Here is a 57,671-nt window from a genome sequence, read left to right as displayed (position 1 = left end):
ATCAACATAGCAGGAAGTTCTGAGATGTTGATAAAGGTAATCCCCAATGCCACTAAGACATAACCAATACCCATAAAAGGCACAACAAATTCAGCAAATCTAGCAATGCCCCGTAAGCCACCTATTACGATTAAAGAGGATAGAGCAATAATCGCTATGCCCGTGTATTCGCTGGGGAATTGATACGCGTTGTTTAACGCATCAGTGATGGTGTTTGCTTGCACCGCACTAAAGACAAAGCCGTAACCGAAGAAAAGACATAAAGAAAAGGCTACCGCTAACCAGGTTTTATTCAAACCTTGTTTAATGTAATACGCAGGGCCGCCACGAAACTCACCGTTTTCATCACGTACTTTATACAATTGCCCTAAAACGCTCTCAGCGAAGCCTGTGGCCATGCCTAGTATGGCAATCATCCACATCCAAAAGATAGCACCAGAGCCTCCAAGCGAGATGGCTACCGCTACCCCTGCTAGATTACCGGTACCTACTCGGGCAGATAAACTAGTACACAATGCCTGAAATGAGCTAATGCCGTCTTTGGTCGATTTATTGCTTCCTTTTAACAAGGTAAACATGTGACCAAAGTGACGTAATTGAACACCACCTAATTTAACAGTAAACCAAATACCACATACTAATAGCATTATGATTAATACTTGGCCGTTACCCCATAAAACGTTATTTACCGCCGAGACAAAGTTTTCTATCACGCGTTTTCCTTTGCTTTTGTTGTTGTGAGACCCGTAGAAAACCTCAAGAGGCTGTTTATTGCTTAAAAGGCCATTATCTAAAATTGATGAACCTTAAAAGAGCGTACTTAAAAAGAGTACCTAGTTGGAGAGCTCAAAAGACACAGTAAGCAAATATAGTAGCATGTGGAAAAAAAGAGTGAAGAGGGAATAAGTAGTTAGATTACAACTTTATGTATGCCAGAAAACAAAAAACCGGTCGAAGGACCGGTTTCTTATGTATGGCTGGGGTAGCAGGACTCGAACCTACGAATGGCGGGATCAAAACCCGCTGCCTTACCAACTTGGCTATACCCCAAGTGATAACCACGCAGCAAAAGCGCAATTACTAGGAAAAAATGGCTGGGGTAGCAGGACTCGAACCTACGAATGGCGGGATCAAAACCCGCTGCCTTACCAACTTGGCTATACCCCAACTGTGGTGCGGAAGGAGAGACTTGAACTCTCACGCCGTGAAGCACTGGAACCTAAATCCAGCGTGTCTACCAATTCCACCACTCCCGCACAGTCAGAACCTCAAGAGAAGTTAGATAAAAAGAAAAATTGGTGGCTATGGCGAGATTCGAACTTGCGACCCCATCATTATGAGTGATGTGCTCTAACCAACTGAGCTACATAGCCTCCGGCTTTTTCTTTTCCCTCTCAGGAAGTGGCGCGTATTATGCGGATATGACTGGCGACCGTCAACCCCTTTTTTACTAACTTTTTCTAAGTGGCTAATATCTGTGCATTCAGGTTTAAAATCTAGTCAAAGTGCAGTGAATTTAATCAAATATCGCCAATAAACCCAAACTTAATTCCATGGCGTTGATGAAGTTTTAGTCTGGTAATAGCAAACATCTATAGGTCTAGGACTATAAATTTTGTCGTGAAAGAAAGAATTATCGAGTATTTGCCCGGTTTTCATACGTTTTTGGTATTCGGGATGCGAAGGAAGCTGAATATAATACTGTTTACCCGACGTATCTTTGTTACCTGCGTAACTATTTTTAATTTGGCTCTTATCCGAAGGTATTTCAATAACGCCACTATTTTCTATTGGGCCCCTTGGTAACTGCTGTATCACGTCCATTCCTTCGAGTACTCGGCCAATAACTGACATATTTCTATCTAAATGCCGCGGCGCTTGTCCAATCACAATATAAAACTCGGTGCTGGCAGTGTCCTTTTCACTATTACGGGCAAAAGCGACCGTGCCAGGGCAGTGAAGTGCCCACATTTCATTTCTAGCGCTATCTATTCCTACAGGAAACCCATTTAGGAAGCCTGTAGCTGGGGCAAACATGTCGTTTTCTTCTATAACAATCGCAGAAGATGAGAGGGGGGTAACAAACTCAGCCTTCAAATTACCGGTTTCTGGCGAAGGCTCATGACTTTCGTTACTGCCACCTTGTGCTACAAAACCATCTACCACGCGGTAGAAATACTGCTGCTGATAAAAATCAGTTTTTATTAGCTTACGAAAGCGTTTTACATGACGAGGCGCTAAAACGGGGTTCAACGCTATGACCACATCACCATAGTGTGTTTCAAAAGTAACGATATGTTTATTAGGCACCTTGTACCATTTGTTGGCTATGTCGGTATCAAGCAAGAGCTTTTCTTTTATTTGAGTGTCCTCAGGGCTTTTTTCATGACTCTTTGCGTGCGCGGTAGACAAAACGCTGCTTACACCCAAAAAGGTCACACAGAGCGATACTGCCAGAACTGATATCTGTGGACGTGCTAATATCTGAGGAAGTGCTGTTATATGAGAAAGCGCAGAAAGTGAATGAACGAGTCTTTTAATCATTTTATTGTAAGCCCTGATGTAAATCTTATTATTAACACTGGTATAAGTGTCTCTTTATGTACTTAAAGTACCGAGTCATTGCCTGTTAAATCAACAACTAATTCTACAGGCAATAAAAAACCACCCCTAAGGGTGGTTTTTGTAACGTTAATAGAGGCGCTAGCCTAGGCTACATTTCTTACTACACGTTAAATCTAAAGTGAATCACATCGCCATCTTTAACAATGTACTCTTTACCTTCTAAGCGCCACTTACCGGCGTCTTTTGCGCCTTGTTCACCGTTGAATTCAACAAAGTGATCGTAGCTGACGATTTCGGCACGAATAAAGCCTTTCTCGAAGTCGGTGTGAATCTTACCAGCTGCTTGTGGTGCAGTTGAACCTTCAGGGAAGGTCCAAGCACGCACTTCTTTTACCCCAGCCGTGAAATAGGTTTGAAGGGTAAGCAAGTTATAGCCTGCACGGATAACACGGTTAAGACCTGGCTCTTCAAGCCCCATGTCTTGCATGAATTCTTCACGCTCGTCGTCTTCAAGTTCAGCAATGTCAGACTCGATAGCCGCACATACTGCCACTACCACTGCGTTCTCGCTTTCAGCGATAGCGCGTACTTTGTCTAAGTATGGGTTATTTTCGAAACCATCTTCGTCAACGTTAGCAATATACATGGTTGGCTTAAGGGTAAGCATGTTCATGTAGCTAATTGCTGCATGTTCTTCTTTAGTTAGTTCTAAAGAACGAAGTAATAAACCTTCATCTAAATGAGGCTTAATTTTTTCCAATACTTTAAGTTCATACTTAGCATCAGAATCGCCACCTTTAGCGCGTTTAGCAACACGGTGTAGGGCTTTCTCTGTGGTTTCTAAGTCTGAAAGTGCAAGCTCGGTATTGATGATATCAATATCGTCTTGTGGGTTAACTTTACCCGCAACGTGAACAATGTTTTCGTCGTCGAAACAACGAACCACATGGCCAATCGCGTCGGTTTCGCGGATGTTAGCTAGGAATTTATTTCCTAAACCTTCACCTTTTGAAGCGCCTTCAACCAAACCTGCAATATCAACGAATTCCATTGTGGTTGGAATAACACGCTGAGGGTTTACAATTTCAGCCAGTTTGTCCAAGCGAAGATCCGGTACAGGTACAACACCTGTGTTGGGCTCTATGGTACAAAAAGGGAAGTTTGCCGCTTCAATACCTGCTTTTGTCAGTGCATTAAAGAGTGTTGATTTACCTACGTTTGGTAGTCCAACAATACCGCATTTAAAACCCATGGTAGGGATCCTTGTCTGGAATTAGTACTAGCTCAGGCTCACGCCTTAAAGGAGTGTAGCCGATTTTGCGCTTGCTTTAGGTCGTTTTTAAGGAGTATTTCAGTACAGCGCACAGCTTCGTCAATGACACTTTCTATGGCCATTTTTTCTTCAGCGGGGGGCTTACCTAATACATGTCCGGTAACACGGCTTTTGTGACCCGGATGTCCAATACCAATACGCAAGCGTAAGAAGTCTTTATTGTTACCCAATTTTGCCACAATGTCTCTAACACCATTTTGACTAGAGCTACCGCCGATTTTGTATTTTGCTACACCGGGAGGTAAGTCGAGTTCATCAAAGGCCACTAAAATTTGTTCGGGTTCAATACGGTAGAAATTGGCTAATGCCGCTACAGCCTGACCACTCTTATTCATAAAAGTTGTAGGGTAGAGTAAGCGCACATCTTGCCCAGCAATAGTCACGCGGGCGGTTTTACCGAAAAATTTGGATTCTGGTTTTAGCGGGGTATTGAAGGTGTCGGCAAGTTGGTTGAGAAACCATTCACCGGCATTGTGTCGGGTATTATCATATTCGGGGCCTGGATTTCCCAGGCCCACGATAAGTCGGATATCAGCCAAGCTGATTATTCCTCAGAAGCTGCTTCTTCGTCGCCTTCTTCTGCATCAGCTGCTTTAGGAGCAGGCTTAACAGTGACTACTGCAAGGTCGTGAGTCTCGTCGTCTTTTCCAAGCTCAACAGAGGTGATACCAGCAGGTAGTGTAAGGTCAGACAAGTGAAGAGTAGAGTCCATTTCAACGTTAGCAATATCTACTTCGATGAATTCTGGAAGATCTTTAGGCAGACACGTAATTTCGATTTCGTTTACGTGGTGCTCAGCGATACCGCCAGCTTTGATAGCTGCAGACTTGTCTTCGTTGATGAAGTGAAGAGGTACGTTAGTGTGTAACTCTTGACCTGCGATTACGCGCTGGAAGTCAACGTGAAGAATACGAGGCTTAAAAGCGTGACGTTGCATGTCTTTAACGAGTACTTCAACAGCTTTTCCGTCTACGTTCAAAGTAAGAACGTGAGAGTAGAACGCTTCAAAATCAGCAGCGTTGTTTACTTTGTTGTGATCAAGAGTGATCGACACTGGCGCTTCTTCACCACCGTAGATGATACCAGGAAGCTTGTCTTCACGACGTAGGCGGCGGCTCGCACCTTTCCCTAGGTCTGTACGTACAGTAGCGTCCAGAGTAAAAATTGCTTTAGACATTATATGTCTCCAATAAAAAATTAAGAATGTAAGTTCTTGCGACCAGAACCTACTGTTATAGGGCGTTGTAGCTACAAATTGTATACAACAATCGCCGCCTCAAATTTTGAGGGCGGCGAATTCTAACACCGAGGCCTATAACATACAAATTTTACTTGGCGGGTGTGCTTATGTTAGCGAGGCTTCATAATATTAGAAGCCTTACTAACCACTAACCTAAAGCTTATTTAGTTAACACTACGCGATAGTGGGCTTTACCATCTCGAAGTCGTTGTACTGCTTCATTAACGTCATCGAACTTGAAGGTTTCGGTTACTGGCGCAATATCATGCAGCGCAGCAAAATCCAGCATGGTTTTGATAGTAGCCGGGCTACCTACTGGCGAACCTGATACTGAACGTTGACCTCCAATAAGATTAAACGCCCCTATATCTAAAGGCTCTAACGTTGCACCAACAAAGTGTAAACGGCCTTTAGGCGCTAGAGTCGATAAGTACAAGTTCCAATCAAGCTTCACATTCACCGTAGAAATGATAAGGTCGAACTTGCCCGCGGCGGCTTTAAGTTCATCTTTATCGCGGCTATTTAAGGTTTCATGAGCACCAAGTTCTAACGCTTCTTGTTTCTTCGATTCACTTGAAGTGAAAGCAACAACCTTACATCCCCATGCATTTAAGAACTGCAATGCTAAGTGACCTAGGCCGCCAATACCTACCACGCCAACTACTGAGGTGGGTTTAATATCAAATTGTACTAGTGGGTTAAATACCGTAATACCGCCGCAAAATAGTGGCCCAGCACTTTGTGGGTCTACACCATCAGGAATAGGTACAACGGCCGTAGCTTGAGCTCGAACTTTATCGGCAAATCCACCGTGGCGACCGCCAATCGTCATCGTGGCATTAGAGCATAAGTTTTGATCGCCAGACTCACAGGTGCCACAGCTATTACAGTAGCCGGCGTGCCAGCCCAAGCCTACCCGCTGACCTACTTTCAATGACGTAACGTGTTCGCCTACCGCACTTATTTTTCCCACCACTTCATGTCCTGGTACGAATGGGTATTCACTTATACCCCATTCATTATCCAACATGCTTAAATCACTATGACAAATGCCGCAACTCTCCACGTCTATCTCAACATCGTGAGAGGCTAATTCGCCAGGGTCATATTCAAACTTTTCCAGCTTTCCACCTGGCTCTTGTGCTGCGTATGCATTAATCATTTATTACTCCTACTATTAACAGTGACGTTTGTACGGCGTAGATAGCCGTAATCGATCACCGGTTCCTTTTTCTTACCAAGCAATACGTAGTCGAGGCATGCTTAGTGAGAAGATGCGTTTCCTATCACTCTGCTAGCGTCGAGTATTTCTACACTATCGACTTTTAACACGGTGCCGTATTGGGTGATAGTCATAAGGTCTGGCATAGGCATACCCGTAACCTTGACGATTAAGCCATTTCTATGAAATTTCTTATCCAGTTTTTGAAGCGTGTAGCGGTCCCCATTTTCAGCAATAAAGGCGTAAAAACCGCCTTCCATTTCTTTGTACACAATAGTGCCTGTTAGGGTGACTTCACTGGCTTCACCAGAAGCGCTAAGACGTTTTTGTTCGGCAGTTTTAGGGACAAAGGCTTGCTGAGGCTTTTCATCTGCTTTTTCAGTCATAAGGGGCTCTTCTTTAACATCAACTGTGGTGTCGTCTTCATTAGAGCAGCCAGCAAGGACAAATAATAATGTGACGGCTGACAGCGTAGATAATGTACGAGTGAATTTCATAAATGCCTCTTTTATAGTTTTTTATTAGATACCAACCGTAAACCGAAAGTGGCCACATGGCTATAAAGAAAGACTACTTTAAAGCAGATTTAGTTCTCTTTATTTTGAATATCAGGCCATTGGCTGATGAAATTTTCAGCGTGTTCGGCGGTCATCGGGCGACCATAAAAAAAGCCCTGTGCATTAGTAAAACCTAGCTTTTGTAGCAAACTGGAAACGTCTTGTGTCTCTACACCTTCGGCAGTGGTTTGCAAGTGTAATGCATTAGCCAATTGTAGTATTGCTGACAAGATAGATTCCGCATTTGCACTGTTTACGTTTTGAGCGTGTTCTGACGCGGCAATAACGAAACTTCGGTCTACCTTTAGCTTGTCAAAAGGGAAACGTTGAAGGTAAGACAGTGAAGAGTACCCTGTACCGAAATCGTCCAATGCGATCCGAACGCCTTGCTCTCTTAAGCTATTCAAAAGCACAATCGTGCTGTCGCCATCACACATTAATGATGATTCAGTTAACTCAAGTTCTAATCGAGAGGCTGGTAAACCTGTTGCTTTAAGCGCCTTCATTACGGTAGTGAGTAAATTGGTTCGCTCAATTTGAACGGGAGAAACATTCACAGCAACTTGAAGCGGTGCAGGCCAGTTCATGGCATCACTACAGGCCTGTCTTAATACCCATTCCCCTAACTGAACTATCATGCCATTTTCTTCAATCAGGTGAATAAAGTCGGTAGGCGATACGACGCCTCGCTCGGGGTGGTGCCAACGAACCAATGCTTCAAAACCGATTAGCGTATTATCGCTAAACCGAATTTGAGGCTGGTAGAGCACAACAAAGTCGTGGTCTGCAAAGCTTTGACGAAAATCACTTAACAGCGCTAATCTCAACATGGCATACTCATCGAGTTTAGGATCGTAGAAGCAAAGTTTGTTTTTACCGCTCGTCTTGGCTGCATATAGCGCCATGTCGCTGGCACGTTGAAGAGACACTGGGGACACACCATCCATTGGCGCGTTTGCTACCCCAATGCTGGCGCCTAAATCAAACGAGTGCTCTTGATGTAGCCATGGTTCAGCCAATAAGTCGTGGATTTTCTGCCCGAAACGTGTCGCTTCTAGCGGCGTAAGGCTATTTTTAAAAACCCAAGCAAATTCATCGCCACCCAGTCTTGAAAGTAAAACACCCTTTGGCGTGATTTCTTGAAAACGACATGAAATTTCTTTTAATAACGCATCACCAGCTAAGTGGCCTAACGTATCGTTAATCACTTTAAAATTATCAAGGTCTAATGTAATTAAGGTTATATCCTTAATTATTTCAGGGGCCTTCGCTTCATCTTCATCGATAAAGCACTGTTGTAATGTTTTGGCGAATAAATGGCGGTTAGCCAACCCAGTTAAAGAGTCGACATTAGCTAAAAATGTCATCTCTTTTTCGCGAAGTAGTGCATCTGTCACATCAGTGCTGACACCGCGCCAGCCTGATAAGTTACCTGTACTATTTATAAGAGGTTGGGCTGTCAGCGACCACCATTTAGTATCGCCATTGACTTCAATAGGAATGTTATCTTGCGTGAAGGGCTCATTCTGCTGAAAGTTAGTTGCTAATTCCCTCAACACGTTCTGGTTCGCCGTAGATGTGCTGTCTGAAAGTAAGTTTACAAAATGGCTGCCAGAGAGTTGTTGTATAGGTTTCCCTAAAACATGTTGCATACGCAACGAGACATGCATCAAACATCCGTGACTATCAATTTCCCATAGCCAATCACTGGCGTTTTCTTCAAAATCTTTTAATAGCAAGCCTACAACCTGACGTTGATGTTCAATGGCGGTTTCAGCCATTAATCCGCGAACAAAACGTTTCGATGTAACCAGCACCACACAGCTTAGATATATCCAATAGATCAATAGCAATGCAGATATAAATAAATACTCGCCAAAGTAACTTATGTGGATACCTACTGATACCCCCAAGGTTAAGAACAAAACCCAAAATAACGCGGCTGCGGGTAAGGCCGCAAACTGCCAAGCGCCAGTTGCAATAAATGCTGCAATAATAGCAACTAAGATAATCTTACCTTGGGTATCCAATACTCCAAGTAATACGGTCGTCATTTGCGCATATAAAACAGCCGCCAATCCCAACATGAGTGCCAAGATAAATTGCACCCGCTTAGAGCCGGTATTCTCAATTTTTCGTTTAACCAATAAGTACCAAGCAATAACATCACCGGCTGCGATAATAAGTAATGACAACGACCATGCAATCATGAAATCACTATTAATAAGGTCATTAGCAAAAACGGAACACAAAATAACGATGAGAACAGTTGCACTGCTGGCAAGGGGAAGTTGTCGAGATAGAGAGTCAATTTGCCTGGCACGATAGTAGTTAGCCAACTCAGGCTTAGCATCGGGATCGGTCCAAAATCGACTTAACCAATACCAAAATGCCGTTAACGAGCGAGTTTTTCTTACATTCACTAACCGCTCCTTTTTTATTCTTTGTATATTGATAACGCTGATAAGAAAGTTTACGCGCAATAAATCGCATTAACCCGTTAAATCGTGGTTCGGTTATCGACCGATAGTTTAAGAGCTTTAAGGATAGTAAAAGCGTGGCTACTTTTTGAAAATTTTTAAACGTTTTGGATGTTGGAAGTAAAGAGTAAACATGCGGGTAATAAAAAAGGGCCTGTAGGCCCTTTTTCGAGAAGTGAAGTTCGAATGGTAATCGCTTTATATGCTCGCAGCGACTATTCGAGTTGAGTACTCACGTCTAGTGCTAGAAACTAGTACTCAAACATCGCTGAAATAGACTCTTCATTGCTGATACGACGAATCGTTTCGGCAAGCATTTCAGATAATGTTAGTTGTTTCACTTTTCCAATCTTCTGCATATCTGCACTAAGCGGAATAGAATCGGTAATGATAATTTCATCGATGACAGATTCTTTTAGGTTCTGTGCTGCGTTACCAGAGAAAATCGCATGGGTGGCGTAAGCATAAACATTACGTGCACCATGGCTTTTCAATGCTTCAGCCGCTTTAGCCAACGTACCACCAGTATCAATCATGTCATCCACAATAATACAGTCACGGTCATTAACGTCACCAATGATGTTCATTACCTGAGCAACGTTCGCCTTAGGACGGCGTTTGTCGATAATAGCAAGATCAGCATCGTTAAGTAGCTTAGCGGTAGCACGTGCTCGAACAACACCGCCAATATCTGGCGATACTACAACCGGATCGGCGAAATCACGTTGAACCATGTCGGCCAACAGAATAGGCGTTCCGAATGCATTATCTACAGGTACATCGAAGAAACCTTGAATCTGCTCGGCGTGCAAGTCGATAGTAAGTACTCTATCTACACCAACGTTAGAAAGAAAGTCTGCGACAACCTTTGCAGTAATTGGCACCCGGGCTGAACGAACGCGACGGTCTTGACGCGCATAACCAAAGTATGGAATTACCGCAGTAATACGACCTGCTGATGCGCGGCGCAAAGCGTCGATCATCACGATCAATTCCATTAGGTTGTCATTTGTGGGTGCACAGGTTGATTGGATAATAAAAACGTCCGAACCACGGACGTTTTCATGAATTTCTACGCTAATTTCACCATCACTGAAACGGCCTACTTTGGCGTTTCCGAGTTTGGTATAAAGGCGATCGGCGACTTTCTGGGCAAGTTCTGGTACGGCATTACCTGCAAAGAGCTTCATATCTGGCACAAGTGGGTTCCTCAGTGCGTTGATAAAAGAGGTTTGGCTGGGGTAGCAGGACTCGAACCTACGAATGGCGGGATCAAAACCCGCTGCCTTACCAACTTGGCTATACCCCAATTTTTTATTTCTTGTCCGATGTGGCGTACACGTGCTCTGATTTTTTTAATTTTTGTAATAGCGGTGAGCGATTCACACCTTTTGCAACAAAACTTTGCCAAGCAGCAGGCAATTTAGCCTGAACTTGTTTGGCGGAAACCTCGTCAGAAAAGGTGGCAAATACGCAGGCACCTGTGCCCGTCATTCGCGACGGTGCGTAGTGTACCAACCACTGTAATAAATTTGCAACTTCGGGATAGCGATTAACGACTAATTGCTGACAATCATTGCGAGTTTTTTCAAATTGGTAGTCTTCCCACTGCATAATTGGTGTATTTCTGGTCAATTGTTCAGCTGTAAATACCTCGGCAGTACTAATATGCACATTGGGGTTCGCCACCAAATACCATTTTTCTTCTTGCGGGGCAGGGGTGATTTCTTCACCTACCCCTGATGCGAAAGCGGTAAGTCCGCGTACAAAAATGGGTACATCTGCACCTAATTTAAGCCCAAGCTCAGCAAGTTCATCTTCTGATAGTTTAATATCCCATAACTGATTTAGTGCGACTAGGGTGGTGGCTGCATTTGATGAACCGCCGCCAATACCGCCGCCCATGGGCAAGCATTTTTCTAAACTGATGCTTACACCTTTATTAATGTGAGCATGTTCAGCTAACAGTTTGGCGGCACGAACAATAAGGTTATCTTCATCTTTTACCCCTTTTAGCGGGGTCGCCATAGAAATAACACCCGAATCATTAATATCAAAAGCAAGCTTGTCGCCGTAATCAAGCATTTGAAATAAGCTTTGCAATTGGTGATAGCCATTTGGGTATCGACCATTAATATGTAGAAAAAGATTAAGTTTGGCAGGAGAAGGCCACCAATCTAGGCTTATCTCTTGTGAATTCGTTACTTCTGAAGTTGTCATTAAAGCAGCGTCCATTCATATATTTTTATTTTTAATTGGGTTGATGGCGGGTTGGGTTGAACCAAATTAATAGCGTGGGGCAGCCACACATTATTGCCTTCGGGGGTAGTCACATTGCCATAGTTAGCATAACTGACTTGCCACCCCTTACATGCACTACAGTTGCTTTCAAGAGTATTGAGTAGTCCCTTGTCGGTAAGGGTAAACGTGTCATCAGCAAGAGGAAGCCCTTTAATCCACGAAAGCAAGGGTTCGACGGGGATATCCATGCCCGTAGTATGATAAATTAACGGTTCGGGATCGGCGTCTTCATATACCTCGTTACCCGCTTCTAAAATGGCTTTATCGCCGTTCACGTTCAAATCAACCATGGTTACACCAAGTAAATTGGTTAATCGGAAATGAAAATCGGCATCATCGGTTTTCCACAAAAGGTTAGCGCTAGCCCCTTCTTTTTCTTGTCTAAAGGCTATTTTTCCGCGCAATTGCCAAGCATCTACTTGTGCCACCTTTTTAAGCTGGGTGCTAAGGTTTACGGCGTCTTCAGGACCATCAGGTAGTGTGGTACAGGCGCTGATAAATAGGGTAACCAGTACAAGTATAAAAATGAAGCGAATCATTGGGTGTCGTCTTAGGTAAAGTGCATACTTTATGTGAACACAGTTCTACCAACACTTTCAATCATTTTGGGTTTTTCGTACAATGCGCGTCCGACGTTGCCAGCACAGATTTGAATGACTCTACTCGCCCTTGGTATTAATCACAAAACCGCCCCTGTCGCATTGCGTGAAAAAGTGGCTTTTACACCAGATTCTCTGGTGGAAGCACTTGCGTCATTAAGAAAGGTGGATGGCGTAGATGAGTCGGTGATTGTATCAACGTGCAATCGCACAGAGCTTTACGTGAACACCCAGCATGAAAGTGCTACTGCATTATTAGCGTGGTTATCAAACTTCCACCATGTTGAAGTTGATGAAATTGCCAACAACAGTTATGTGCTTGCCGCAGATGATGCGGTTAAACATATTATGCGAGTGGCAAGTGGATTAGATTCGCTCATTCTTGGTGAACCGCAGATATTAGGGCAGGTAAAGCAAGCCTTTGGCGATGCCAAACACTCAGGTATGATTAATACCGAGTTTGATAAACTATTTCAGCATACCTTTTCTGTGGCTAAGCGGGTACGCAGCGAAACTGAAATTGGCGCAAATGCCGTCAGCGTAGCTTATGCTGCAGTGCAATTAGCGAAGCATATATTTGCTGAGCTACCCAAGCGCTCGGTGCTACTGGTGGGTGCGGGTGAAACCATTGAGTTAGTGGCACAGCACTTAAAAGAGCAAGGTGTTACCTGCTTAGCTGTTGCCAACCGAACTATTTCTCGTGCAGAAGCCTTGGCTGAAACATTGGATGCCAGTGTGTATACCCTTTCACAGGTACCGGAACATCTAAAAGATTTCGATATAGTGATCAGCTCTACCGCCAGTCAGCTACCTTTAATAGGCAAGGGCATGGTAGAAAAGGCGTTGAAACAACGTAGAAATATGCCCATGTTTTTAGTGGATTTAGCGGTACCTCGTGACATTGAAGCTCAAGTGAACGAATTGGGTGATGCTTATTTATACACCGTAGATGATTTGCAGCACATCGTTCAAAAGAATTTACAAAATCGTGAGCAAGCAGCACTTGAAGCTGAAAAGCTAATTGAAAAGCAAGCTGGCGATTACATGAGCTGGAAGCAGTCTCAACAATCTATCGATTTAGTTAGGCAGTATCGTCAAAAGGGCATGGAACAGCGCGACGACGTGGTAGAAAAAGCATTGGCGCAGTTAACCGAAGGCAAAGACGCCGAAACGGTACTTAGTGAAATGGCCTACAAGCTAACCAATACATTGCTGCACCCCACAACCCTGGCACTTAGAGAAGCTGCCATGCATGATGACCCGGCGTTGAGTCGGTGGTTGGGGCAAGCATTATCGTTATCCGACACTACGTCAGATATCAAAAAATAAGGTAAACATAAAAATATGAAAGACTCGGTTGTCAGAAAACTCGAAAACTTGGTGGAACGCTTTGAAGAAGTGCAGGCTTTATTAGGCGATCCGCAAGTAATCGGCAATCAAGATAAGTTTCGTAATTTGTCAAAAGAGTTTAGCCAGCTAGAAAGCGTAGTTGGGGGCTTTAATGCTTATCAACAAGCGCAAGAAAATCTTGATTCAGCGAATGAGATGTTGAAAGAAGATGACGCAGAAATGCGTGAAATGGCGCAAGAAGAATTAAAAATTGCGAAAGCCGATATTGAACGCCTAGAAACTGAGCTTCAGGTTTTATTGTTACCTAAAGATCCTAACGATGACAGCAACTGCTTCTTAGAAGTACGTGCTGGTGCTGGTGGTGACGAAGCCGCAATATTTGCAGGCGATTTATTCCGTATGTACAGCCGTTATGCTGAAACCAAAGGTTGGCGCGTAGAATTAATTAACGCCAATGAGGGTGAGCATGGCGGTTATAAAGAAGTAGTCGCGAATATTAGTGGTGACGGCGTTTACGGTATTTTGAAATTCGAATCTGGCGGTCACCGTGTGCAGCGTGTACCCGATACAGAATCACAAGGTCGTATTCATACGTCTGCCTGTACCGTGGCTGTATTACCTGAAATTCCAGAATCAGAAGCTATTGATATTAACCCAGCGGATCTTCGCATCGATACTTTTAGAGCATCGGGTGCAGGTGGTCAGCACGTTAACAAAACCGACTCTGCTATTCGGATTACTCACTTGCCGTCAGGGTTAGTGGTTGAGTGTCAGGACGAGCGTTCGCAACATAAAAACCGTGCGAAAGCCATGTCGGTTTTGCAAGCGCGTTTGAATAACATTGAAGAAGAAAAGCGTGCGGCAGAAGAAGCCTCTACGCGTAAGAGTCTAGTCGGAAGTGGTGATCGTTCAGAGCGCATCCGTACCTATAACTTCCCGCAAGGCCGCGTAACTGATCACCGCATCAACTTAACGATATACCGTTTAGATGAAGTAATAGAAGGTGACTTGAAGCAGCTTCTCGACCCTATTATGCAAGAACATCAAGCTGACCTGTTAGCCTCGTTGTCAGACGACTAATACCATGCGTATAGACGCCGCATTAGCGTGGGCGGTAGCCGAGTTACATGAAGGCGAATCGCCAGCTGTTGATGCAAAAGTATTGTTAAGCCATGTATTAGATAAACCTCAGGTTTATCTTTTTACATGGCCAGACAAAACCTTAAGCGTCGACGCTATTTCTCAATACAAAACTCTGGTGGCCAAACGCGCCCAAGGTATTCCTGTGGCGTACCTAACGGGTAGCCGTGACTTTTGGACCTTACGTTTAGCAACCTCGCCCCATACCCTTATTCCTCGCCCCGATACCGAAGTATTAGTAGAGCAAACTCTTTCTTGTATAGCGTCAGCAGAATTTGCCCTTGAGGTAGAAGATAATAAGCTAGCCATTTGTGATTTAGGTACAGGTACAGGGGCAATTGCCCTCGCGCTGGCCTCTGAATTGCCCACTGCCATTGTCACAGGTATAGATTTACTACATGAGGCTGTTCAACTCGCCACTAGCAATGCGGCGCTTAATAGCATTACTAATGCGCAATTTAAGCAAAGTAGTTGGTTTGACAATTTAGCGAATGAAAAATTTCACGTTATCGTTTCCAACCCGCCCTATATAGAAATATCCAGCCCTTTTCTTCAGCAAGGTGATGTGCGCTTTGAGCCTGCATCAGCGCTTACATCAGGCGCCGATGGGCTTGATGATATAAAACACATTATCGCACTTGCACCCGCCCATTTATTAGAAGGTGGCTTACTGGCTTTTGAGCATGGTTTTGACCAAGCAAAAGCGGTTGGCGACCTGTTACACGCCCAAGGCTTTGTGAACGTGAGCACCGCACAAGACTATGGTGGGAATGACCGAGTCACTTACGGTTACCTATCTACAACACGTTAAGAATTTGTCACGTCTATTTGTTACTTCTATATGGGACTTGCTAAAAATACGTATTGCATTAGTATTTTAAAAGCATTTGAGGAACAGGAAGTTATAGATGAGTGACGATTTACTTTTCATCGAAGACGATGAAGATGATGTAGTAGAAGAGTTAGGTACGTGGAAAATTCTCATTGTTGATGATGAGCCAGAAGTTCATGCCATCACAAAATTGGCACTCAACGACTTTTTCTTAAATGGTAAAACCCTAGAATTTATCAGTGCTTACAGCGGCGATGAAGCAAAACGTTGTTTCAGAGAGCATGATGACATTGCAGTGGTACTACTTGATGTGGTTATGGAAAGTGACGATGCGGGCTTGCTAGTTGCAGAGTATGTTCGTAACGAACTCGATAATCACTTTACCCGTATTATTCTGCGTACCGGTCAGCCAGGCCAAGCGCCTGAAAAAGATGTCATTATTAATTACGACATCAATGACTATAAATCTAAAACTGAACTAACCGCACAAAAGCTATTCACTGTAATTATTGCGGCGCTGCGCTCTTATCGCGATATCATTGTGATTGAAGAGAGCCGTGCAGGCTTAGAAAAAATCATAGATGCGTCTGTAGATTTGTTTTCTTCCAACTCGCTAGAAAAATTCATGCAAGGCATTATTCAGCAACTGGCGTCTATTTTAGGCTGTTCGAAAGATGCAGCCTACATTACCACGGCGGTAGCGGCCACACCCGATGCATCACCTAATCCTACTAATACACTCGATCTCAATGAGCTATACGTTTTCGCCGGCAACGGTGAATATTCAGATAAAGAAGGCGTGCTATTAAAAGATGCCGTGTCACCTGAAGAATATGAACTGTGCAAGCGCGCAATGCGCGAACGCGAAATCGTGTACGCAGAAGACCACGTAGTGGCTTATTGCAATAGTAAAACGCAAAACGGTGCTTTGTTGTATTTATCCGGCTTACCTCGTCGTATTGGCGAAAATGACAAGCACTTGGTGAGACGGTTTTCGAACAGTGTTCAACTCGCGTTTGATAATGTGCTTAAAACCATTGACGTAGAAAGTACGCAAAGAGAAATTATTGAGCGCTTAGGCAAAGCGATGGAGCATGACGGGCAAGGCAGCAACCATATTGTGCGAATGAGTGCGATGGCAGAGGTTATGGGTTGTGGCATAGGCATGAATGAAAATGACGTGCGGTTACTCAAGCATGCTATACCTCTTCATGACGTAGGCAACTCTCGTGTACCTGTCACTATTTTACGTAAAACTGAGCCTTTGACAGAAGATGATGTTTTTGCCATTCGTCAGCATGCCGAATTTGGTTATCAGATTTTAAAAGACTCTTCTAGGCCCACTATTCAGCTAGCCGCAACGTTAGCACGACAACACCACGAGCGATGGGATGGCAAAGGCTATCCTGAAGGGCTTCAAGGTCAAGCTATCTTACTGCAAAGTCGCATAGCAACTTTGTTAGATGTGTTTGATGCACTAATCAATACTCGCCCTTATAAAACCGCATGGCCATTAGATAAGGTTGAAAAGGTTATCAATGAAGAAAAAGGGCGACACTTCGACCCGCTATTAGTTGATTACTTGTTGAACCACATTGAAAAATTCATGGCCATTCAACATCAGCACCCTGATATTCCTGAGTATGTTTAACTTAGTCGAATGCCCGTAAATAACGTACAATAACGAATAATTACATAATCAAAACTTAAGAACGATAGGAATTATTGTATGTATATGATGGCGAAACATCTGCACTTAACAGCAGTAGGATTAAGTATTTTACTGTTTGTTTTTCGCTTTATCTGGTCACAATTCGACGCCACAATTTTAGCGAAAAAGTGGGTTAAAATTGTGCCTCATATTATTGATACCATTTTATTAGCCAGTGCTATTTGGCTTTGCGTTATTTTGTCTCAATATCCCATTGTAAATGCATGGCTCACATTTAAGTTAGCTGGCGTTATCGCTTATATCGTACTTGGGTTATTTGCGCTTAAAAAAGCAAAAACCACCGTGGGCCGCTGGGCGTTTTTCATTGCCGCGCTCGTGGTACTGATGACAACTGCGTTGGTGGCAGTTACCAAACAACCCTTATTCTAGAAATTAACGGATAACGAATTAATTATGTCTGAATCTCAACAGATCATTCGTGTTGGCGATGTAGAAGTTGCTAATCACTTACCTTTCGTGCTTTTTGGCGGAATGAATGTATTAGAGTCTCGCGATCTTGCCATGCGCATTGCTGAGCATTATGTTGAAGTTACCCAAAAATTGGGTATTCCTTATGTTTTTAAAGCTTCATTTGATAAAGCAAACCGCTCATCGGTAACGTCTTATCGTGGTCCAGGTATGGAAGAGGGCTTGCGTATATTCGAAGAAATTAAATCTACTTTCAATGTGCCATTAATTACCGATGTTCATGAGCCTCACCAAGCCGCACCTGTTGCTGAAGTGGTAGATGTTATTCAACTTCCCGCGTTTTTAGCCCGTCAAACTGATTTGGTGGTTGCTATGGCTAAAACCGGTAGCGTAATTAATGTGAAGAAGCCGCAATTTCTAGCGCCTCATGAAATGCGTCATATCATTACTAAATTAGGTGAAGCGGGTAACGATAAAGTCATTTTATGTGAACGTGGCAGTAGCTTTGGCTATAACAACCTTGTGGTTGATATGCTGGGCATGGATGCAATGAAATCCTACGCACCGGTAATCTTTGATGCTACCCATGCACTGCAAATGCCAGGAGGCAGAGCAACATCAGCCGATGGTCGTCGTGCTCAAGCGGCACAATTAGCGCGAAGCGGAATGGCGTTGGGCCTTGCTGGGTTGTTTATTGAAGCACATCCTAATCCGGATGAAGCAAAATGTGATGGTCCATGTGCGTTGCCATTGGCAAAACTTGAGCCGTATTTAGCGCAAATGAAAGCGTTAGATGAATTGGTGAAAGGATTTGAGCCGTTAGATACCAGTAATACCTAGGCAAGTCTGATGGCGAATGCCGGTGCGTCGCACCGGCATGCGTATCAGGTGTGGGCGTGTATTATTCGCTTTCAGCAACTAATACAGTAGATTCTTTATTTTTTTCTTTCGCCATGGCAAGTAAGTTTTTATGTAACGCAATTTGCGTTTCTTCTGCCAGCAATGCAGCTGACTGCTTTTTAACAACAATGTGAGCGTCGTTTTCAGGCAGTACGTCTGCCATGTTTACGCTGGTCATCGCCGTAGCGATTAACGATTGAAGATTGATCTTTTCAGGTTGTACGTTAGCATTCGCAGCAGCGCTTGCAAAAGCCATTACAGATACACTAGCTAGTAGTAGTTTTTTCATTTTCACACCTAATAAAAATAATTTAAAAATATGTTTCCACTTGTTAAATTGCTTAACAAGTAGGCTTTGTAAAGAGTTGATATTTGAGGCCCTTTCCAAAGTTCGCGCAAATAATAACCAAAACTCGTGCAAAAATAAAACGAGTAAAAGTATGGGTTGTCATTAGTAAAACTAATGCGATTACTGCTACTATAGTATGAGTAGGTCACACAGGATTTATTTCTTAACATGCATCGACGTCTTCCCCCTCTCAATGCGTTAAAAGCCTTTGAAGCGGCTGCCCGGCATTTGAGTTTCACTAAAGCGGCTGATGAGCTTTTTGTTACGCAAGCCGCGGTCAGTCATCAAATTAAAGCGCTTGAAGAATTCTTATCGATGAAGTTATTCATTCGTCGTAACAGAACCTTGTTATTAACCGAAGAAGGCCAGGCTTACTTCCTTGAATTGAAAGATATCTTTAAAAACCTGCAAGAAGCGACGGAAAGACTGTTAGCGCGAGGCAGTAAGGGAGCCATAACCGTTGCCATGCCGCCGAGCTTTGCCAGCCAGTGGTTAGTGCCACGAATTAGTCAATTTAGTGTGGCGCAACCGGACATAGACGTAAGAATAAAAGCGGTAGACTTCGATGAAGGCTTTTTAGATGATGACGTAGATGTTGCTATTTACTATGGCAAAGGCCGCTGGAGTGGGTTGCAAGCAGACAAACTTCACCGTGAATTCCTAACACCATTATGTTCCCCTATGCTTTTCAATGGCCCTAAGCCGTTATCGAGTTTGGCAGATTTACGTCATCACGTGCTACTTCACGACTTAAGCCGCGCGGCGTGGAAAAACTGGCTTAAGCATGTGGGTGTATCAGGGGTAAATGTTAACCATGGACCAGTATTCAGCCACTCTATGCTGGTACTGCAAGCTGCCGCGTTAGGGCAGGGGATTGCGTTAGGTAATACGGTACTTGCCCGTCCAGAATTAGATGCAGGGCGATTGATTATGCCTTTTGAAGAGAAAGTAGAAAGTCGTGATGCTTTTTATTTGGTGTGCGAAGAATCCCAAGCTGAGCTTGGCAAAATTGCCGCTTTCAGAGAGTGGATCTTAGGCTTGGTTGAAGAAGAGCAAGAGTGATAAGTTTTACATTTAAAAATAATACAGATAATGAGTCAGTCGATGTTTGATATTGAAATTCATTCGGTAAATACGGATGGAAAGACTAATGCACCTATAGCACGCCTTATTCTTGCGCACGGCGCGGGTGCCGGTAAGCACCACGATTTTATGCAGGCAATGGCTTCTCAGTTAACTGGCCATAATATTGAAGTGGTATTATTTAACTTTCCCTACATGCAAACCATGATGGAAACGGGAAAGCGTAGGCCGCCAGATAAAGCCGAAAAGTTACTCACACATTTTGCGGCGCTTATCGATGAGGTGGCTAAAACCCAAACTAGTGTACCGACGTTTATTGGCGGTAAATCCATGGGAGGACGCATGGCGACCATGGTACTTGATAAAGCTGAATCAATAGTAGGCGCGATAGCATTCGGTTATCCATTTCACCCTCCAGGTAAGCATGAAAAACTCAGAACCGCCCATTTAGAAACGCTCAAAAAACCACTGCTTATACTGCAAGGCGAACGTGATACCTTCGGGACGAAGGATGAGGTGAGTGCCTATGCGTTATCGAGTACTATTGCGGTTTCTTACCTAACAGACGGCGATCACAGTTTTAAACCCAGAAAGCAAAGTGGCTTTACGTTAGAGACCCATATAGAATGCGCGGCTAAATCGACAGCTGATTTTATAAAAGCACACGTAAATAAATAATGAACCACCATTTAACCTTCGGTTTAACTTACACTCAATGACATGGGCAGGTGCTTTGAATAAGGCAATAAATAACACAGGGTCTGTTGATCAGAACCTAAGTAATAAGCAAGGCCTAAACAAACTCTGGCTGTGTACTGGCATTCTTTTGGCGGCTACTGCAGTTATGCTAGGCGCTTTTGGCGCGCATGGTTTAAAAGCGATATTAGCACCATCGGCACTGACTACATTTGAAATTGGTGTTCGCTACCAGATGTATCATGGTTTAGCCATTGTGGCGCTGCCCGCTTTGTCGGCATACGGTTCGCCTAAATGGCTTAACGCGGTAGCTGCACTTTTTGTGGTTGGCTGTGCGCTGTTCAGTGGCAGTTTATATTTATTAGCAGTCACCGGTAACGGGTTATTTGGCCCCATTACGCCTTTGGGCGGCCTATGCTTTATTATCGGTTGGATAGCATTGGCTGTAGCTGTATTCAAAGGAAAAACTAATGACTAGCATTTTGGCCTATTGTCGCCCTGGCTATGAAAACGACACAGCCAATGAACTGGCTACTCGGTACGGCGAAAAAGAATACTTTGGCTATCCGGTATCAAAATCGAATACGGGCTTTGTGCATTATAATTTGTACGATAATACGAGCCTAGGTAATGCATTGGCATTGTTCGCGGTAAGCGAGTCTATATTTCCCCGCCAATTAATAGGTGTGTTCGCTACGCTTAATGATATTGAAAAAGAGGATAGAGTAGGGCAAGTACTCGACGCGCTAGAAGACGTGTCGCTCGAAGCGCTTACTGGTGCTCATGGTGTATTCGGTGCCATCGATGTTGAATACCCAGATACGGAAGACGGTAAAACCCTTGCGAAATTTTGTAGGAAGTTTACCGTTCCTCTTCGTCAGGCATTAAGAAAGAAGGGCTGGTTATCACCAAAGGAAAACGAGAATAAGCCTAAACTGCATGTTTTCTTCGAGTCTTTTGAAACTTGCTACATAGGCTATAGTCTTGCTGGATATCGCTCTAATGACCATTTAGGCATTTGCCGATTAAAATTTCCGTCCGATTCACCAAGTCGCTCAACCCTCAAGTTGGAAGATGCCTTGGTGAACATGTTAAGTGCTAACGAGCAACGTGAAGTACTTCGCGCTGGCGGTAGAGCAGTAGACTTGGGTGCATGCCCTGGTGGATGGACTTATCAACTAGTTAAACGTGAAATGTACGTTGAAGCGATTGATAATGGGGCTATTGCTGACAGCTTAATGAGCACAGGGCTTGTTGAACACCATGCTGCAGACGGGTTTACTTACAGACCACAATTTGGTCGTGTAGATTTACTAGTGTGTGATATGATAGAGCAACCCGATCGGGTAGCAAAGCTGATGGGTGACTGGTTGGTAAAACATTGGGCCACTCATGCGGTGTTTAATTTAAAGCTACCCATGAAACGACGATATGAAACCGTAATAGAGGCCATGTCGACGTTAATGACCAGATTGAATGCGTTAGACGATGCATTCACTGTCAAGGTAAGACATCTCTATCATGACAGAGATGAAGTTACAGTAACGATTGTACGCACTTCGTGAAACGAGGTGTGTTTTTGTTATTTTTAAAAAAATATCTAATATTCTTATATTATTGATATTTAAATAAAAAATTAATGGTGGCTCGGTTTTTCACAAACGTTTTCAGAGTTTGTGCTAAATAAAGGTGTATCTCTTGTACAGAAATCCTTTATAATCCGGCCGTTTTTTTACTCTGAATCAATGAAAGTGAACTAATGTCAGACTTATCCCTTTACAGAAACATTGGTATTTTCGCCCACGTAGACGCGGGTAAAACTACCACTACAGAACGTATTTTGAAGCTTACTGGTAAAATCCATAAAACCGGTGAAGTACACGACGGTGAGTCAACTACTGACTTCATGGAACAGGAAGCTGAGCGTGGTATTACTATCCAGTCGGCAGCAGTAAGCTGTTTCTGGAAAGATCACCGCTTCAACGTTATCGATACTCCAGGACACGTTGACTTCACAGTTGAAGTTTACCGTTCACTAAAAGTATTAGACGGCGGTATCGGTGTATTCTGTGGTTCTGGTGGTGTTGAACCGCAATCAGAAACTAACTGGCGTTATGCTAACGAATCAGAAGTTGCACGTATTATATTCGTAAACAAATTAGACCGTATGGGTGCTGATTTTTACCGTGTAACTGAGCAAGTACGTAAAGTACTTGGTGCTGTACCACTAGTTATGACGTTACCAATTGGTATCGAAGATGACTTCGTAGGTGTAGTAGACGTATTGACTAAACAAGCATACGTTTGGGATGACACTGGTCTTCCTGAAAACTACGAAATTAAAGACGTTCCTGCAGACATGGTAGACAAAGTTGATGAATACCATGAAATGCTTATCGAAACTGCTGTAGAGCAAGACGATGACCTAATGGAAGCGTACATGGAAGGTGAAACTCCTTCGGTTGAAGACATCAAGCGTTGTATCCGTAAAGGTACACGTGACCTTGCTTTCTTCCCTACGTTCTGTGGTTCTGCATTCAAAAACAAAGGTGTTCAATTAGTACTTGACGCTGTTGTTGACTACTTACCATCTCCTACAGAAGTTGATCCTCAGCCTCTTATGGATGAAGAAGGTAACGAAAATGGCGAACATGCAATCGTATCTGCTGATGAAACGTTTAAAGCGTTAGCATTTAAGATCATGGATGACCGTTTCGGTGCACTAACATTCGTACGTATTTACTCTGGTAAATTGAACAAGGGTGACACCATCCTTAACGCATTTACGGGTAAAACTGAGCGTGTTGGCCGTATGGTTGAGATGCAAGCTGACGAACGTATTGAGTTATCTAGCGCACAAGCGGGTGACATCATTGCTATCGTAGGCATGAAGAACGTACAAACTGGTCACACACTTTGTGATCCGAAAGATCCAGTAACACTAGAGCCAATGGTTTTCCCAACGCCAGTAATCTCGATTGCTGTTCAGCCTAAAGATAAAGGCGGAAACGAGAAAATGGGTATCGCTATCGGTAAGATGATTGCAGAAGATCCTTCGTTCCAAGTTGAAACTGATGAAGATTCAGGCGAAACCATCCTTAAAGGTATGGGTGAGCTTCACTTAGACATCAAAGTAGACATTCTTAAGCGTACTTACGGTGTAGATCTTATTGTTGGTCAACCTCAAGTTGCTTACCGTGAAACTATCACTCAAGAAATTGAAGATAGCTACACGCATAAGAAGCAATCTGGTGGTTCTGGTCAGTTCGGTAAAATCGACTACCGCATCAAGCCTGGCGAAGCGGGTTCTGGCTTTACGTTCACATCATCTGTTGTTGGTGGTAACGTACCGAAAGAATTCTGGCCTGCAGTTGAGAAAGGCTTCAAGTCTATGATGGGCGAAGGTGTTCTAGCTGGCTTCCCAGTACTAGACGTTGAAGTTGAACTTTTTGACGGTGGCTTCCACGCAGTGGATTCATCAGCAATCGCGTTCGAAATCGCTGCTAAAGGCGCTTTCCGCCAATCTATTCCTAAAGCGGGTGCACAACTTCTTGAGCCAATCATGAAAGTTGACGTATTTACGCCAGAAGATCACGTTGGTGACGTAATCGGTGACCTTAACCGTCGTCGTGGTATGCTAAGCGACCAAGAAGCTGGTTTAACTGGCGTTCGCATTAAAGCAGACGTTCCGTTATCAGAAATGTTCGGTTACATCGGTTCACTACGTACAATGACATCTGGTCGTGGTCAGTTCTCTATGGAGTTCTCACACTACGCAGCTTGTCCACAAAACGTAGCTGACAAAGTAATGGAAGAAGCTAAAGCACGTAAAGCAGCTAAGTAATTAGCTACTAACTAGGTAAGCATTCATGCTTACCTTAGTGTTAAGCATATAAAAGCCCGTCTGGAATACCAGACGGGCTTTTTTGTTGCTAAATGCTAATTAATACATCTTGTAGGGTAAGAACTTTCCAGACATCACCACACTTACGCGGTCACCTTTAGGATCGTTCTCGCGTTGCAAATCCATTGAGAAATCGATAGCGCTCATTATGCCGTCTCCAAATTCTTCATGAATAAGTTCTTTTAAGGTTGTGCCATAAACACTGACTAATTCGTACCAGCGATAGATAAGCGGGTCGGTAGGCACTTCGGTCGGCAACGAACCTTTATAAGGCGCAATTTGTAACCAAGCAATGGCTTCATCACTCAGTTCTAGCATTTCGCCCACGGCTGTCGCTTGTTCTTTAGTCATCGCCATTTGCCCTAAACACGCGGCGGTACTCCATTCTTTTGATTGTCCTACCGCTTGGGCAATTTCACTCCATTTAATGCCTTTAGAAATTTTTGAAGACTGGATCATGTCGGTAACTTGAGTTCGATTGGTAATCATTGCATTTCCTTTTTTGAGTGATACGGGTTATTGATAAAAGTTAGTTGTTGCCATAAAGCAGTATGAAGGTAATTACATTACTAATAACTAACAGCAGGGACAGTCCCTGCCAGAATTTAAGTGGGTGACGTTGTATTAATGGCGCGGTCACGCGGTTAAGAAAAGCGGGGCTAGGGTGTCGAAGGTGATAGGTAAACTCAGATAAGCTAGCAAAACGCTTTTCAGGATTAGGCTGTAATGCTCGTTTCAGCGTGGCATCTATCCAAGCTGGAATAGGCCGTCTATCATCAAGCACCGATTGATATTTGAGTTTGTGCTGCGCCGCCACGGTCCGGGTTTTAGCTACTTGTGTGCCATAAGGAAAGCGGTCGCTGAGTAAGTAATAGGTGAGTACGGCAAGAGAATAAAGGTCGGATTGATCACAGCCGCTATCGCCTAAGAAGTATTCTGGAGCAACATAAGCTGCGGTGCCCATAATATCACTCTCGTGTTCAAATAATGCGTCACTAATGCCAGCAACACGGGCAGAACCTAAATCTATTATTTTGCAGTTACCTGAAGCTTCGATCATGATGTTTTCAGGGCGAATGTCTTGATGGAGAAGTCCTTCTCGGTGCATGGCCATTAAGCCTTGTGCTACCTGCTCAATAATACTTCGTACTTTTTCAACATCTGGCTTAGGGTTATCAGTTAGCCACTGGGTTAAGTTCTGCCCTTCAATATATTCGCTAATGGTATACATACATGAAGGCGGCTGAATACGAGTAGGTACGTTAATTACATGGTTGGATTTAATTCGTCGTGCCAGCCATTCTTCTAATGCAAAGTGCTCAAGGTAGTGGCTGTCTTGTGCCAGTTCAGTAGACGGTATTTTAATAACGATATGTGCTTTGTTATTTTCATCCCACGCTAGGAAAACATGGCTTCTAGCCGACTGGTATAGCTGTCGCTCAATGCGGTAGGCATCTATCGTCTCTCCCACATTCAACTGCTTAATAATGGGAGCTGACGTTTCATCAACAGCATATTCCGGTGTTAAAAACTTACCATCGCCCACGCTCTCTACTGTTATAAATTGGCAAGAAACGTTGTCATCACTGTTGTTTTCTAACGCAAGATCTACAAGGCGTTGCGCGAGGGGCTTGGCGCTCTTTTTTGCTATAGAAGTTTTTGAAATAGCAGTTTTTTGACTAGAAGTGCTATGAGCAGAAGCATCATCCTCAGACGCATAAATCGGCGATATAAGTGAGGCAAGCGTAGGGGATGAAACATATTCATAAACGCCATCTGTCATTAGAATAAGGGTATCGCCTGCTTTTAGCGGGACCGCGAGGTAATCAATGTCGACATTCGCATGCACACCCAGCGCATTAGCGAGATAAGACTCATGCTGTGAGTGGTCTACTCGATGAGATTGGGTAAGGACTTGTATCCTATCGTCAGAATACAAACAGACTCTAGCATCACCAACATGGAATATATGTGCCGTATCGCCTTTAACGATAACTGCAGAAAAAGTGCATACGTAGCCCTTATCAGGGGTATAGCAAAAAGGGCTTTGCTGAGTTTTGGTATATAAAGTGGCATTAATACTTTGTATTACGGTTTTAGCGCTTTGCATCACACCCCAAGTTTCAGGGGTACAAAAGTATTGTTTTATGAAATCTTTAATTGCTAAATCACTGGCTATTTGGCTAACCGTGCTGCTACTTATGCCATCGGCAAGTGCAAAGGCGGCGCCTTTTAATGTTAAAGCTGGGTCGTTACTAGCTGGAATAAACGCATCGCAAGCGTCTTGATTTATTGGCTTAACGCCGGCGCTACTGCATTCGCTATAGTGAAGTGATAAGGATTGAATCTGCATATTAAAAAAGCCCGATACAGAGGAAACGTACCGGGCTTGCTAACTTATACTGTAGCGGCTTTTGCTGGCGCTTTTTCAGCAACAGCAATTTTACGCTTAGGTGCAGTTTTAACGTGTGTGCTGTAAATCGTTAAACCTGTAAACGCTAAACCACCAACAAGGTTACCTAGCGCTGTTGGAATTTCATTCCACACGAAGTAATCCATGATAGAAAACTCACCACCCATGATAAGACCGAATGGGAATAAGAACATGTTTACAACAGAGTGTTCAAAACCCATGAAAAAGAACAGCATGATAGGCATCCACATGGCCAATACTTTACCGCTCACATGAGTAGAGATCATCGCGCCAACTACACCCAGTGATACCATCCAGTTACACAACATGCCGCGAATAAAAATAGTAAACCAACCGGCAGTACCATGTTCTGCGTAACCTAATGTTCTCGCTTCACCGATACTAGCTACTTTAGCAGCAATAGCACCACCATCTACGTTGTAACCCATGGTGAAAATAAAAGACATCATAAAGGCAACAGTCAGTGCGCCACCAAAGTTACCTAAAAATACTAAGCCCCAGTTACGTAAAATTTGTTTAGGGGTAACACCCGGTCGCTTAGCAAGCCAAGCAAGTGGGGTTAATACAAATACACCCGTTAATAGGTCGAAGCCCATTAAATACAGCATACAAAACCCCACCGGGAACAAAACGGCCCCCAGTAAGAAGATGCCGGTTTGCACCGCAATCGTAATAGCAAATACAGCCGCTAACGCTAATATTGCGCCAGCCATAAATGCGCGGATTAGCGTATCTCGTGTAGACATGTAAATTTTAGATTCACCGGCATCTACCATTTTCGTAGCAAACTCGGCGGGAAGTAAATAAGCCATAATTAATCACCCTGATTTGTAATTTATTTAAAATAACGAGCCACATCACTGCTTTCATCGATAGAACAAACGAACAAAAAAAAACGTCCACACCATTCCCTGTTTCCAAAGAAGGTTGTGGACGTCTTTATCCAATTCGATAGATTGTGTTAGTCAGTTTACAAACCGACTCGTACTGTTAAAAGATTAGCGAAAATAGTGCCAAAAAAGCATTTTAATAATAACTTTAATTAAATCATTGGGTTATTCTTATTTAGTTACACTAATAAATGATTGGAGTGATCAGCTTTAAACCACAATGGTGCAAATGAAGTGCTAGGGTGCACCGAATTGGTGGTTAATAAACCAAAAAATTCCACCTCACACTTTTTATTATTGACTGACTCTAGCGTTATATGGCTTTGGTTTGCTTTAAGTCTTTTTTTAACGCGACAAGTGTATCTTTCATTGCTCGTTCTTTTTGACTTCGGCTATCGCGACTTTCATCTGTAGCACTTTGATATAGTGCATGTTCAAAATCTTGGGTGAGCGAGTTAAATAGCGAGGCCGCGTTTGTTGGTAAAAAGGGTTTCACTTGTTTGAAGTATGCAGTGCTTCCTTTGTTCTCTCGCGCTACCTTAGTAAAATTCGACACCAACTCAACAGCGTTTAAATAAATGTGTTGATGTGCAGGCACGGTCGACTTCTTTCTAAGAGGAAAGAACAGCACAAGCAGAAAAATACTGACTATCCCCAGAAGACTCAAAAAGAAGAACGTCATTTTCTGAGAGGTTAAATCGCCAAGAAGCTTTTTTAATAAATCAGTTTGAGTTTGATTATCAAAACCCAGAACTAATCTACTCCACTGATAATCAAGTTGGCGAAACCATCCTCTGATAGATAAAAACAGTTCAGCTGAATTTAAATTCTTAAACATACCTTCACTGCGAGTTTCATTAAAATCGGCTAACGCTTGTTCTAATCCAAAGGTAATGCGTGATGGTGCCACCATACTAGTAGGATCGTACGAGACCCAAACGCCGTCTATTAATGCTTCTACCCAAGCGTGGGCATCGTACTGGCGAACTTGTATTACGTTGTCACTTAATAATTCGCCACCTTGATAGCCTGTCACCATACGAGCAGGAATGCCCGCAACCCGAAGGGCAAACACCATGGCGCTGGCATAGTGAGCACAAAAACCCGCCTTTGCTTCGAACATAAAGGTGTCGATGGGCGAGTTCGGCATAGCGTCAGGTTGTAAGGTGTAACTAAATCCGTTGGTTTTAAAGTGGCGTAGAATGTCATCGGCAATACTTCGCTCACTGTGCGCATTTGCTTTTAGCTGCTTTACCCACGCTTGAGTACGTACGTTGCTGTCCATGGGGTATTGAATATTAAGTTGATAATCAAAGTCATATATCTCACTAACACGTGGCGTTTCTGGATAATAAGTTAAATAGAACGCGCGTTTGCCAACAATTGGACGCGCTGCACGTAATGCATAATTGAACTGACGCCGCATCTCAGGATTGTCTAAATTTGTGTTTTCAGCCGACACATCAAGAGAATACAGCCAGCGTTGGTTACTGGGCTCTACTATCAATTGATAGTTTTCTGAGGGGGGAAGCGATGCGTCAGTTGAAGGCGCCGCGACACGTCGACCCATAGTTTTAAGCTGTGCCTCAGCTTGTTTTCGTCGTGGGCTAATTGTCCACGTTTTACCGTCAAAGGCTTCCATCGTCATGGCGCGCCAATACCGCTGTTCGGCCAATGGTGGGCGTTGCTCAAAGGTGGCGGTGAACGCTAAATCAGACGACCTCGCCAGCGAGGCAATATCCCCTGGCGTGACCGAATCTGATAACCCTGTTTCATTAGACTTAGACGTAGGCATTTGCCAAAGAGGAGGAAACTGCGGCATCACTACAAATAACAGTGCGGCCAAGGGAAATGCTTGCAGCAGTATTATCGACGATTTACGCATCGACCCCCTAAAACTTCTCGCGGGGGCGTATACCAATGACAATGCGGTGAACAAAAGAACGATAACCGCGACATAGCCTATCCATGCTTCAATACCTAAAGCAAAAATAAAACCACAGCCGACCAGAAATATGCACGAGCAGAATAGCTGTAAAAAATCTTTCGTTTTTGAAAGCAACATAAGCTTCAGCGAGCAGGCAATCACTAAAAGGTTAATCATGCTGTTGAGCAAACCAATAGAAAGACCGAACCAGCCTAGCGCTATTAAGGATAATACGGCTAACAAATTTACGGTGCGGCTACTTGGGTTATATTCTTGCCACCTAAAATACAACGCGCTTTGCATAATAACCGCGCATATGGCAAGTAATATCACCCAAGTTAGCAATGGGGTAAGCAGGCTAAGGGTTAGTACCATAAAGCAGGTGGATAGCAGCATATTTGCTTTATGGTTCATTTACTCAGCCCTTGGAAATCACTGTTGTCTGCGGCTTGCGCGGCAAGAGGAGCCGCCGGAGAGATAGATGCATGACTCGAAGACTTAGCCGAACTAGCATCAAAAGGTGTGTTGGGATAAGTCGCCAGTGCCTTCAGACATTGATGCATGTGTGAAATAGAATTATTGGGGGTAAAGGTTGCACTACCTAGTTTTAAACCGTAGTGCAGACCTTGCGATTGCATCGACACTATTTTTTGAGTCAATGCACTTAATCCTTCTTCTAGCGGGGTGTTAGTCGGCAAACTTAAATACACGTCGTCGCTTTTTTGTTCGCTAAACTGCTTTACCACCCAATTTCCTGTTTTAGCGACTTGCTTCCACGCTACGCGGTTTAACGGTTCGCCTTCAATGAAATCGGTGAGGGCAAAAAAGTCTTCATTACCTTGTCGGTCATCTTCTTTACCACCGACGGCATCTTCCGTGTTGTGAACAACTTCACACACCGGTCCAGCTTTGGGTTCTGGATACACGATGACTTTTACGTCGAAATCTAAGTGAGTCCAACAATGATACAAACCGAAGGGGTAGGCGCTTTTAAAGGTAATTCGAGGGAGTCTGTGCTCACCTCTAGTGTGAAGTAATAAAGGAACAGTCAGTCGCTGTTCTCGATTGCCAATATCAAAGGAGATAGTGCTCGTATCTTTTCGCCTAGGCAGTTGAAGCTTATTTATCTCAAGCCAATGCGCCTGCAATAAGCCTTCCGGCGTAGTTTTATAGTCTGAGTGCTTAATCCGATTGAGGGTAAGGTGTGCTGACGTATTAGCAAATACGGTTTTGGGGGAGGATGCGCTAAGGGCAATAGCCGCAAAATTTTGATAGCTGTAAAACAAAGTGAGTAACATTACGCTAAGTAACAAATAGCTTAATAACAGCATAAGGTTGTTTTGATAGTTAGTGCCTAATAGAAACAAGCACATACACATCACGATAAATCCCCAGCCAAAACGGCTCGGCAAAATAAACACCGAACGCATATTCAGAGCATGTGAAGAATGTGGCGGAATACGTTTGTCTAGCCAAGCGAGCCAATGCTTATGTAATACCTTTTTAAACATGGATTACGCCGCCAGCGGATCGATACTATCCAGTAAATGCTGACTTAGCGACGTGCCCGTATGTTCAGGGGTACTTGCACTAAGCCTATGCTCAGTAACGGCAACGAATATAGCTTGCACGTCATCTGGCGTCACAAAAGTTCTATCGTGCATATAAGCCCAAGCCCTAGCGGCCTGCAATAAGGCTCGGCTAGCCCGTGGCGACAACGGGGTAGGGTAGCGACCTTCTGCGCGACTTTCTGTCACTAAACGCAATATATAATTAATCACATCATCGCTAGCATGCACATGGGTAACCGCATCTTGCATAGTGATCAAATCGGTCTGCGATAAACACGAGGCTATCTGTTGCTGAACGTCAGTTGATTGTTTCAGCATGGCTTTTTCGGCTTCCCAGTTCGGAAAGCCCAGGGAAATACGCATAAAAAAGCGGTCTAGTTGTGACTCAGGTAGCGGATAGGTGCCAGATTGATAACCCGGGTTTTGCGTGCCGATAACAAAAAAGGGAGAAGGTAAAGCATGGGTGGTGCCATCAATACTCACTTGTCGCTCTTCCATCGCTTCTAACAAGGCACTTTGGGTTTTAGGGCTTGCTCGGTTTAGCTCGTCGGCAAGAACAACTTGGCTAAAAATGGGGCCGTGCCTAAATTGAAATTCACCATTGTGACTTTGATAAACGTTAACCCCTAGCATGTCTGATGGGAGTAAATCTGACGTAAATTGAATACGTGAATATTGAAGGCCGAATACATGGGAAAGTGCGTGGGAAAGCGTGGTTTTACCCATACCAGGTAAATCTTCAATAAGAAGGTGACCATGAGCTAGCAAACACGTTACCGCAAGTTTTAACTGTTCAGATTTGCCGATAATCTTCTGACTTAGCGCGTCATGCACTAATTGAATCTCTTTTCGCATGATAAAACGTTACCTTTTTAACCCCTTATGTATTGATAATAGCAACTAAAGTGCTCAAATAGCAGTTGACACCCATACAAAGGTATGAGCATGGTTATTTAACACGTTAAAAGCATCATTTTAATGTTGGTTTTAACGAATTTAGGGCTAGGTTAGAAATAGTGCTGCGCTGTGCGTATCGGTTGTCTATAATGGGGCATCTTGTTAAGGAAGTAGTTATGAAAAGCATTGAAATAGATGATGATTTGTATGCCTTTATCGCCAGCCAAACAAAACATATAGGCGAGAGCGCATCAGAAATTTTACGTAGGCTTTTATTGCCTGAAGACGGTGAAATAAAGGGTGCAAGCAACGCCTCTCTACCTGATGAGTCAGTACAATCGGCGAAAGCACCGGTTGCTGCTACCACTACCGCTAACGCCTCGGCGCAAAAGGCAGAAGCGAAACCAGCCACTAAACCGGTGGCCAAAGCGGCACCTAAAGCAACCGTTGCCAAAGCACCAGTGACGAAATCACCCGCTGCAAAATCAACAACTGCAGCCAAAGCGCCCGTTAAAAAAGACGTAGTGGCGCCAACGGTGACTGAAATAGAAAATCACAATAAAGATGATATTGTGGGTATGGTATCTCAAGATGCGTTATCGACCTTTACCAAACGTGTCGACCAATTCTTATTTATTCTAAGTGCTGCGCACAAGTTAAATAGCGATACCTTTGAAAACGTTAAATCGATTATTGGTAAAAATCGTACCTATTTTGCTACAAGCAAAGAGGCGTTGTTAGAAAATGGCAGTAGTACTAATCCAAAAGCCATTCCTGATAGCCCATTTTGGGTGGTCACCAACAACAATACCGCGAAGAAAGTAAACATGCTGGAACAAGTTTTGCGTACATTAGGGTATCAGCCCGATGTCGTCGAAACGGTAGTAAGTCGATTCGCCCCAGAGGGCAAATAAACGCTTAACTTAAAATAAGGACTTTTCATGGCTTTACATCCGCAGGCTGGTAAGCCAGCTGCACCTGAACAACTGATTAATGTGGCACAACTTGTTAGCCAGTATTACAGCTACAAACCAGACGCCGCTGCCCCAACTGAAGCAGTAAGTTTTGGTACTTCAGGGCACAGAGGATCGGCGTCGAACTATACTTTTACCGATACCCATATTAGTGCAATCTGCCAAGCACTGGTTGAATATCGTGAAGCAGAAGGTATTACCGGGCCGCTATTTATAGGTAAAGACACCCATGCATTGTCTGAACCTGCCATGATCACCGCCATCGAAGTACTCAGTGCCAACGGTGTTGATGTGGTAATTCAACGAAGCGACAACGAAAGCTTAGGTTATACCCCCACGCCGGTAATTTCCCGTACTATCATTCGTTATAACCGAGAAAACGCGGCGAAGTCTGACGGGGTAGTCATAACCCCATCACACAACCCACCCGAAGATGGTGGGTTCAAATATAACCCTCCTCATGGCGGCCCAGCTGATAGCGACGTGACGACCAAAATTCAAAATCGTGCGAACGCGCTTATTGCCGAAGGCAATAAAGACGTTAAACGCATCGATATCCGTTCCGTAAGAGCCCAGAAGTTAGTGCGCGAAGAAGATTTTATGGAACCTTATATTGATGACCTAGCTCAGGTTATTGATATGCAGGCTATCGCAAAAGCGGGCTTGAAACTCGGTACTGACCCCCTTGGCGGTGCAGGTATCGGTTATTGGTCTCGTATTGCGGATAAATATGGATTAGACATCACGGTTGTAAACCCTGCTGTCGACCCTCAGTTTGGATTCATGCGCCGCGATAAAGACGGCAAGTTACGCATGGACTGTTCAAGTGCTTTCGCCATGGCGGGCTTAATCGAATTAAAAGATGATTTTGACCTTGCATGGGGCAACGACCCAGATTTCGATCGCCACGGTATCGTATGCAAAAGTGCTGGCTTAATGAACCCCAATCATTATCTTGCGGTGGCCATTCAGTATTTATATACACACAGACCCGAGTGGCCAGCGTCACTTAAAATCGGTAAAACACTGGTTTCAAGCAGCATGATCGATCGCGTAGCGAATAGCTTAGACAAACCCCTTGCTGAAATGCCAGTAGGCTTCAAATGGTTTGTAGATGGTTTATCTAACAGTGAAATTGGTTTTGCAGGTGAAGAAAGTGCTGGTGGTATTTTCTTACAGCGAAATGGCGAAACTTGGGCTACCGATAAAGACGGTTTTATCCTGTGTTTGTTAGCTGCTGAAATTCTTGCGGTGACTAAGAAAGATCCAGGTGAACACTATCAGGCATTAACTGAGCAATTTTCATCGCCGGTTTATAACCGTGTAGATGTGGCTGCTACCTTAGAGCAAAAGCAGAAGTTATCTGCTATGGATGCTTCGGTAGTAACCAGCGATACCCTAGCTGGTGAGCCCATTACTGCCGTGCAAACCCACGCCCCAGGTAACAATGCCGCTATTGGTGGTGTAAAGGTTTCTACAGAAAATGGTTGGTTTGCAGCACGTCCATCAGGGACTGAACAAATCTACAAAATTTATGCAGAAAGCTTTAAAGGTGAAACTCACTTACAAGAATTAATTCAAGAAGCGGAAGCCTTAGTGGGTAAGATTATCAAATAAGGTCAAAAAACAACCTCTTCAAGGCGGGGTTTGTTAAATCAATGTTAAACGCCGGATGATTGCATACGTTTTCATCCGGTTTTTTGTTATTTTAACAAAATTATCACAACAAAATCGTTTAAGCACTGCTATATTGATCTCATATTGTTGATTTTTTCTGTAATTAAATTACATATTGAGTGTGCTTTAGTACACATCAACCAGAGTGAGACGCAAAATGAATGCAAAAGCTGCCAAAACGCAACCCTCTTCACCGCTAGACAAGACAGAGTTTAAAGCTGCTATTGTTAAGCACCTTCACTGTACGCTAGGTACGGATGAAAATAAGGCTAATAACCACGCATGGTGGAAAGCTACCTGTGCAGCCATTCAGGCTCAGGTACTAGAAGGCCTTCGCAAAACGCAAAAAAGTCACTACTTCAATGATACTCGTGCAGTACATTATTTTTCTGCTGAATTCTTAATGGGTAGATTGTTATCGAACAACCTTCAAAATTTAGGTTTGTTCGATGTGGCTAGTGGCGCATTAAAAGAACTTGGTGTTGAAATTACCGACATCATGGAAGAAGAGCCAGACATGGCACTAGGTAATGGCGGGTTAGGGCGCTTAGCCGCGTGCTTTATCGACTCACTTGCCACGATGGAATTGCCTGCAATTGGTTATGGTATTCATTATGAACATGGCCTTTTCCGTCAAGAAATTAAGAGTGGTGCTCAAATAGAACGCCCTGATAGTTGGCGCGATTACGGTAACCCGTGGGAAATCTGCCGCCCAGAGTCAATTCAAGAAGTGCCTTTATTTGGTTATGTAGAAACCAAATACGGCGAAAGCGGCCGTATTCAGAAAGAATGGCACCCTGGCTCAATTGTTAAAGGGATACCATGGGATATTCCTGTCGTTGGTTATGAAGGTAAAACCGTAAACGTGTTGCGTTTGTGGCAGTCAGATTCATCTGATTACTTCAATTGGGATGTATTCAACGCTGGTGGTTATGTAGATGCGCAGCGTGAAAACGTACAAGCAGAAACCATTTCAAAAGTACTCTATCCAAACGATGAAACTCAAGCAGGTAAAGAGCTTCGTTTAATTCAGCAGTACTTCTTCTGCTCATGTTCTTTAAAAGACATCATTCGCCGTTACAAGCGTGCCCATGGTGATGACTGGAGCCGCTTCGCTGATCAGGTTGTCATTCAATTAAATGATACACACCCAGCTATCGCGATTCCTGAACTTATGCGTATCTTAGTAGACCGCGCTGAACTAGATTGGGATCAAGCATGGGGTATCAGCACGAAAGTGTTCGCTTATACCAACCATACGTTGTTACCTGAAGCCTTAGAAAAATGGCCTGCACGTATGATTGAAAAAATCTTACCGCGCCATTTAGAAATCATCTATGAAATTAACCATAGATTCATGGCAGAAGTCGATAAGAAATGGCCAAGCGACAACCGCATTAAAGCCAAGCTTTCTATTATAGAAGAAGGCAACGAGAAAATGGTACGTATGGGCCACTTATCGGTTATTGGCTCATTCGCGGTAAATGGCGTAGCTGAAATGCACTCTCGACTCGTGAAGTCTGACTTGTTCCCAGAGTTCGATGCGTTATGGCCAGGCAAATTAACGAATGTAACGAATGGTATTACGCCACGTCGTTGGTTGAAAGCGTGTAACCCTGAACTTTCTAAATTGATTGATAAGAAAATTGGCACAGATTGGCCAAAAGACTTATACAAACTTGAAGCACTAGAAAAGTACGCTGATAACAAAACGTTCCAAAAGCAATTCATGCAAGTGAAGCTTAACAACAAGCAGTTGCTGGCTGATGAAATTCGAGAGTCGTTAGACATTGAAGTAGACGTTAACGCTATTTTCGATGTACAAATTAAACGCCTTCACGAATACAAGCGTCAACATTTGAACTTGCTTCATATTATGGCCTTGTATCGTCGACTGCTAGAAAACCCTGATTACGATATGGTGCCTCGCGTATTCATTTTCGGCGCGAAAGCAGCACCGGGTTACAAGTTGGCAAAAGATATTATTTACGCCATCAACAAAGTGGCTGATAAAATCAATAACGACCCACGTGTAAACAATAAAATTAAAGTGGTGTTCTTGCCGAACTACCGCGTATCGCTTGCTGAGAAAATGATCCCAGCATCAGACGTGTCTGAGCAAATTAGTACTGCAGGAAAAGAAGCGTCTGGAACCGGTAACATGAAGTTGGCACTTAACGGCGCTATTACCGTAGGTACACTTGATGGGGCTAACGTTGAAATTGCCGAAGAAGTAGGCGATGACAACATCTTTATCTTTGGCCTAACCGTTGAAGAAGTTCACGAGCTGAAGGATAACGGCTACAAGCCTTACGATTACTACTACCGTGATCCTGAAATTAAAGCGGTTCTTGATTGGCTTGAAACCGATTACTTCACGCCGGGTAAGCCAGGTGCGCTAGTGTCGATTAAGCAAAGCTTGTTAGATCATGGTGACCAATACATGGTGCTAGCAGACTTCCGTAGTTATTGCGATGCGCAAATTGCTATTGATGAGGCGTACCGTGACAAAGCGCGCTGGGCTAAAATGGCGATTATCAATACCGCCAAGATGGGTAAGTTTACCTCAGACCGTTCAATTAAAGATTATGTAGAACGTATTTGGAAACTTTCACCGTGTAAGATTGAAAACTAGTCTCAAGAGACTCAACAAAAAGCCCGGAAATGCTATGCTTTCCGGGCTTTTTGTTGTGATATATTTATCCAATTAAAATAAAAATAAATTAAAAATCAATAAGTAGCCGATTTAATGTAAAAAGGTCTGCAATCTATAATAAGGTATAGATTCATATACTGATAACACGTTGCGCTTAGTATTAAGTCGTGTTGAACTACCGTCTGCTTATTTTAAGCACCTAGCCGCCGTTTAGTGCAAGGAAACCGTCATGAGCCAACATCATAATTCGCTGGCTACACTTCCCAATCGATTTGCGTTTATCGACACAGTCTCGAAGTGTGGTGTATTGCATCCATCATTATCACTAATGCTAGTGGATGTAGTCCGTTTCTCAGACGTAACCACCAGTTTAGGGATTAATATTGGTGACAGGTTTCTGCTAGAAATTGCTAACCGCATCCAATCTTTGTTTGGTGGTGATATTCGCCTTGGCAGAATAAGTGGTGATGTATTTGGTATTGCGTTTCTCGGTACGCGAAGTTCAGGCCAAATGCGAGACATGTTCGAACGGCTTGTTGAGCATTTCAAAACACCCATGCATCACGATGGCCATGCATTCATCGCCGATTTTAATGTAGGTGTAGTGACATCAGAGGGTCAGGCCTTTGAAATTACGGCATTTGTGTCTCGTGGAGAAGCGGCACTAAAGCAAGCAAAAGAAAATAAGTACGAAAACTTTTGCCTGTATAATATGCAAGATAAGACCGATACGGGTCGTAGCCTTGCATTAAAAGCTGATTTAAAACGTGCGTTATCGCAAAATGAATTAGAGCTTTATTATCAACCTAAAGTTAACCTTCAAACCCTTGAAGTGATTGGGGCTGAGTGCTTACTTCGCTGGAATCATCCGTTAGATGGCGTACTGTTCCCAGGCCCGCTTATTGAAGCGGCAGAATCCTATAACATGATGAATGAGTTGGGCTATTGGACGTTAGAGCAAGCGTTTAGAAGTTTAGTTGATTTTGATTTTCACCGTTTGTCGCTGACCTTGTCTGTCAACATATCGCCTACTCAGTTGTATGATAATCATCTTATCCCTTCCTTGAAGATGCTTAGTAAGACCTACGCCATGCCGCTTACTCGTATAGAGTTAGAGCTGACTGAAGATGTAGCCTTGTCTAATTCACTGATGGTGAAAAAGCAGCTTGATGAGCTTCGCGCCCTAGGGGTCGCCATTTCGGTAGATGACTTTGGGAAAGGTTACTCAAACCTTGCATACATTCGAGATCTTGATTTAAGCGCGCTTAAAATAGATAAAACCTTTGTTATAGAATTAGCGAAACATCCTGTTAATCGTGCCATTATCGAAGCTGCAAAAATTATCGGTAAAGCGAAAAACTGTGATGTCATTGCCGAGGGCGTAGAAACCATCGCTCAACTGCACATACTCCGAGAGGTGGGTGTAACGATAGGGCAGGGGTATTTGTTTTCAAAAGCCATTCCGCTGAATGACTTTATTAGTCTAGCGCAGCAAGAAATCATTGTCGGTAACTCTCCTTTACGTGCCTAAATAAAATCCCTCGGTTACGAAGGGGCAATACGTGCATTCGCTTGGCTGAGTCGCTAAACTAGTGTTATTCAAGCTACTTTTGGTTTATGTATGCAACAACTTATCGAGCAAGGAAATTTTCTTTCTTTGTCTAGAACTCAACCTGAGTTATTTACCTCCTCTATTCAATTTACGTTAGGCAATGGTACTGACGTTGCTATCGCCGCTCCCGGTATTATTGCTTTCACGCCAACGGCGAAAACGTCTATCAATAAGCATGTTGTGTTATCTAGCGGCGTTCATGGAAATGAAACGGCCCCCATCGAAATATGCGACGAGCTGGTACAGCATATTCTTACTAACAAGCTTGAGCTTAGCCATCGTGTACTTTTTCTATTTGGTAACTTACCCGCAATGGATATTGCTGAAAGGTTTGTAGAAGAAAACATGAATCGGTTGTTTAATGGCGCCCATTCGAAAGGGGAAGGATGTAACAACAGTGAGCGCAAACGTGCTAAAGCGCTAGAAGAGGCAATAACCGATTTCTTCTCTGTGGCAGCTTCTGGTGATGAGAAGTATCACTACGACCTACATACGGCTATTCGTGAGTCTAAAAATGAAAAGTTTGCGGTCTACCCGTATTTGCATGGTAAAGCGCATAGCAAAAGCCAGCTTGGATTTTTAGCTGCGTGTGGTATTCAAACCATTTTGTTATCTGAATCAGAAACCACAACGTTTAGTTACTCGTCTTCTGTGCAGCATCAAGCGCATGCCTTTACCGTCGAATTGGGCAAAGTGCAGCCATTTGGTCAAAACGACATGAGCCGTTTCGAAGCAGCAAAACAATCAATTACTGCATTAATTTGTGAAGATGATTTCAGACCTGACGTTGATATAGACTCGCTAGATATTTATCGGGTGAATCAAGTTATCAATCGCCATCAAAACGATTTTACGTTGCATTTCGATGACGACACGCCTAATTTTACCGATTATGCTAAAGGCACGGTATTGGCGACCGAAACCGGCGCTACCTACACTGCACAGCAAGACGGAGAAGCGATAGTGTTCCCTAATGCTAATGTGGCAATAGGGCAACGTGCTTTATTAACGGTAGTCCCAACAAAGCTGGAGAAACTTAGTGTTTAAGTTAGATGCAAGGCTAGAGGCTGATACGTTCTTCATTCACGATTTACCCCTTTGTAGGGTATTACTAATGAATGATAGCCAGTTTCCATGGTTAATATTAGTGCCTCGTGTAGATGGGGTAACTGAAATCATTGAATTGTCAGACGCCCAACAGCAACAGTTTTTAAGTGAGTCGGCACAGGTGAGCCGTTTACTGCAATCGCAATTTTCACCCGATAAATTAAACGTCGCAGCACTGGGTAATGTGGTCAGTCAGTTGCACATTCATCATGTTGCACGGTATAAAAGTGATATCGCATGGCCAAAACCAATTTGGGGCGCGCAAGCCGTTGTGGCTTACCCTGAAGATAAAGCCGCTGCATTGGTAGATGTGCTGAAAAAGGCATTTTCTTAATAGGCTTGGTTAACCGTGTGCTAGGTGGCTAACACTTCTGTGAATAACTTATGGTCTACTATAAGACCAAAATAAAACCCAATTTTTAAAACAACTCAGCAAGGAGCAACCCATGATAATTTCAACTACGCCTACTCTGGAAGGCCAAAAAATTGAAGCCTACTATGGCATTGTGGTTGGCGAAGCCGTGATGGGCGCTAACATAGTAAAAGATTTATTTGCCTCTATACGTGACATTGTAGGTGGCCGTTCTGGTTCATATGAAGAAGAATTAACGCGAGCAAGAAAGCTAGCGTTTACAGAACTTGAGCATGAGGCTCGCAGCATGGGTGCTAACGCAGTTGTGGGAATAGATCTTGATTACCAAGTTATCGGTGACAAAGGCAGTATGTTGATGGTGAGTATTAGCGGAACTGCAGTAAAAACATCGCCACTTTAACATGTAGTAGGTAGGCTAATTCGGACAAAGAACCTGATTCAATGCCAGCTTAAACCCAGATGTTAGCAGTTTGAATCTGGTTAGTCTTAATGTGATTAGCTTTGATGTGGTTAGCCTTCCAGCAGGGCGACTGTTTTACCAGTCGTCCTCTTCATCTTCAAATCCATTCTTCTTTTGCTTATCGTCTTTCTTTTTAAGCGGTGTTGGAAATTTAAATTTAGCGCTGTATTTTAACAGCGTGATATTGCCAACCACCACGCCCAATACAATAACGATAATAATGACAACCCAAAGCGTATCCATCACTGTCTCCGTTAAAGCTATTTAGTTGTGAAAGCTTATCTAGCCCAACTTTCACTATCCCAACTCTCGCCACGATTTAACACGTAGCGATAGTAAATTTCATCAATATGCTCCAGCACAACGGCTTTACCGTCAATGCTACTGTGTTTGATGGCAGTAGTGAGTTCCGTCAGCGAAAGCGCTTGTTCAAACTCAGTGGCAACAGCCCGGTGGCTTAGGTGCCAAAGCTCACACGCTACGCCGCCTTTATCTTCATTGAATGGGCGAAAGAACCCAAAGGTGCTCATATTCGCTTTAAGCCAATTAGCTAACAAAAAACAAGGCCCACCTTTTCGATATTCGCTATCAACTAACGAAAACTTACCGCTCCATTGTTCAACGGCGTGCTTGTCATAAACATCAAAGTCACTTCCCCAATGATGTCGACTGCCACCAGGTAACGCTGACCACATCAGTATTGCATGTAGTTTTTCTACGTTGGATAAACTGTTCGGGTTTAATACAGTGCCCTCACTATCCAACAGCGCAGCTTCGCCACGCCATTTTCTATTCCAAATAGCACACTGTTTATCAAAGTGACGAAAGCTGCTTACTAAGCACAAATCTATACCGTCATCTCGGGCGGCTTGTTGCATATTAACAAAAGCGGGTAGCACGTTGGCATGCAGGAAGTGTCCATTTCCTGCATCAACAAGGTGAGGATTGTCTTGCCCTAACCAGGTAGCTGGTTTCATGCGAGTAGATTGACCAAAATACCGTAGTACATGTCGCTTAATAACTCTAAATCACTCATTTTTACACATTCATCTATTTTATGAATGGTGGCATTTACTGGCCCTAGCTCAATAACTTGTGCGCCAGTCGGCGCAATAAATCGCCCATCAGATGTGCCGCCAGCGGTAGATAAAATGGTAGGCGTGCCACGTACATCGGCAATTGCTTTTTCAGTGGCAGTAAGCAGCGGGCCTGAGTCTGTCAAAAAAGGCTGGCCGTTAAACGTCCACTTTATGTCGTAGTCAAGTTCGTGCTTATCCAGAATGGTCGTAACGCGTTTAATGAGTTCTTGATCTGTCACTTCGGTTGAAAACCGGAAGTTAAAGCACACATGAAGCTCGCCAGGAATTACATTACCTGCACCAGTGCCGCCATTAATGTTTGAAATTTGAAAGCTGGTGGGCGGGAAAAACTCGTTGCCATTGTCCCAATGAGACTGAGCCAATTCTGTTAAGGCAGGTGTGGCGCAATGCACTGGATTTTTTGCTAAGTGCGGATAAGCAACATGGCCTTGAATACCTTTAACAGTAAGATCGCCAGTTAATGAACCACGTCGGCCATTTTTAACAATATCGCCCACTTCATCGGTCGAAGATGGTTCGCCAACCACACACCACGTGATTTTTTCATTTCGTGCTTCAAGGGTATCGATAACACGAGTAGTGCCATTGATAAACGGGCCTTCTTCGTCACTGGTAATAAGATACGCAATACTACCTTTGTGATCAGGATAATCGGCTACAAATTTACGGGTTGCGACTAACATTGCGGCCAAACTGCCTTTCATGTCGGCAGCACCACGGCCATGTAAATAGCCGTCTACTTCAGTAGCCGTAAAAGGCGGGGTTTTCCATGCGCTTTCTGGACCACTGGGAACCACATCGGTGTGACCAGCAAAGCAAAAGACAGGACCTTCGTTACCACGACGTGACCACAGGTTGGTGGTATCGTCAAACACCATAGTTTCATTGTTAAACCCCAAGGTACCTAAAAAATCTTTCATGGCTTCTTGGCAACCCTCATCTTCAGGGGTAACCGAACGCCTATTCATTAAGTTTTTAGCAATGTCTATTACGTTATCGTTTAACAAAATATTTCCTCATACTGCGCAGGTTTAAAGCCAATGTGAAACGTGCCGTTATGGTTTAAAATAGGGCGCTTCACCATCGCAGGGTGTTCAAGTAACAAAGCGAGTGCCTTTTCGCGGGTGATATCTGTTTTATCACTGTCATCGAGTTGGCGAAAAGTCGTGCCACGTTTGTTCAACATCACTTCATAACCAAGACTGGCTTCAGCGTTGGCAAGAAAATTGGCGTCTATACCGTCTTTTCTGTAATCGTGAAAAGTAAATTCGATGTTGTTCTCAGTAAGCCATTTTTTGGCTTTTTTGATCGTGTCGCAATTTGCGATGCCATACATTGTTGTACTCAAAAGGATACTCCGTTACAGCGTGAAGTTAGTGTAAGTGCATAATAAGCTCGTTATTATACATTTTCAAAAAGGGTTCGAACTTGCCTAAATATAAAGGGTTAACAGCGTGTCGTTACCCGCATCAACAAATTTTTGATGCGTTGGTAGAACGCCTATTAATGCTTTGGCATTTAATAAGGTCATTATACAAATATTTTCCACGCCTTGTTGTTTTAGCCACGCGGAATTAACACTAAATAACATAGCACCGGCTTTAATCTGTTCGCCTTGTCTTAACTGAGTTAAAAATTGCGCACCGTGCAGCATTTGGGTGTGTAAGCCATATTTGATTCGACACTTAAGCCCAAAAGAAGATCTAATTTCAATTGAATAGTCGAGGGGATCTATTTTCATTACTGTTGCATTAAATGGGGATACCACTTTACTGGAAGCGGTGGTAAGCGCTAAACCTGGCCCCCATGCTCCAACATTGATTAGATCATCATTAACGTGTTGCAGTAACACACATTGGCCTGACACCGGTGATGCGATTGGAATGGTTTTTTTAAACTGTTCAGGAGGCGATGTCAGTTGCTTTTCTATTAACACTACTTGCCCTCAAGAACCGTATAACCTGCATTTCTTAATGCCTTTGTTGCATCAGCAAGTTTATTATCTTTCACAAGGAAAAAATCGGTTTCGAATGTCGATACAACAAAAATAGCGACTTTCACGGCGGCAAGCACCGCGCCTATCTGCGCCATAATACCTACCATAGATAAATGCAGCGGGCCGAGCAGTTCAAGTGCTCGCCAGCCTTCGTCAGAATCTAGTGAATCTACATCTACATTCGACGGGATAACAATAGACAATTCATCTTCTGTTTTGCCCAAGAAAAAAAGCGGGCTTTGAAGTACATTTGCAGGAATTGCACTGTCGCCATCTAGGCTGTGGATCGTAAATGGTTGGGGAAGTACTGAGAGTGTTTGTTTTGGCATGAATAACCGGAAAAAAAGGTTTCAATCAAAGTATCCACATTAAAACACTATCTGTGGTTAAGTGCTACGTGTTATCCACTTAATCTGTGGATAAGTTTGTTGAGTAGTTTGGGGCTTTTGTTTAAAGTCTTGAAATTAAACAATAAAATAAACTGTACAAACAATAGTCAGTGGATAACATTTACCTATTCACAAGCATTTTCCACAGCCTCTGTCTATACATATTTAAAAATTGTTCTGCTTATTTTGCAATTTCTTGTCTTGACACTGCTGTCTTTTATCCAACGTAATAAACCGGATCGCCACGTGGTTTTTTATCAATGGCTGTGCAATTATCAAAGAGTACTATATTTAAATACTGGGTTTACATACTAGGTTACAGACTGGCTTGATGACCTAATAATGCCAAACCTCAAAAGGGGAATGATATGAGCGATAGTTTATGGATGGATATCACCACTGAAGACGCTGATGCCCTAGCTGATTTTTATGTGAATGTAATGGGCTGGAAAAAAGAAGCCTTCGATATGGGCGGCTACAACGATTATGTGATGATGAAAGAAGATGGTAGCCCTGCTGGTGGTATATGTCACAAGCGAGGCTGCAATAGTAATATTCCTGGCGGGTGGGTGCCGTATTTCACGGTAGCCGAATTAGACTCAGCATTGGCCGCTTCTAAAAGCGCTGGTGGGCAGCAAATAGGAGATATTCGCCATCATGGTAAATCTCGCTTTTGTATTATAAAAGACCCTTCAGGGGCGTGTTGTGCACTTTATGAACAAGGCGAAGAGTAAAAGGGCACTACCAGAACACGGCAAGTACACGCTGAGGAAAGGAGGGGAAAGATTAGGAAAGGTTAGGAATACACAGGGTGATGTCAGCTTCAGGCTAAGGGGGCTGACATCACTAACACCACTATGTGTAAAATTTTTGAGCAAGCATTGATTAGGGCGACTATTTATTTAATACGCCGCGATTTACCTGATCCCGCTCAATCGATTCAAATAACGCTTTAAAGTTGCCTTCTCCAAATCCATCGTCTTCTTTGCGCTGAATAAACTCGAAAAACACTGGGCCAAAAACGGTTTCTGAGAAAATTTGCAGTAGCAAACGAGGAGACTCGCCTTCCGTGGTGCCGTCTAACAAAATACCTCGTTGTTTAAATTCTCCAACAGGCTCACCGTGGCCGGGTAAGCGCTCTTCTAACATGTCGTAATAAGTATCAGGAGGTGGGGTCATAAACTTCATGCCCTTCGCTTTAAGTTTATCTAAGCAGCTTATAAGGTCGTCACAAGCAAAGGCAATATGCTGGATACCTTCACCGTTGTATTGCATTAAAAATTCTTCGATTTGACCGCCACCGCCCACGGCTTCTTCATTAAGTGGAATTCGAATTTTGCCATCAGGCGCGGTCATGGCTTTAGATAGTAAACCCGTGTATTCACCCTTAATGTCAAAATAGCGAATTTCGCGAAAGTTAAACAACGATTCGTAGAATTTCGCCCAATGATTCATTCGGCCGCGATACACATTGTGAGTAAGGTGATCCAGCGTGTGGAAGCCACAACCTTCAGGGTGTCTGTCTACCCCTTCAATCCATGTGAAATCGATATCATAAATGGTGTTTTCGCCTTGATAGCGATCGATTAAATAAAGCATGGCACCGCCGATACCTCTGATAGCCGGCAGTTTTAATTCCATTGGGCCCGTGTGGGTGTCCATAGGTTGAGCGCCGCGCTTTAGCACTTCAGAATAGGCGTGCTGAGAGTCTTTAACGCGAAAGGCCATGCCACACGCTGAAGGGCCGTGTTCTTCGGCATAGTAAGAAGCGTGGCAATTTTTTTCATAGTTACTTAAAAGATTGATATCGCCTTGGCGCCACAGCTCCACCTCTTTTGATTTATGCTTGGCCACAAGGGTGAAACCCATCGCTTCAAACATAGGCTCCAATAAACCCTTTTTAGGCGCGGTAAATTCTAAAAACTCAAAACCATCTAACCCAATTGGGTTTTCAAATACGTCTGCCATTTTCTTTCTCGCTTACTGAAGTCACTGCCTTTGCGTTAGTTAATTAGTTTTTGATATTGAACCCACGCTAAGGCGATTGTAATTAGAAGAGATGATTGTAATGGTGAGGTAAATATAAGGGCAATAGAGTGTTAAAACACGACGAGAGCCGTTGTAGCGTATTAAGTGTAACGTTTAGTTTTCAGCTGTGTGAAAACGCAATTTAATCTGGTTTTTAACGGTGTAACCAGCTGAATTTAAATGTTTTATTTTTATTTATGGTCAACTAGGGAATGTTCATAAATACATACATTCAAAGAATTTCCCTACTATTATGATTTTTATATAGTACTTATATCTTACCGTCGAAATGCTTCGTTATTCCTTTCCAACAATCGATATAGTCTGTTTGGCGCAGTGGAGTACTAAGTGCAAACTCAGTTGGGGCAATAGGAAAGCGAGATTCAAACATAAACGCCAGTGTATTTTCGTATTTCTGTGGGGCTAATTCTGTATTCGAGGCAGCTTCAAATACAGAAGCTTCGGGGCCATGAGGGGTAAAGCAATTATGTAAACTCATACCACCAGGCGCAAAGCCTTTTTCTTTAGAATCATAACTCCCCTCAATTAAACCCATAAATTCACTCATCACATTTCTATGAAAATAAGGCGGGCGGAAGGTATTCTCAGCCACCATCCAGCGTGGGGGGAAAATGACAAAATCTACATTGGCAGTGCCTTCAAGTTCCGAAGGCGAGGTTAGCACCGTAAATATGGAAGGGTCGGGGTGGTCAAAACTGACGGTATTAATTACGTTAAAATTTTTAAGATCATATTTGTAAGGCGCTGAATTACCTACCCACGCCACGACATCAAAAGGCGAATGTGGAAGCGGGGCTTGGTATAAATGGCCACAAAATTTGTTAATGATGACATGGGGCGTGTCTACATCCTCAAACCATGCAGTGGGGTACAAAAAGTCTCTTTGATTGGCAAACCCGTTTGCGCCTGCGGGGCCTCGCTCAGATAAAACAAATGACTGCCCATAGTTTTCACAAATATACCCTCGAATTGCGCCATCAATAGGAGTAACGCTAAAGCGAACCCCACGAGGGATCACCATAATTTCACCTGCAGATAGATGTAATTTGCCAAACTCAGTTTTTACTTCCATGTTTCCATGTTGTGGAACGAACAGCATCTCACCGTCGGATGAGTAAAATACCTTATTCCCCATAGACGAATTCGCACTATAGCAGTGAATGCCGATGCCGATTTGCTGATTAGCGTCGCCGTTCGTGGCTATGGTCACTAAACCTTCAATAAAGTCTATGTTGCTACTCTCATCAATTAGGGGGAGAGGATCCCAACGCATTACATTTGGCGGGCACGGCGATTGCGTTTGAGGGCCAGTTTGAAGCTGTGTGTTTTTATAAGGTGAAAAATCACCCATAGCAACAGAAGGCCGAATTCGATAAGTCCAACTGCGTCTATTTTTAGTCCGAGGCGCGGTAAATGCACTGGTGCTGACTTGCTCAGCGTAAAGTTTATAATTAACTTTCTGCGGGCTAAATTGCCCTTTGGGTAGTGCATTAGGCAAGGCTTCAGTTTCATGCTCATTATTAAAACCCGACAAATAAGTTAGTTGACTCACAATACCCACCTTTCAAATACTGCTGATGCTAAACGCTTCTATTTACGTAGCGTAAATATTAATAAAAAGTAAATCAATTGCGTGGCTAGAATAGGGCCCTTATAAAAAATTGATGTGTGATGATTTGTTTACGCGGGTGGAAACTTCAACATCAAATGCACTGCTTATAGTTGTGGTTTCATAAAGGTGATGGACGGCCCATTGATTTTACGGCTTTTACTGATAAATTAGGCGCATACATGATAAGTAGAGTCAATACGTGGCACCGCTAGAAATTTATGCCGGCAATGGGGCAATGAATACCATTAAGCAGCAAGGCTTTCACCCTGAAATATTTAGTTATTTTCTCGGCGCTTCAGGCGGTCCAAAATGGTTTTCACTTGCAGGTTTAGACAGAGTACTGTTCCCTGAGTGGTTTAGTAATGTAGAACATCAAATACATGTTATAGGGTCTTCTGCGGGGGCATTTAGGGCTATTTGTGCAGTACAAAACGACCCGCTTGCAGCCATAAATCGGCTAGCCACGTCTTATTCAACCACTACTTACAGCGATAAGCCTACTCCTGCGGAAATAACCCGCAAGGCGGAAGCGTTAGTAAAAGAAATGGTGGATAGCGAAGGAAAAAAAGAGGTGTTGGCCAACGAGCGATTCAAAGCACACATCTTTGTGGCCAAATGTTTAGGGGCTACCCGGCGCGAGCATAAGTTTTCGCAGTTATCGGGCCTTGCGATGAGTGCTGCCGCTAACGCGGTCACGCGAAAGAACTTAGGTAGGTATTACACACGCTGTATTTTTTCGTCGCCAAATACAGAATTTTCAATTAAAGACCCGTACCAATTGCCCACCGAACATTACGAATTAAATAACGAAAATATCCACAATGCACTGCTTGCCTCCGGTGCTATTCCCGTTGTGCTAGAAGGAATAAGAGATATTGCGGGGGCTCCGCAAGCTATGTATCGCGATGGCGGTATAGTTGATTATCATTTTGACCTAGAATTTGGCCCTGACAAAGGTTTAGTGTTATATCCACACTTTTACCCTAAGCCCATTCCGGGTTGGTTCGACAAGGGCTTAAAACGCCGCGTGGCACATAAAAATAGTTACGACAATGTGGTCATGCTAGTGCCATCTGCCAAGTTCGTTGCAAGCCTGCCATACGGTAAAATTCCAGATCGAAAAGACTTCGAGCAACTCGATGCCACTACCCGTATTAAGTACTGGCAAACGGTATTGCAGGAAACCGATAGGTTAGGGGAGTACTTTATGAAAATAGCGAGTGATGGCAGTATTGTTGATAAAATCAAGCCGTTGCCATTTATGCAGCGTGAGAACGTTTAATTCGGTGTGAAATTGCTCACTTTTTCAATAAATGGTGGCAAATCAATCAAACACACACCTTAAACACAAAATAAGCTTGCAGGACGCACTGCGCATCGCTATGATACGCGCCGTCCTTCAGGCAGTTCTGCCGAAGTATATTTGCGACTATAGCTCAGTTGGTTAGAGCGCTACCTTGACATGGTAGAGGTCCCCTGTTCGAATCAGGGTAGTCGCACCATCTATTTTTCCCCTAAGAATTTTTTCTAGCGTCATTTTAAAAATATTTAAGATTCCTAACTCATTGACAGTATTGAACTAATCGGTTTTACGCAGTTTTTTCAGGATTTGTGTTTATTTTCGTTTTTTCCTTTAAAAACAGATAAATACTGTCAGAATGGTCACGAGTGGTCACAATTCGTGACCACTCGTGACCAAATCTAGATTTCACTCCTTTGTTATTTGCCGTTAAAAACCATGGCGTTTTTCTCTTATGGCATTTTGTATTTAACAAAGTCACTTAAGAACATTTCACTATTCTGCTTCATACAACCACGAATTAAATAATGCAATGCCGATTTTTCGTGAGGTTTTAGGAGAGCGGTATCGCGAAATAATGTGCTGCTTGTAGATATGCCGTATCCATTTGCCGAGCACTTAACACTGAATAACGTCACGCCATCAATCGATGCAAATGCAATATATTCATTATCCCCAGTATTTCTGAAAAACAGATGAAGGCGCACTTGATTATCTAAAAGTATGAAGTGGCCATTTGAATAAAATAAGTTATCTTTTAACCCCAAGTTTGGATGAGCGCACAAAAGTAAAATGGATTCGGCGGAAATAGCCATTTCCGATTCAAAAGCATATTTCTTCACTTTTACAAGCTTTAAGCTCCCGCTTTTTAATGTTGAGCGATGCATGCCTTTTTCGGCAGAAGCTTCTTTTAAGCTGGTAAATGTGCGCCCTTCTGAATCTGTGACAATTAAAGCATTGCTATGACGGGTAGGGGAGAGACCCGGCAGGTTAAGCCACTCTCTAATACGTCTTCGCCTCAAAGATAGACGTTTTCCCACGCTACTCGCTTTTATTCCCTCTTGAGCAGCAAATTGTTCGATACGGTTTTGATAGTTCATCGTTGGCAGTTTTCGCTCAACAATTTCAAGTGCTTCATAAATGTTCCATCCGCAGCGAACGCGTTCAAGCACTTTGTCGCTATTTAATCCGAAGGCTCTGGCTGCTGCGGACAAGCTATCGTAGAGTTGGCCTTGTACTTCAACTTGCTTACTATTAGATTCATAAGATGTCATGGAATTACTCCTTTCAGTTAAATTCCATAACAGTGTGTTAAGTTTTACGTAAATTTTAAAAAAAATGTGGCAATGCAAACATAAAGCTTGAGCTTAAGTGTAAAAATTGAGGAATTAATTGCTTTCTGCGCGCGTCAATGATGGTCGGTCCGGGATAAACGAACAAATGGATATAAAACGGTTGTAGTGGGCAACTGTGCAGAATCTCGCAGATAAATGCAGAATAATGAACAAAGGTATTAGAGTATCTGAGTTAACGTAATTAATGGACGCTCAGTGAAAGCGGCGAGACTGTCACTTTAAAAGATAGCAATTGCTCTACTGCTGATTAGGAGAAGTGCTTCTATTTTTCATAATCTTACTATTAATGTACCGGCCGCTATGAGTGAGAGGTGGGCTAGCATTTTACAAGAGGTAATGGGCCGCTAAAGACCTTGAGTTTAATCAATGCGCGCAACGTGGGTGCTGTTCACCCGCTGCGTAACCAAGGAAGGCATGCACTGTGGTACCCCGGTATGGCTTCATAGTCGGCGTAACGACACCGCTTCTTGCCCCGTCCATTCGTGTTCGGGCAATTGCCAGCTGGTAAGCAAGTTATTTACGTCGGTATCTAAATTAATCGGGTTATCTTGGCGGTATTTCATCAGTACTGTCGCAAATGCGGGTTTTGAAATACTGCCTGCTTGGAATACTGTTTTTCATCAACAACCCGCTCGGTAGTTACGTCTTTAACGCCGCTTTCCATGGTCCAAGCCAGTTGCCAATTTCGCATGAAAGCTACCGACACGCTAGGCGCTTTGTAGTTCGCCAGTCGTTGTTCTAAAGACCAATAATCAACTTTTTGGCTTTCAATGCGAATGCGCTCACTTAACCCTGTTTTTAAAAAGTTGGCTTTTTGTGATTCTTTGACTGGCGAGGGTGAAGCTGTTTGCGTTTCGGGTTTTGCACAACCCACTAATGAAACTAGGCAGATGGAAAATGCAATAGCGGTAGGTGTTTTGGCTGGTTTTGTGTTAGGTATTCTATAACGCAGCACATTTCAGAGGGGTACTTTTTTTTCTATCTATATTAGTTATGTGTTTGATAACGGTGGTTATAGATGGCATTTTACGTTATAAATCCAAATGCATTCGTGGTGTGTATAAATCCAAGAGAAAGGACTTTCGTTTGACATATTTGAGGAAAAGAGTAGTTTTTTGTATACTACGTATTGTAAAATGCAACTTTAAGGAGATTTCAGATGCGTGCAACAACAGAAAGTGGTCCAAAAGTTTACTAATACTATCGCTTGTTTTTAGTTCGACAAACGCTCTTGCTCAAACCCAGAGCGAACCCATTGCCGAGCCTAAGCAAGATGTCGTGGCAACAGCGCCTAACAATAACTCTGTTGCCACGAACAAACCCACTCAGTCAGTAGAAAATCTACCCATACCGCCCAAAAAGTCAGTAAGCACAACCCCAGTTAACATTGTTAATAAACCCGGTACTCTCTTTAATGTAGATCCAGACGACGCACTTGTAATAATGCGTATGCTTGTCACGATTGCCGCCCTCATTTTCAGTACAATGTTAATCCCTTTCATACGCTACGTGCATAACTTGCGAAGCGTAAAGCTTAGTTATCTTGAATTTTTTAAAGCTGACATTGATAGCGTCATGCAGCGTTATCACCATGTATTAACACAAGATGAATTGGCTTTAAAATATCCCGATTGTCATATGAACAAGCCATGGTTAAAAACCCTAAAAGATGGTGGTTATAAAAACGAAATACCCCATGAAATCGTTCTTATAGACGATCTTTTAAAACGGGCTCTCAACGAGGTCAGCAATGATGTCGCTTACTTTCCAGTCATAACTTATACTTCGATGCCCTCAACTAACACTAGCCATGATAATCCTCTCTGGAAATTAAAGCGTGAGCATACCAAAGTCATTTCGGAGTACCTTAACTCCGAAGTTGAGGTGCAGGAAACAACGCGTATGCTTTATTCTTCACCTATCTTTGACTGGATTAACAGTAATGATCAAGAGCAACGAATGCGTTGGATCCGAGGGGCTGAGTCTTTGTTAGATGAAATAGCCAAGCATTATATAAGAGTAAGACGCCTAAACGATTTGTTGAATAAGCTATTAAAGCCAAAATTTTTTTTATGGATAAAATGGTTGCGATTCTACCCTAGCGTGTAATAGGCAGTTAACCTGCCACGCGACCAGCTGAGCATTATTACAATTTTAACGATTGATAAAAAAGGGGCTAACTGATGGAAAATGATAAACAACCACTGTTTCAACTATTGGAAATAAAATTTCTTCTAATAATAACAGCTGTCGTTGCTGTTTTTCTTTATTTCCTTCAGTATTTTGGTCAAAGTAAAACGGAAAATTTATTGTTTGTGATCCCAGTTGTACTTTTGTGGCTACCACATATTTTTGGTAAAAAATTAGAAGCGTTTTTCCCGAAAGCATTTCAATGAAGATCGCTCTGATAGAGTCATCGCGTTCATCGAATCTGGCGAGCCAACAGGACTTAACTTCGAAACGTTAATGAATTATATCAGTAATCTGACTATTAACGGCCTACTAATATCAAGCTCTGTTTATGTTTTAGAGAATTGGGGTTGGTGCGGTTACTTTATAGGGGGGATTATATTCCTAGTAGCATTGATATTTATGCTTTTTACGATTTTAAACTTTGCGCATAACATAGCAGTTAGATCAGAGTCTAAACAAGTCTCCGAGAGCAAAGTGCCTGAGAACAGAAAAATGAATCAATCAGGCTTAGCCATATTTTCCATATTGTCTTTTCCTTTAATCGTTATAATTTCAATAGTAGTTCCCGCTGTTTTGGGAATAATTTCGGAATAGGTACACATGAATATTCATTCAATAGAAAATTGTAAATGCGGTTCAAAGCCTCTAATGCCTAGCAAAGTCAAAGGGCTCACCAATGGGTTTTTAATTCGTTGTGCTAAAACGTCTTGTACAGAGGGTAGGGAAAACAAATTGCATTGACAGATGGAATGAAATGGCTTCGGCCTAAGAGTGAGTTCTTAAGCAGCCACGTTGGTGTGGCTGTGCAGGGCTACTTATTACATTGTCATTGCACTATGGAAAGTGTCAGATAGATTTTCTTTTATTTCTTCCGTTACCTTCTCACATAAACCGCTATAGTGGTTCACCATTATCACTCTTGTTATGTCAGTGAATAAGAAAAATCAACGCCATGAGCTGTATCTTGCAAAGCCTTTCAAAAACAGCCCTGAGGGCATTTTTGAAGTGGATTGGCTAAATGCTAGAATGAGAAAGAGATTTATCTTACTGCTGGAGCGTTGGTTGGCCTTGCTATGAATTGGAATTACAGTGTGTCGATAATTTTCATGTAAATCTGCTGCTCACTAGGGTGAAAAATGAATAGCTCCAAGGTCCGGTTTACGCTCACAGCAGCCGCTCAAACAAGAAAAAATGCAAGCCAGCTATTGGCACTTTACAGCAGCACCAGTGAGTAGTTTAGTTAATCCTTTTTGTTACTTATATAACTAAGTCCTTCTATAGCTTGTTTACGCTTGATACCACTGTTATTTTCACTGGTCAACCACTTGTTAAAGTGTCCGTTCAGTCCTGAAGGATGAGAGACGTGAACCCATAAAAAACCATCAGCTTGTATACTGACGTCATTAATCTGCTTGAACGTATCGCTGAATAGCCGCTTTAATACGGTTCGGATTGATTTTAAGTACGCGTCGCTGTTACCGAGTAATATTACTGCTCTAATACTTTTGGGTAGGTCTCGCAAATACCTATCAGTACAATTTTCGATGATCTGTGGTATTTCTTGAAAAGCTCTGTTGATTACAGGGCCAATGCACGAATAGCCACAATTCAATCCGTTTTTGATTTCAGCTTTGGATACGCTACAGCGAATCAACGAGCCAAACGCAATATTCGAATGAGGATCTTCAATTTTGCTGTCGACACAACAGTCATGCTCTAATACATCAACTACGTGCAGTGCTTTCGTTAACCGGTTTCTCATTTTCGCAAAAGCAACATCCTCGAACCGCTCCTGTTCAAATAGGTTTGCTTGCGTAAATCCTTTAGAAAAGCCCAGAACAAGATATTCCGGGTTAGATGAACCCCAAGCACCAGGGTTGTTAACCATGCGCCAGTGCAATGCGGGTTCAAATACTTTTTCCTTTATACCTTGGTAACAGACTCTACATTCTATTTTTCCGTGTTCGGGTAACATCATTCTGTCCTTAGTCTAGGTTAAAGAAATTGGTATTTGACAATATTTCATCTAGAGATAACTCGTTTCTGGCTTTGAAGGCATCTATTAATTCCCCCGCTTCGTTGATGCACACGAAATCATTTTCGCTTTGATTGAGTAACACATAAGCTTGCTGGAAATCCTGCTCTTGTTTAAAAGAAAACATTTCTTTAGAGAGAACGGTGTTAAACACATAAACATCAAGCTTTGCATGATATGTAGCGACCACAACATGCTTTCCGCTAACGAAAAAGAGTTTGGCTGTCTGTCTATCGGACGTTCGGTGATGCTTGTCAAGCCACAGAACCATGCTCATCAACATGTTTTTAATGTTTTGTGTTTGTAGGGGCGAAGCACGTTGATGCACCCGTTGTAAAAAGTGTTCATGTACATAGCACTTTGATGAGTAGTGGTGGTAAGGCTGCCTTCTAACTCTTATGTTTCGTGTGATTACTCTTTCGCAAATTATGCAGTGCAATATTCCTAGCTCGCCAAAGTCAGCGTGGTCAGGGTTAATTGCAAGATTCAGTGAGTCGAAGTGCCAGCTACTGTTTTGCTTATCTATTCTATGAAATAGCAATAGGTCACCATACATATCAAAGATATTCTGTACGTAAGCGGTCATACTTTTTCTGGAAAAGGGTTTATTTTGGCCAACTCTTTTTTCGGCTTCAGCGTTGTATTTGTCGAGAACATCATTTGCTACTCTGAACGTGCCTTTGACTTGTGCCTTAGCTATTGATGAATGCATTGAAAAATCCTTATGTAACAATGTTTTTTACAGAAGTTGGCTAATTAGGCGTTCTGCATGATCAAATGATTTTACTTTTACTTTCGCAATAGCCGCGGTATGAAACTCTTTATAAGTATGAAGACCGCTATGCCTCCCAACACCATCTTCAGAAGATTCGTACCAAGTTATTTCAAAGTCGCTTGAATTGAGTCGCTTTGCCATATTGTGAGTCACCCAAATACTCGGTGTTTTCGTTCGTTCGATGGCGATCGACAGGCTGCCTTTTTTTAATGCAAAAAGTTTCTTATTTTTGCTCCTGTCATCAGGGTGAGTAGAAAAATCATATTCTACTTTTAGGTAGTCGCCGAGATTATCAGCGGTGAAAGAAATATTCGGTTTTTGAAATACGTTTGGTTTGGCAGTGGCTTCAAGGGTATCACGATCCCCTGACTGTTCTGAGGGACGTAAGTAGTTTTCCAATGAAGAGCTATTAGCCAATGCCGAATTCATTTCATGCGCTACGTTCTCCACTGCCACAATAAGAGACGGCAAATCAAGATTCAATTTCCCCAAAAAACTTCCAATTTTGCGAGCAATGTCACCGTAGAGGGAAAATAAAGCGATAAACTTAATATTGCTATCAGAGTCAGCATTAACACCTGTTTTCGAATAAACCGTTTCCAAGGTATCAACGAGGTTATACTTGATAGCGCGTTGCTCTATCGCATAAATGAGCGCACTGCAGGTTCTTACGCTAGATAAATCCAATGGGGCGTCAAGAGACACACTATCGTACTGCTTAAAAGGTTTGAAACGCTCCTGTGACTCTAAGTATTGACGTAGTTCATGATTATTCATTGCTGCCAGCGATTTAAGAGAAACCATGTTTTTGAGCGTGCTGACCTTAACACCCAAAACAGCAGCCACGGCTTCGTGGGTGATTTCGCAGTAGTTCGCGACGTATTCGTCCTCAACAATGTAGAGCGATGAATATAGCCCTAAGCAACTAACCGCCGTAGTGAGAGTAGGGTACTCTTCCTCGATGTTCATGTTGTTAGCGACAGTTGGCAACATAGTTTCCATCGTTTCGACGAACGCCACTAAATCGAATTCATTAAACCCTAGAAAGTTATCCATAGTTCCAAAGTTCGCTAGTTCAAACGCTATATCCGTAAATCTGTAAAATCGTGTTTCATTGAATTTGGCATTCATTTCTAATCCAAGTATGGACGTGATCTTTTCGCAGAAAGCTTCTAAAAACTGCTCTCTTTCTATTTGAAATTTATTTCTATCCAACATAATTAACTCTCCCAAAAAGTCATATTGAAAACTGCAATTACAAAATAGCATCATTTTGTATTTTATTGCAAGCTTAAATGATGAAGGTGAGTCATTCGTGTGTTCGTTGTATTTAGTTTGGGAAGTGTAATGATTTTTTAGAGTAATAATTTTTCGGAATGGAAGGGGAAGTGGAGAGTAGGCTAGCATCCAATACTGATACGAAGGTTTCAGCGCTAGATTATTATCAATTTTTTTCTATGCGGAACGTTTGCGATTTCCCCTAGAGAAAAACTACTAAGGGAAATGCATCTTTGGGGGTAGAGAAGGTTAAAAAGAGAGGTAACTGTCAGATCAAGTCTGAGCTAGTACAAATTATGTTGTTAACACCAAGCGACTTT

54 protein-coding genes and 6 tRNA genes (1 of these 60 running past the window's edge) are annotated in these 57,671 nt (G+C 43.0%); 23 read left to right on the top strand and 37 right to left on the bottom strand.

What is annotated here, in order from left to right; all coding sequences use genetic code 11:
- The 16 genes from C7Y69_RS19580 to lolB form a co-directional block, all read right to left on the bottom strand.
- Positions 1-713, bottom strand: the 5' portion of a protein-coding gene (locus tag C7Y69_RS19580) for an alanine/glycine:cation symporter family protein (protein WP_126873902.1). 691 nt of this gene lie to the left of the window's left edge; 713 of the gene's 1,404 nt are visible here — the first part of the coding sequence; it begins with the start codon at positions 711-713; its stop codon lies off the left edge, out of view.
- Positions 714-974: 261 nt separating this feature from the next.
- Positions 975-1,050: transfer RNA gene (locus tag C7Y69_RS19575), tRNA-Gln, on the bottom strand.
- A 41-nt stretch (positions 1,051-1,091) separates the two neighbouring features.
- Positions 1,092-1,167: transfer RNA gene (locus C7Y69_RS19570), tRNA-Gln, on the bottom strand.
- 4 nt (positions 1,168-1,171) lie between these two features.
- Positions 1,172-1,256, bottom strand: a tRNA-Leu gene (locus tag C7Y69_RS19565).
- A gap of 40 nt (positions 1,257-1,296) precedes the next feature.
- A tRNA-Met gene (locus tag C7Y69_RS19560) sits at positions 1,297-1,373 on the bottom strand.
- Positions 1,374-1,545: 172 nt separating this feature from the next.
- A complete protein-coding gene (locus tag C7Y69_RS19555) occupies positions 1,546-2,544 on the bottom strand; it encodes a peptidylprolyl isomerase (RefSeq protein ID WP_260563879.1) in 999 nt (332 codons plus the stop codon).
- Positions 2,545-2,725: 181 nt separating this feature from the next.
- Positions 2,726-3,817, bottom strand: coding sequence for a redox-regulated ATPase YchF (ychF, locus tag C7Y69_RS19550; protein WP_126873901.1), 1,092 nt, complete (start codon positions 3,815-3,817; stop codon positions 2,726-2,728).
- A gap of 38 nt (positions 3,818-3,855) precedes the next feature.
- Positions 3,856-4,437, bottom strand: a complete 582-nt coding sequence (gene pth / locus C7Y69_RS19545) for an aminoacyl-tRNA hydrolase (RefSeq protein WP_126873900.1) — start codon at positions 4,435-4,437, stop codon at positions 3,856-3,858.
- A 5-nt stretch (positions 4,438-4,442) separates the two neighbouring features.
- A complete protein-coding gene (locus C7Y69_RS19540) occupies positions 4,443-5,075 on the bottom strand; it encodes a 50S ribosomal protein L25/general stress protein Ctc (RefSeq protein WP_013784694.1) in 633 nt (210 codons plus the stop codon).
- A 223-nt stretch (positions 5,076-5,298) separates the two neighbouring features.
- A complete protein-coding gene (locus C7Y69_RS19535) occupies positions 5,299-6,300 on the bottom strand; it encodes an NAD(P)-dependent alcohol dehydrogenase (RefSeq protein ID WP_126873899.1) in 1,002 nt (333 codons plus the stop codon).
- A gap of 101 nt (positions 6,301-6,401) precedes the next feature.
- Positions 6,402-6,857 carry a ribose-phosphate pyrophosphokinase gene (locus C7Y69_RS19530; RefSeq protein WP_126873898.1) on the bottom strand — a complete coding sequence of 152 codons (456 nt, stop codon included), beginning with the start codon at positions 6,855-6,857 and terminating at the stop codon, positions 6,402-6,404.
- Positions 6,858-6,946: 89 nt separating this feature from the next.
- Positions 6,947-9,340: a putative bifunctional diguanylate cyclase/phosphodiesterase gene (locus C7Y69_RS19525; RefSeq protein ID WP_126873897.1), complete on the bottom strand. Its 2,394-nt coding sequence runs from the start codon at positions 9,338-9,340 to the stop codon at positions 6,947-6,949.
- Between the two features lie 308 nt (positions 9,341-9,648).
- Complete coding sequence (locus C7Y69_RS19520; RefSeq protein WP_208806010.1) at positions 9,649-10,587, bottom strand: ribose-phosphate pyrophosphokinase; 939 nt, start codon at positions 10,585-10,587, stop codon at positions 9,649-9,651.
- Positions 10,588-10,630: 43 nt separating this feature from the next.
- Positions 10,631-10,706, bottom strand: a tRNA-Gln gene (locus C7Y69_RS19515).
- A gap of 5 nt (positions 10,707-10,711) precedes the next feature.
- The gene (gene ispE, locus C7Y69_RS19510; protein WP_126873896.1) at positions 10,712-11,617 is read right to left on the bottom strand and encodes a 4-(cytidine 5'-diphospho)-2-C-methyl-D-erythritol kinase; all 906 of its coding nucleotides are present in this window, start codon (positions 11,615-11,617) and stop codon (positions 10,712-10,714) included.
- Positions 11,617-12,237: a lipoprotein insertase outer membrane protein LolB gene (gene lolB / locus C7Y69_RS19505; protein ID WP_126873895.1), complete on the bottom strand. Its 621-nt coding sequence runs from the start codon at positions 12,235-12,237 to the stop codon at positions 11,617-11,619. Before lolB ends, ispE begins: the two co-directional genes overlap by 1 nt.
- Positions 12,238-12,351: 114 nt before the next feature.
- Between lolB and hemA the strand changes: the two genes are divergently transcribed.
- The 6 genes from hemA (at position 12,352) to kdsA (ending at position 18,599) form a co-directional block, all read left to right on the top strand.
- Positions 12,352-13,626 (top strand): glutamyl-tRNA reductase, encoded by a 1,275-nt coding sequence (gene hemA, locus C7Y69_RS19500; RefSeq protein ID WP_126873894.1) that lies wholly within the window; start codon positions 12,352-12,354, stop codon positions 13,624-13,626.
- Positions 13,627-13,641: 15 nt separating this feature from the next.
- A complete protein-coding gene (gene prfA / locus C7Y69_RS19495) occupies positions 13,642-14,727 on the top strand; it encodes a peptide chain release factor 1 (protein WP_013784686.1) in 1,086 nt (361 codons plus the stop codon).
- Positions 14,728-14,731: 4 nt separating this feature from the next.
- The gene (prmC, locus tag C7Y69_RS19490; RefSeq protein WP_126873893.1) at positions 14,732-15,598 is read left to right on the top strand and encodes a peptide chain release factor N(5)-glutamine methyltransferase; all 867 of its coding nucleotides are present in this window, start codon (positions 14,732-14,734) and stop codon (positions 15,596-15,598) included.
- A gap of 97 nt (positions 15,599-15,695) precedes the next feature.
- Positions 15,696-17,270, top strand: coding sequence for a DUF3369 domain-containing protein (locus C7Y69_RS19485; protein ID WP_126873892.1), 1,575 nt, complete (start codon positions 15,696-15,698; stop codon positions 17,268-17,270).
- A 78-nt stretch (positions 17,271-17,348) separates the two neighbouring features.
- Positions 17,349-17,720, top strand: a complete 372-nt coding sequence (locus C7Y69_RS19480) for a SirB2 family protein (protein ID WP_126873891.1) — start codon at positions 17,349-17,351, stop codon at positions 17,718-17,720.
- A gap of 24 nt (positions 17,721-17,744) precedes the next feature.
- Positions 17,745-18,599 carry a 3-deoxy-8-phosphooctulonate synthase gene (gene kdsA / locus C7Y69_RS19475; RefSeq protein WP_013784682.1) on the top strand — a complete coding sequence of 285 codons (855 nt, stop codon included), beginning with the start codon at positions 17,745-17,747 and terminating at the stop codon, positions 18,597-18,599.
- A 61-nt stretch (positions 18,600-18,660) separates the two neighbouring features.
- Here kdsA and C7Y69_RS19470 read toward each other — a convergent pair whose 3' ends face one another.
- Entirely contained in the window at positions 18,661-18,948 is a 288-nt protein-coding gene (locus C7Y69_RS19470; RefSeq protein WP_013784681.1) for a hypothetical protein, read from the bottom strand.
- 228 nt (positions 18,949-19,176) lie between these two features.
- On the opposite strand from C7Y69_RS19470, the gene C7Y69_RS19465 reads away from it, so the two are divergent.
- The 5 genes from C7Y69_RS19465 to fusA all read left to right on the top strand — a co-directional run bounded on the left by C7Y69_RS19465 (position 19,177) and on the right by fusA (position 24,631).
- Positions 19,177-20,070, top strand: a complete 894-nt coding sequence (locus tag C7Y69_RS19465; protein ID WP_126873890.1) for a transcriptional regulator GcvA — start codon at positions 19,177-19,179, stop codon at positions 20,068-20,070.
- A 42-nt stretch (positions 20,071-20,112) separates the two neighbouring features.
- Positions 20,113-20,769 carry an alpha/beta family hydrolase gene (locus tag C7Y69_RS19460; RefSeq protein WP_126873889.1) on the top strand — a complete coding sequence of 219 codons (657 nt, stop codon included), beginning with the start codon at positions 20,113-20,115 and terminating at the stop codon, positions 20,767-20,769.
- Positions 20,770-20,806: 37 nt separating this feature from the next.
- Positions 20,807-21,265, top strand: coding sequence for a DUF423 domain-containing protein (locus tag C7Y69_RS19455; RefSeq protein WP_126873888.1), 459 nt, complete (start codon positions 20,807-20,809; stop codon positions 21,263-21,265).
- Positions 21,258-22,352: a 23S rRNA (cytidine(2498)-2'-O)-methyltransferase RlmM gene (rlmM, locus tag C7Y69_RS19450; protein ID WP_126873887.1), complete on the top strand. Its 1,095-nt coding sequence runs from the start codon at positions 21,258-21,260 to the stop codon at positions 22,350-22,352. The genes C7Y69_RS19455 and rlmM overlap by 8 nt, the downstream gene beginning before the upstream one ends.
- A gap of 194 nt (positions 22,353-22,546) precedes the next feature.
- The gene (gene fusA / locus C7Y69_RS19445; protein WP_126873886.1) at positions 22,547-24,631 is read left to right on the top strand and encodes an elongation factor G; all 2,085 of its coding nucleotides are present in this window, start codon (positions 22,547-22,549) and stop codon (positions 24,629-24,631) included.
- A gap of 99 nt (positions 24,632-24,730) precedes the next feature.
- Here fusA and cynS read toward each other — a convergent pair whose 3' ends face one another.
- The 6 genes from cynS to C7Y69_RS19415 all read right to left on the bottom strand — a co-directional run bounded on the left by cynS (position 24,731) and on the right by C7Y69_RS19415 (position 32,368).
- Positions 24,731-25,180, bottom strand: coding sequence for a cyanase (cynS, locus tag C7Y69_RS19440; protein ID WP_013784675.1), 450 nt, complete (start codon positions 25,178-25,180; stop codon positions 24,731-24,733).
- Positions 25,181-25,220: 40 nt separating this feature from the next.
- Positions 25,221-27,044, bottom strand: a complete 1,824-nt coding sequence (locus tag C7Y69_RS19435) for a protein kinase domain-containing protein (protein ID WP_126873885.1) — start codon at positions 27,042-27,044, stop codon at positions 25,221-25,223.
- A 44-nt stretch (positions 27,045-27,088) separates the two neighbouring features.
- The gene (locus C7Y69_RS19430) at positions 27,089-27,937 is read right to left on the bottom strand and encodes a formate/nitrite transporter family protein (RefSeq protein WP_013784673.1); all 849 of its coding nucleotides are present in this window, start codon (positions 27,935-27,937) and stop codon (positions 27,089-27,091) included.
- 391 nt (positions 27,938-28,328) lie between these two features.
- Positions 28,329-30,356: a transglutaminaseTgpA domain-containing protein gene (locus C7Y69_RS19425; RefSeq protein ID WP_126873884.1), complete on the bottom strand. Its 2,028-nt coding sequence runs from the start codon at positions 30,354-30,356 to the stop codon at positions 28,329-28,331.
- On the bottom strand, positions 30,353-31,453 hold the full coding sequence (locus C7Y69_RS19420; RefSeq protein ID WP_126873883.1) for a DUF58 domain-containing protein: 1,101 nt from the start codon (positions 31,451-31,453) through the stop codon (positions 30,353-30,355). Before C7Y69_RS19420 ends, C7Y69_RS19425 begins: the two co-directional genes overlap by 4 nt.
- A 3-nt stretch (positions 31,454-31,456) precedes the next feature.
- The gene (locus C7Y69_RS19415; RefSeq protein ID WP_126873882.1) at positions 31,457-32,368 is read right to left on the bottom strand and encodes an AAA family ATPase; all 912 of its coding nucleotides are present in this window, start codon (positions 32,366-32,368) and stop codon (positions 31,457-31,459) included.
- Between the two features lie 218 nt (positions 32,369-32,586).
- Here C7Y69_RS19415 and seqA point away from each other — a divergent pair, with 218 nt between their 5' ends.
- From seqA to C7Y69_RS19380, 7 genes are all read left to right on the top strand, one after another.
- On the top strand, positions 32,587-33,324 hold the full coding sequence (gene seqA / locus C7Y69_RS19410) for a replication initiation negative regulator SeqA (RefSeq protein WP_126873881.1): 738 nt from the start codon (positions 32,587-32,589) through the stop codon (positions 33,322-33,324).
- Positions 33,325-33,351: 27 nt separating this feature from the next.
- The gene (gene pgm, locus C7Y69_RS19405; RefSeq protein WP_126873880.1) at positions 33,352-35,001 is read left to right on the top strand and encodes a phosphoglucomutase (alpha-D-glucose-1,6-bisphosphate-dependent); all 1,650 of its coding nucleotides are present in this window, start codon (positions 33,352-33,354) and stop codon (positions 34,999-35,001) included.
- 217 nt (positions 35,002-35,218) lie between these two features.
- Positions 35,219-37,696 (top strand): glycogen/starch/alpha-glucan phosphorylase, encoded by a 2,478-nt coding sequence (locus C7Y69_RS19400; protein WP_126873879.1) that lies wholly within the window; start codon positions 35,219-35,221, stop codon positions 37,694-37,696.
- Positions 37,697-37,946: 250 nt separating this feature from the next.
- The gene (locus tag C7Y69_RS19395; protein ID WP_126873878.1) at positions 37,947-39,248 is read left to right on the top strand and encodes a putative bifunctional diguanylate cyclase/phosphodiesterase; all 1,302 of its coding nucleotides are present in this window, start codon (positions 37,947-37,949) and stop codon (positions 39,246-39,248) included.
- A gap of 90 nt (positions 39,249-39,338) precedes the next feature.
- Positions 39,339-40,376: a succinylglutamate desuccinylase gene (gene astE, locus C7Y69_RS19390; protein ID WP_126873877.1), complete on the top strand. Its 1,038-nt coding sequence runs from the start codon at positions 39,339-39,341 to the stop codon at positions 40,374-40,376.
- On the top strand, positions 40,369-40,770 hold the full coding sequence (locus tag C7Y69_RS19385) for an HIT domain-containing protein (RefSeq protein WP_126873876.1): 402 nt from the start codon (positions 40,369-40,371) through the stop codon (positions 40,768-40,770). The genes astE and C7Y69_RS19385 overlap by 8 nt, the downstream gene beginning before the upstream one ends.
- A gap of 112 nt (positions 40,771-40,882) precedes the next feature.
- Positions 40,883-41,209, top strand: a complete 327-nt coding sequence (locus tag C7Y69_RS19380) for a heavy metal-binding domain-containing protein (protein ID WP_013784663.1) — start codon at positions 40,883-40,885, stop codon at positions 41,207-41,209.
- A gap of 135 nt (positions 41,210-41,344) precedes the next feature.
- Here the strand turns inward: C7Y69_RS19380 and C7Y69_RS19375 are convergent, their stop codons facing one another.
- From C7Y69_RS19375 to C7Y69_RS19350, 6 genes are all read right to left on the bottom strand, one after another.
- Positions 41,345-41,512: a DUF2897 family protein gene (locus C7Y69_RS19375; RefSeq protein WP_013784662.1), complete on the bottom strand. Its 168-nt coding sequence runs from the start codon at positions 41,510-41,512 to the stop codon at positions 41,345-41,347.
- Positions 41,513-41,547: 35 nt separating this feature from the next.
- Positions 41,548-42,246: a M15 family metallopeptidase gene (locus tag C7Y69_RS19370; protein ID WP_126873875.1), complete on the bottom strand. Its 699-nt coding sequence runs from the start codon at positions 42,244-42,246 to the stop codon at positions 41,548-41,550.
- A complete protein-coding gene (gene dapE / locus C7Y69_RS19365; protein WP_126873874.1) occupies positions 42,243-43,376 on the bottom strand; it encodes a succinyl-diaminopimelate desuccinylase in 1,134 nt (377 codons plus the stop codon). The genes C7Y69_RS19370 and dapE overlap by 4 nt, the downstream gene beginning before the upstream one ends.
- Positions 43,370-43,705 carry an ArsC family reductase gene (locus tag C7Y69_RS19360; RefSeq protein ID WP_126873987.1) on the bottom strand — a complete coding sequence of 112 codons (336 nt, stop codon included), beginning with the start codon at positions 43,703-43,705 and terminating at the stop codon, positions 43,370-43,372. Before C7Y69_RS19360 ends, dapE begins: the two co-directional genes overlap by 7 nt.
- A 96-nt stretch (positions 43,706-43,801) precedes the next feature.
- Entirely contained in the window at positions 43,802-44,305 is a 504-nt protein-coding gene (locus C7Y69_RS19355; RefSeq protein WP_260563872.1) for a PTS glucose transporter subunit IIA, read from the bottom strand.
- Complete coding sequence (locus C7Y69_RS19350) at positions 44,305-44,694, bottom strand: ACT domain-containing protein (protein WP_126873873.1); 390 nt, start codon at positions 44,692-44,694, stop codon at positions 44,305-44,307. Before C7Y69_RS19350 ends, C7Y69_RS19355 begins: the two co-directional genes overlap by 1 nt.
- A 428-nt stretch (positions 44,695-45,122) precedes the next feature.
- Here C7Y69_RS19350 and C7Y69_RS19345 point away from each other — a divergent pair, with 428 nt between their 5' ends.
- A complete protein-coding gene (locus C7Y69_RS19345; RefSeq protein ID WP_013784656.1) occupies positions 45,123-45,488 on the top strand; it encodes a VOC family protein in 366 nt (121 codons plus the stop codon).
- Between the two features lie 160 nt (positions 45,489-45,648).
- Here C7Y69_RS19345 and hppD read toward each other — a convergent pair whose 3' ends face one another.
- Entirely contained in the window at positions 45,649-46,722 is a 1,074-nt protein-coding gene (gene hppD / locus C7Y69_RS19340) for a 4-hydroxyphenylpyruvate dioxygenase (RefSeq protein WP_013784655.1), read from the bottom strand.
- Positions 46,723-47,053: 331 nt separating this feature from the next.
- Positions 47,054-48,355 carry a homogentisate 1,2-dioxygenase gene (gene hmgA / locus C7Y69_RS19335; protein ID WP_185864205.1) on the bottom strand — a complete coding sequence of 434 codons (1,302 nt, stop codon included), beginning with the start codon at positions 48,353-48,355 and terminating at the stop codon, positions 47,054-47,056.
- A gap of 259 nt (positions 48,356-48,614) precedes the next feature.
- On the opposite strand from hmgA, the gene C7Y69_RS19330 reads away from it, so the two are divergent.
- Both C7Y69_RS19330 and C7Y69_RS19325 read left to right on the top strand, forming a co-directional pair.
- On the top strand, positions 48,615-49,697 hold the full coding sequence (locus C7Y69_RS19330; protein ID WP_013784653.1) for a hypothetical protein: 1,083 nt from the start codon (positions 48,615-48,617) through the stop codon (positions 49,695-49,697).
- A 143-nt stretch (positions 49,698-49,840) separates the two neighbouring features.
- Positions 49,841-49,917 (top strand) — tRNA-Val (locus C7Y69_RS19325).
- Positions 49,918-50,167: 250 nt separating this feature from the next.
- Here the strand turns inward: C7Y69_RS19325 and C7Y69_RS19320 are convergent.
- From C7Y69_RS19320 to C7Y69_RS19315, 3 genes are all read right to left on the bottom strand, one after another.
- Positions 50,168-50,989 carry a hypothetical protein gene (locus C7Y69_RS19320; RefSeq protein ID WP_126873871.1) on the bottom strand — a complete coding sequence of 274 codons (822 nt, stop codon included), beginning with the start codon at positions 50,987-50,989 and terminating at the stop codon, positions 50,168-50,170.
- A gap of 521 nt (positions 50,990-51,510) precedes the next feature.
- On the bottom strand, positions 51,511-51,633 hold the full coding sequence (locus C7Y69_RS21995) for a hypothetical protein (protein ID WP_013784636.1): 123 nt from the start codon (positions 51,631-51,633) through the stop codon (positions 51,511-51,513).
- On the bottom strand, positions 51,633-52,025 hold the full coding sequence (locus C7Y69_RS19315; protein WP_013784635.1) for a hypothetical protein: 393 nt from the start codon (positions 52,023-52,025) through the stop codon (positions 51,633-51,635). The genes C7Y69_RS21995 and C7Y69_RS19315 overlap by 1 nt, the downstream gene beginning before the upstream one ends.
- Before the next feature lie 131 nt (positions 52,026-52,156).
- On the opposite strand from C7Y69_RS19315, the gene C7Y69_RS19310 reads away from it, so the two are divergent.
- Both C7Y69_RS19310 and C7Y69_RS19305 read left to right on the top strand, forming a co-directional pair.
- Entirely contained in the window at positions 52,157-53,179 is a 1,023-nt protein-coding gene (locus C7Y69_RS19310) for a hypothetical protein (RefSeq protein ID WP_013784634.1), read from the top strand.
- A gap of 74 nt (positions 53,180-53,253) precedes the next feature.
- Positions 53,254-53,466 carry a hypothetical protein gene (locus C7Y69_RS19305; protein WP_126873869.1) on the top strand — a complete coding sequence of 71 codons (213 nt, stop codon included), beginning with the start codon at positions 53,254-53,256 and terminating at the stop codon, positions 53,464-53,466.
- 1,037 nt (positions 53,467-54,503) lie between these two features.
- Here the strand turns inward: C7Y69_RS19305 and C7Y69_RS19300 are convergent.
- Genes C7Y69_RS19300 through C7Y69_RS19290 form a run of 3 tightly spaced genes read right to left on the bottom strand, consistent with a single transcriptional unit; the run spans position 54,504 to position 57,291 of the window.
- A complete protein-coding gene (locus tag C7Y69_RS19300) occupies positions 54,504-55,241 on the bottom strand; it encodes a hypothetical protein (protein WP_126873868.1) in 738 nt (245 codons plus the stop codon).
- Positions 55,242-55,248: 7 nt separating this feature from the next.
- Positions 55,249-56,010, bottom strand: a complete 762-nt coding sequence (locus C7Y69_RS19295) for a hypothetical protein (protein WP_013784631.1) — start codon at positions 56,008-56,010, stop codon at positions 55,249-55,251.
- 27 nt (positions 56,011-56,037) lie between these two features.
- The gene (locus C7Y69_RS19290) at positions 56,038-57,291 is read right to left on the bottom strand and encodes a hypothetical protein (RefSeq protein ID WP_013784630.1); all 1,254 of its coding nucleotides are present in this window, start codon (positions 57,289-57,291) and stop codon (positions 56,038-56,040) included.
- Between the last annotated feature and the right edge of the window lie 380 nt (positions 57,292-57,671).

It is taken from the genome of Alteromonas sp. KS69 (genome assembly GCF_003989595.1).
Lineage (GTDB): Bacteria > Pseudomonadota > Gammaproteobacteria > Enterobacterales > Alteromonadaceae > Alteromonas > Alteromonas naphthalenivorans.
This window is presented reverse-complemented; position numbering and strand designations above follow the sequence as displayed.

Coding starts and splice junctions, on each gene's coding strand:
- C7Y69_RS19555 (WP_260563879.1), bottom strand. CDS start 2,544: ATGATTAAAAGACTCGTTCATTCACTTTCTGCGCTTTCTCATATAACA.
- ychF (WP_126873901.1), bottom strand. CDS start 3,817: ATGGGTTTTAAATGCGGTATTGTTGGACTACCAAACGTAGGTAAATCA.
- C7Y69_RS19540 (WP_013784694.1), bottom strand. CDS start 5,075: ATGTCTAAAGCAATTTTTACTCTGGACGCTACTGTACGTACAGACCTA.
- C7Y69_RS19535 (WP_126873899.1), bottom strand. CDS start 6,300: ATGATTAATGCATACGCAGCACAAGAGCCAGGTGGAAAGCTGGAAAAG.
- C7Y69_RS19530 (WP_126873898.1), bottom strand. CDS start 6,857: ATGAAATTCACTCGTACATTATCTACGCTGTCAGCCGTCACATTATTA.
- C7Y69_RS19520 (WP_208806010.1), bottom strand. CDS start 10,587: ATGAAGCTCTTTGCAGGTAATGCCGTACCAGAACTTGCCCAGAAAGTC.
- ispE (WP_126873896.1), bottom strand. CDS start 11,617: ATGACAACTTCAGAAGTAACGAATTCACAAGAGATAAGCCTAGATTGG.
- lolB (WP_126873895.1), bottom strand. CDS start 12,237: ATGATTCGCTTCATTTTTATACTTGTACTGGTTACCCTATTTATCAGC.
- hemA (WP_126873894.1), top strand. CDS start 12,352: ATGACTCTACTCGCCCTTGGTATTAATCACAAAACCGCCCCTGTCGCA.
- prfA (WP_013784686.1), top strand. CDS start 13,642: ATGAAAGACTCGGTTGTCAGAAAACTCGAAAACTTGGTGGAACGCTTT.
- prmC (WP_126873893.1), top strand. CDS start 14,732: ATGCGTATAGACGCCGCATTAGCGTGGGCGGTAGCCGAGTTACATGAA.
- C7Y69_RS19485 (WP_126873892.1), top strand. CDS start 15,696: ATGAGTGACGATTTACTTTTCATCGAAGACGATGAAGATGATGTAGTA.
- C7Y69_RS19480 (WP_126873891.1), top strand. CDS start 17,349: ATGTATATGATGGCGAAACATCTGCACTTAACAGCAGTAGGATTAAGT.
- kdsA (WP_013784682.1), top strand. CDS start 17,745: ATGTCTGAATCTCAACAGATCATTCGTGTTGGCGATGTAGAAGTTGCT.
- C7Y69_RS19470 (WP_013784681.1), bottom strand. CDS start 18,948: ATGAAAAAACTACTACTAGCTAGTGTATCTGTAATGGCTTTTGCAAGC.
- C7Y69_RS19465 (WP_126873890.1), top strand. CDS start 19,177: ATGCATCGACGTCTTCCCCCTCTCAATGCGTTAAAAGCCTTTGAAGCG.
- C7Y69_RS19460 (WP_126873889.1), top strand. CDS start 20,113: ATGTTTGATATTGAAATTCATTCGGTAAATACGGATGGAAAGACTAAT.
- C7Y69_RS19455 (WP_126873888.1), top strand. CDS start 20,807: ATGACATGGGCAGGTGCTTTGAATAAGGCAATAAATAACACAGGGTCT.
- rlmM (WP_126873887.1), top strand. CDS start 21,258: ATGACTAGCATTTTGGCCTATTGTCGCCCTGGCTATGAAAACGACACA.
- fusA (WP_126873886.1), top strand. CDS start 22,547: ATGTCAGACTTATCCCTTTACAGAAACATTGGTATTTTCGCCCACGTA.
- cynS (WP_013784675.1), bottom strand. CDS start 25,180: ATGATTACCAATCGAACTCAAGTTACCGACATGATCCAGTCTTCAAAA.
- C7Y69_RS19435 (WP_126873885.1), bottom strand. CDS start 27,044: ATGCAGATTCAATCCTTATCACTTCACTATAGCGAATGCAGTAGCGCC.
- C7Y69_RS19430 (WP_013784673.1), bottom strand. CDS start 27,937: ATGGCTTATTTACTTCCCGCCGAGTTTGCTACGAAAATGGTAGATGCC.
- C7Y69_RS19425 (WP_126873884.1), bottom strand. CDS start 30,356: ATGAACCATAAAGCAAATATGCTGCTATCCACCTGCTTTATGGTACTA.
- C7Y69_RS19420 (WP_126873883.1), bottom strand. CDS start 31,453: ATGTTTAAAAAGGTATTACATAAGCATTGGCTCGCTTGGCTAGACAAA.
- C7Y69_RS19415 (WP_126873882.1), bottom strand. CDS start 32,368: ATGCGAAAAGAGATTCAATTAGTGCATGACGCGCTAAGTCAGAAGATT.
- seqA (WP_126873881.1), top strand. CDS start 32,587: ATGAAAAGCATTGAAATAGATGATGATTTGTATGCCTTTATCGCCAGC.
- pgm (WP_126873880.1), top strand. CDS start 33,352: ATGGCTTTACATCCGCAGGCTGGTAAGCCAGCTGCACCTGAACAACTG.
- C7Y69_RS19400 (WP_126873879.1), top strand. CDS start 35,219: ATGAATGCAAAAGCTGCCAAAACGCAACCCTCTTCACCGCTAGACAAG.
- C7Y69_RS19395 (WP_126873878.1), top strand. CDS start 37,947: ATGAGCCAACATCATAATTCGCTGGCTACACTTCCCAATCGATTTGCG.
- astE (WP_126873877.1), top strand. CDS start 39,339: ATGCAACAACTTATCGAGCAAGGAAATTTTCTTTCTTTGTCTAGAACT.
- C7Y69_RS19380 (WP_013784663.1), top strand. CDS start 40,883: ATGATAATTTCAACTACGCCTACTCTGGAAGGCCAAAAAATTGAAGCC.
- C7Y69_RS19375 (WP_013784662.1), bottom strand. CDS start 41,512: ATGGATACGCTTTGGGTTGTCATTATTATCGTTATTGTATTGGGCGTG.
- C7Y69_RS19370 (WP_126873875.1), bottom strand. CDS start 42,246: ATGAAACCAGCTACCTGGTTAGGGCAAGACAATCCTCACCTTGTTGAT.
- C7Y69_RS19360 (WP_126873987.1), bottom strand. CDS start 43,705: ATGTATGGCATCGCAAATTGCGACACGATCAAAAAAGCCAAAAAATGG.
- C7Y69_RS19350 (WP_126873873.1), bottom strand. CDS start 44,694: ATGCCAAAACAAACACTCTCAGTACTTCCCCAACCATTTACGATCCAC.
- C7Y69_RS19345 (WP_013784656.1), top strand. CDS start 45,123: ATGAGCGATAGTTTATGGATGGATATCACCACTGAAGACGCTGATGCC.
- hppD (WP_013784655.1), bottom strand. CDS start 46,722: ATGGCAGACGTATTTGAAAACCCAATTGGGTTAGATGGTTTTGAGTTT.
- C7Y69_RS19320 (WP_126873871.1), bottom strand. CDS start 50,989: ATGACATCTTATGAATCTAATAGTAAGCAAGTTGAAGTACAAGGCCAA.
- C7Y69_RS21995 (WP_013784636.1), bottom strand. CDS start 51,633: ATGAAATACCGCCAAGATAACCCGATTAATTTAGATACCGACGTAAAT.
- C7Y69_RS19305 (WP_126873869.1), top strand. CDS start 53,254: ATGGAAAATGATAAACAACCACTGTTTCAACTATTGGAAATAAAATTT.
- C7Y69_RS19300 (WP_126873868.1), bottom strand. CDS start 55,241: ATGATGTTACCCGAACACGGAAAAATAGAATGTAGAGTCTGTTACCAA.
- C7Y69_RS19295 (WP_013784631.1), bottom strand. CDS start 56,010: ATGCATTCATCAATAGCTAAGGCACAAGTCAAAGGCACGTTCAGAGTA.
- C7Y69_RS19290 (WP_013784630.1), bottom strand. CDS start 57,291: ATGTTGGATAGAAATAAATTTCAAATAGAAAGAGAGCAGTTTTTAGAA.